Genomic DNA, 56,981 nt, shown 5'->3' with positions numbered 1-56,981 from the left:
GCGAGGACGTAGACCTCGGACCTCACCCGCCCGGGCAACCGTTCCAGGATGCCCGAGCTCGCCCGCCGCAGATGAGCCGCGAAGGTCACCGGCGGCAGGTCAGTTCTGGGTGGGCGAAAGGCTCCCCGAGGCCGAAGCCGAGGCGCTGCCCGAAGCCGAGGCGCTGCCGGAGGCCGTGGCGGTGGAGGAGCCGGTGGCGGTCGGCGAGCCGGTACCCGTGCCGGTCGGGGTCGACGTCGGGGTGGACGCCGGGGTCTCCGTGGGCGTGCCCGTGGGAGTGCCGGTCGGCGTCCCCGTCGGCGTCCCGGTGGGCGTCCCCGTCGGGGTGGTCGTCGGGGTCTCGGTCGGCGTGCCCGTGGGAGTACCGGTCGGCGTCCCCGTCGGCGTCCCGGTGGGCGTCCCCGTCGGGGTACCGGTCGGGTCCGGGGTGCCCGGGGTCGGGGTGGGCGTGGTCGGGTCCGGGGTGCCCGGGGCCGGGGTCGTCGGGGTGACCGGCACCACCGGGACGACCGGCGGCACCGGCGTGCCGGGGTCGACCGGCGGCTGGTTCAGCGGGCTGGAGGCGATCGGGGTGACCGCGTCCCAGCCGGCCGGCAGGTCCGGCACCTTCCACGCGCCGCCCGCCTCGTCGGCCGCCCCGTCCGGGTCGGGCCGGACCGCGCCGAGGATCGGGTTGGCCCCGATCGGCCCGACCTTGACGTACGAGCCCGGCCGCGGCGCGTGCACCACGAGCCCGCCGCCGATGTACATCGCGACGTGCGTAGCGCCCGCGAAGTAGATGATCAGGTCGCCCGGCCGCAGCTGGTTGAGCGGGACGTGCTGGAGCTGCGCCCACTGCTCCTGGCTGGTGCGCGGGATCGGCTTGCCGGCGTGCAGCCACGCCTGGGAGGTGAGCCCGGAGCAGTCGAAGACGTCCGGCCCGGCGCCGCCCCACACGTACGGCTTGCCCAGCTGGGCGAGCGCCCAGGCGACCGCGGCCCGCCCGCCCAGCGAGGGGGTGCGCTCGCCCTGGCCGAGCACGCCGGTGGCCAGGAAGGCGAGCTGGGCCTCGTCGGCCTTGGCCTTCTCGACCTGCTCCAGCTCGGCGCGCTGGGCACCGGTGAGCGAGGAGACCAGCTGCTCGACGGCGGCGAGGTCGGCGGCCACCTTGGCCTTGGCGGCGTCCTGCTGGGCCACCAGGGTCTGCGAGGTGCTGAGGGCCTCCTCGTTCTGCTTCTGCAGCACGCTCAGCTCGTCGCGGTCGGCGGTCAGCTTGTTGAGGAACTCGGACTGCGAGCGGCTGGCGGCGGCGAGCAGCTCGGCGATGGTGACGGCCTCGTACGGGTCCTTGGAGAGCAGCAGCTCGGCGTAGGCGGAGGCGGAGCCGTTGCGGTACTGGGCGGCGGCGAGCTGCGCGGCGACGTCGGTGCCGGCGTCGACCTGCTTCTGCTGGCGCTCCACCTTGCCCTTGAGCTCGGCGACCGCGGCCTGCTGGACGGCGACCTTGTCGACGGCCGCGTTGTACTGCTCGGTCGCGGCCTCGGCGCCCTGGTACAGCGTGTGCAGCTGGTCGAGCAGCGGGCCGAGCGTGGCCTTGGCCTGGGCGAGCGGGTCCCCGGCGGCGTCCGCCACCGGAGGAGCCGTGGGAGCGGTGGGGGCGGTCGGAGCCGTCGGGGCCGGATCGGCCCAGGCCGCACCGGTGGCCAGCGGCAGCGACAGGGCGGCGGCCGCGAGGACGGCTCCGCAACGCAGCGCGGCGCGGACCCAGGCCGGCCGTCCACCGCCCGGCGCGCCCGCCGGCCGTCCGTCCGTCAGCTCCGCACGCCGTGCTGCCCCGCCCATGGATCTCGTCCTCCCCGCCCGCCCGCGTTCCGGCGTCCCCGGACCTCCGGCCGATCCTGCCATGGGTTACTCGCCGGAAACAGACCGCACCCGTACGGCCCGATGAATTTTTCGCCCCACCTGTGAGGCAACTCTCAGCAAATGGGGCGAAGCGGACGGATGTCCACTAATGTCCTGCCCAGCACGGCGGACGCCACCCTTGCGAAAGACCCCGGCCACCTCTCCGACACCGACGGAACCTTGATTCCGAGGCCAGTTCACCTTCCGTTCACCAAGCGTCCCTACCGTCGCGCACGACACCAACGTCAGTGCGACAACTACGACGATTGTTTGGGTATGGAACACATCTCGTTCCTGGTGGCCGTTGTGATCATCACGGCGCTCGCCTTCGACTTCACCAACGGGTTCCACGACACCGCCAACGCGATGGCCACCTCCATCGCGACGGGAGCCCTCCGGCCGAAGATCGCGGTCGCCATCGCGGCCCTCCTCAACTTCGCGGGCGCGTTCCTCTCCGTGAAGGTCGCCACCACCATCTCCGGCGGCATCGTCAACGAGAAGGCCGGTATCCATCCGGAGATCATCTTCGCCGCACTGGCGGGTGCCATCCTCTGGAACCTGCTGACCTGGCTGCGCGGTCTGCCGTCGAGTTCCTCGCACGCGCTCTACGGCGGCCTGATCGGCGCCACCGTCGTCGGGGTCGGCGCCAACGGCGTCAACTTCGACACCGTGGTCAGCAAGATCCTCATCCCGGCGATCGCCTCCCCGCTGGTGGCCGGCCTCGCTTCCTGGGGCGCCACCAAGCTCGCCTTCGCGATCACCCGCACGAGTGACGAGAAGACCGTCGGCAAGGGCTTCCGCACCGGCCAGATCTTCTCCTCCTCGCTGATCTCGCTGGCGCACGGCACCAACGACGCCCAGAAGACGATGGGCATCATCACCCTGACCCTGGTCTCGGTCGGCGCCCTGCCGAAGGGCGCGCTGCCCCCCACCTGGGTCATCGTCTCGGCCGGCGCCGCGATCGCGCTCGGCACCTACATGGGCGGCTGGCGGATCATCCGCTCGATGGGCAGCGGGCTGGCGGACATCACCCCGCGCCAGGGCTTCTCCTCCGAGTCGGCCGCCGCGACGGTCATCCTGACCTCCTCCAGCATGGGCTTCGGCCTCTCCACCACCCAGGTCTGCTCCGGCGGCATCATGGGCGCCGGCCTCGGCGGCCCGAAGGCCGAGCTGCGCTGGGGCATGGTCCGCCGCATGGTCTACACCTGGGGCCTGACCCTGCCGGCCGCCGCCACCGTGGGCGGACTCGCCGCCTACCTGGCCGAGCGCGGGAACTGGGGCGTCGCCCTGGTCGGCGCCGCCCTGGTGGCCGGCTCGGCCGCGATGTGGGTCATCTCCCGCCGCCAGCCGGTCGGTGCGGACAACGTCAACGACGTCAACGCCGCCGACGACGCCTCCGACGTCACCCCGGTCGAGGTCAGCCCGGCCGTGGTGCCCGCCGCCCCGACCACCCCCGCCTCGACCACGGTCGCGGCCTGACCGCCTTCGGCCGAGGAACTGGAACTCCCATGCACATCAAGTGGAACGCCCTGGCCCAGACCGCCGGTGTCAGCTTCGGCATCACCGTCGGCGTGGTCGCCGTCTTCGCCCTCGGCATCCTGGCCCTGTCCCGCCGCGAGGCCGCGCTCACCGCGCGCCGCGAGGCGGCCGGCCCGGGCGCCCCAGTGGCCGGCGGCAAGCTGGCCCTGGCCGGCGCGTACGCCTGCTTCGCCGTCTGCGGCGCGGCCGTCCTCTACGGACTGAGCCTGATCGCCAACAAGTAGCACAGCCGAACGCCCGAGGGCCGGGAGCGGGACCACCGCTCCCGGCCCTCGGGCGTTCCCGCCCCGGCGCGGTCCCGCGCCCGGCCGGCGCGGCGGCGGGGAGCGGGCAGGGACACGGTGGCACCGCACCCCCGACCCGCCCGGACAGACCGCCGCAGCACGCCGGAGGGCCGGGAGCGGATCACCGCTCCCGGCCCTCCGGTACCGCCGTGGGCCGCGTCAGTCCTGGCCGGTGCGCAGCGCGGTCTCCCGGATGAACAGCACCGTGATGAAGGCCAGCAGCGCGAACGGCGCCGCGACCAGGAAGATCACGCCGACCCCGTGCCCGAAGGCGTCGGTGACCAGCGGCACCAGCTGCGCGGGCAGCTTGTGCAGGTCCGGGATGCCGCCGCCGAGCGAGCCGCCGCCCGCCGGGACGCCCGCGTGGGCCAGGTTCTCGCTGAGGTAGTGGCCGACCCGGTTGTTCATCAGCGCGCCGAGCGCCGAGACGCCCATCGCGCCGCCCATGGTGCGGAAGAAGGTGACCACCGAGCTGGCCGCGCCCAGCTCCGCGCGCGGCACGGTGTTCTGGACGGCGAGGACGAGGTTCTGCATGGTGAGGCCGAGGCCCACGCCGGTGACCGCCATGTAGACGGAGAGCAGGCCGTAGGGGGTGTCGGCCCGGGCGGTGCCGAGCAGGCCGAAGCCGACGGCCAGCAGCAGCGTGCCGCTGACCAGGTAGGCCTTCCACTTGCCGTACTTGGTGATCAGCTTGCCGGCGACGGTGGAGGAGACGGCCAGGCCGAGGATCATCGGCAGGGTCATCAGGCCGGCCACGGTCGGGGACTTCTCCCGGGCGAGCTGGAAGTACTGGCTGAGGAAGGTGGTCGCGCCGTACATCCCGATGCCGACCAGGACGCTGGCCAGCGCGGCGAGCGTGACCGTCCGGTGCTGGAAGAGGTGCGGCGGGATGATCGGCTCGGCGGCGCGGCGCTCGACGACGACGGCGAGCGCGCCGAGCAGCAGTCCGCCGCCGACCATGACCGCGGTCTGCCAGGAGAGCCAGGCGTAGTTCTTGCCGGCCAGGGTGATCCAGATCATCAGCAGGCTGACGGCAGCGGTGATCACCAGCGCGCCGAGGTAGTCGATCTTCACCTGGCGCTTGACCACGGGCAGCTTCAGGGTGCGCTGCAGCACCAGGATCGCGACCACCGCGAACGGGATGCCGACGTAGAAGCACCAGCGCCAGCCGAGCCAGGAGGTGTCGACGATGACGCCGCCGATCAGCGGGCCGCCGATGGTGGCCAGCGCGAAGACGGCGCCGAAGTAGCCGCTGTACCGGCCGCGCTCGCGCGGCGGGACCATCGCGGCCAGGCAGATCTGGGCGAGGGCGGTGACACCGCCGGCGCCGATGCCCTGGAGGGCGCGGCAGGCGATCAGCTCGCCGGTGTTCTGGGCGAGGCCGGCCAGCGCGGAGGAGGCGATGTAGATCACCAGCGCGATCTGCAGCAGCAGCTTCTTGCTGGCGAGGTCGGAGAGCTTGCCCCAGATCGGGGTGGAGGCGGTGAGGGTGAGCAGGGTGGCGGTGATCACCCAGGTGTAGGCGGACTGGCCGCCGTGCAGGTCGGTGAGGATGCGCGGCAGCGCGTTGGAGACGACGGTCGACGAGAGCACGGCGACGAACAGGCCGAGCAGCAGGCCGGAGAGTGCCTCCATCACCTGCCGGTGCGTCATCGGTTGGTCGGTCGTGTCGGCGGCTCCGGTCGCGGCAGGCGTGGCGGTGACGGTCATCGAGGTCCTTCGGAATAGTTGCCTGTGGCAACCATAAGGCCGATGGTTGACTTGGGCAACATTCGTCAAGAACAAGTAAAGCCCGGACCGATCCCGGCCCGGGCCCCGCACCTCCACCGCTCAGCCGGCCGGCACGGCCGCCTCGCCGACCACGTCGTTGAAGCGGTGCAGCAGCTCGGCGAAGCGCACCACGTCCTCCTCCGGCCAGCTGCCCATCAGCTCCCGCACCCGGCCCATCCGCGCCGCCCGGGCGGCCAGGAAGCGCCGCCGGCCGTCCTCGGTGAGCGAGACCCGCGCGGAGCGGCGGTCCTGCGGGTCCGCCTCCCGGGCCAGCAGGCCGAGCTCCTCCAGCGCCCGGATCTGCCGGCTGACCGTCGCCTTGCCGACCGCGAAGTGCAGGCCGACGTCGGTCACCCGGACCGGGCCGGCCTGCTCGACGTAGCTCAGCAGGCTGTACGCCATGCCCTCCAGCTGCGGGTGGACGCGCCGGGACAGCTCGGACATCCGGGCCCGGCCGCGCCGGAACAGCACCCCCACCTCGCGCTCGACCGCCAGCAGCGGGTCCTCGTCCGGCCGGTCCCCGGCGCGCTCCTCGTTCGGCGTACTCACCGCGCCAGTATCCCGCAGCACACCCGCGGCCCCCTCGGCGCGGGAGAAACCTCGGCGAAACTAGTTCATGCTATTAAGTACCCGGTTTCCCCCGATACGCAAGGAGATGTGCATGACCGCCCCAGGGCAGCAGGAACCAGGGCCCGTCGAGGCACCGCAGCGCACGGCCGGGCCGGCGCCCAGCAAGGGCTTCGTCGCCGAGCTGAAGGGCGCGGTCACCCCGCGCGCGGCGCTGCTGGTGATCGGCGTGCTGCTCCTCCAGCTGGGCTTCGTCACCTCCTACGTGGGCGCGCTGCACCAGCCGAAGCCGCACGAGCTGTCGATCGCGGTGGTCGCCCCGCCGCAGATCGCCCCGCAGCTGGTCCAGGGCCTGGAATCGGTCCCGGACAACGCCGTGAGGGCCTCCACCGCGCCCGACGCCGAGAGCGCCACCCAGCAGCTCAAGGACCAGAAGATCTACGCCGCGCTGGTGGTCGACCCGGCCTCCACCGAGGACGTGCTGATGGTCGCCAACGCCCGCGGACCGTCCGCCGCCCGGGCCGCCGAGACCATCGTCACCGGCCTGGAGAAGAGCCAGGGCCGCACGGTCGTGGTCCAGGACGTCGTGCCGCTCGCCAAGGGCGACGCCAACGGCCTGTCCTCCTTCTACCTGGTGATCGGCTGGTGTGTCGGCGGCTACCTGGTCGCCTCGATCCTGGGTGTCAGCGCCGGCGCCAAGCCGGCCAACGCCAACCGGGCGGTCATCCGCCTCGGCACCCTGGCGCTGTACTCGGTCGCGGCCGGCATCGGCGGCGCGATCATCGTGCAGACCGCCCTGGACGCGCTGCCCGGTTCGTTCTGGGCGCTGTCCGCCATCGGCGCGCTGGTGGTCTTCGCGGTCGGCGCGTTCACCATGGCGCTGCAGTGCCTGTTCGACATCATCGGCATCGGCATCGCGGTGCTGGTCTTCGTGGTGCTGGGCAACCCGAGTGCGGGCGGTGTCTTCCCGCCGCCGATGATGCCGGCCTTCTGGCGGGCGATCGGCGCCTGGTTCCCGAACGGCGCCGGCACCGACGCGACCCGCTCGATCGCCTACTTCGGCAGCACCAACCTGACCCAGCCGCTGCTGGTGCTGCTGGCCTGGGCGCTGGTCGGCATCGGCATCACCTTCGCCGCCGTCCTCGGCAGGCCCTCGCACCTGAGCCGCCAGCTGGTCAAGGACTGAGCACGGGTCCTACGGTCCCTCCAGCCGGCCCGGGTCGGCGAGCAGGGCCCGGACCACGCCGACCGCGGCCCCCAGCAGGGGGCCGCGGCGGCCCAGCCGGGAGACCGTCAGCCGCTCGGGCGACCAGGGGCGGACGGTCACCCGGGCGGCCAGCTCGGCCCGCATCGCGGGCAGCAGCCAGGGCGCCAGCTGGGCGTAGCCGCCGCCCAGCACCACCTCGGCCGGGTCCAGCAGGTTGACCGCCCCGGCCGCGGCGATGCCCAGCGCGGCACCGGCACCGGCGAGCGCCGTGCGCACCTCCTCGTCCGCGGCCCCGGCCCGCTCGGCCAGCAGCGCCACCCAGTCGCCCCGGATGCCCTCCAGGCCGGCCGCGCGCAGCACCGCCGACTCCCCCGCGTACTGCTCCAGGCAGCCGTGCGCCCCGCAGGCGCAGCGCGGCCCCTCCGGATGCACCGGGACGTGGCCCAGCTCCCCCGCGTAGCCGCGCGCGCCGCGCAGCAGCCGGCCGTCGACGACGATCGCCGAGCCGATCCCGGCCTCGGCGGAGACGTGCAGGAAGTGCTCCGGCCCGCCGCCCAGCCAGAGCTCGGCCAGCCCGCCGAGGTTGGCCTCGTTGTCGGCCCGCAGCGGGAGCTCGGCCAGTTCCCCGGCGTTGGCGGCTCGCAGCGCGAGCCGCAGCTCGGCGGCGGCCGCGACGTCCCGCCAGCCCAGGTTGGCCGCCCGCTGGAGCAGCGCGCCGTCGGCGCCGACCAGTCCGGGCACGGCCAGCGCCAGCCCGGCCGGGCGCAGTGCGGCGTCGGCGGCGGCCCGGCGGAGCAGTTCGGCGAGGTCGGCCATCACGGCGGCGGGCTGCCGGCCCCGGTTGCGGATCTCCTGGCGGCGCCAGGCGCGGACCTCGCCGCGCAGGTCGACCGCGCAGGCGCCCAGGTGCTCCACCCCGATCTCGGCGCCCAGGCCCGCCGGGCCGTCCCGGTTCAGCCCGAGCGCGGTGCCGGGCCGGCCGACCTTGCCGCTGGGGGCGGCCGGGCCCTCCTCGGCCACCAGTCCGGCCGCGATCAGCTCCTCGGCCAGCGAGGAGACGGCGGCCCTGGTCAGCCCGGTCTCGGCGGCCACCTCGGCGCGCGAGCGCGGGGTGCGGGTGATGACCCTCAGCACCAGGGCCAGATTGGCCCGGCGCATGCCCTGCTGGCTGGCCGGCCCGCCGCCCCGCAGGGCGTCCGGTTCACGCATCGCCCTCACCCGCTCCGGTCTCCGCCGGCGTCACGGGCGCGCCGAGGACGCCCCAGCCGTCGGGGCCCGCCGCGCCGGTGGTCCCGAGGGACTGCTCCACCCGGGTGAAGACCCAGCGCCGCATGGCCCAGAAGCGGAACAGCATCGCCGCGAAGGTGCCCAGCACCATTCCGCTCAGGAAGTCGGCGACTTCCTGGGTGACCGGGCCGACCCGCGGCTCGCGCAGCTCGAACAGGTAGCGCGAGACGATCAGCGGCAGCACGTTGACGGCGATGGCGAGGGCGCTCACCAGCAGGAACAGCAGCGGTTCGCGCCGCCGCCAGGAGGAGCGGAAGCTCCAGCGCCGGTTGAGCACGTAGGAGACGGCGGTGCCGGCCACCGTGGCCACGGTGAGCGCCACCACCGGCTTGTGCTCCAGCACGGTCAGCCGCAGCGCGTAGTTCATCAGCAGCGTCAGCGCGAAGCAGCCGCTGCCGACCAGCAGGAACTTCACCAGCTGCCGGTGCCGGACCAGGAGCGGTCGCACCCGCTCCGGCACCCGGGCCAGCACGCGCTGGGTCAAGGACGGCACTCTCGCAGTCTGGCACGCACCCCGCGGCCCGTCCCGTCCGGGCGGAGCGCCGGACGGGACGGGCCGCGGGGTGGCGCGGCGCGGCGGGCGTCAGGCCGCCGCCACCAGCACGCCGGCCGGCTCCAGGGCCAGCTCCAGCACCTCCCGGACGTCGGCGACCGGGTGGACGGTCAGCCGCTCCAGCACCTCCGCGGGCAGGTCGTCCAGGTCGGGCTCGTTGCGCTTGGGGATGATCACCGTGGTGATGCCGGCCCGGTCGGCGGCGAGCAGCTTCTGCTTCACCCCGCCGATCGGCAGCACCCGCCCGGTCAGCGACACCTCTCCGGTCATCGCCACGTCGGTGCGCACCTTGCGCCCGGAGAGCAGCGAGGCCAGCGCCGTGGTCATGGTGATGCCGGCGCTCGGCCCGTCCTTGGGGATGGCCCCGGCCGGGATGTGCAGATGCACGCCGCGGTCGCGCAGCGAGGTGACCGGCAGCTCCAGTTCGGCGCCGCGCGAGCGCAGGTAGGACAACGCGATGTGCGCGGACTCCTTCATGACGTCGCCCAGCTGGCCGGTCAGGGTCAGCCCGGTGCCGCCGGTCTCGGCGTCGGCGAGGGAGGCCTCGATGTAGAGGACGTCACCGCCGGCCCCGGTGACCGCCAGGCCGGTGGCCACGCCGGGCACCGCGGTCCGCCGCTCGGCGGGCTCCTGGGCCGCCTCCGGGACGTGGTGCGGCCGGCCGATCAGGGCCCGCAGGTCGTCGGCGCCGATCGCGGCGGGCAGCTCGCGCTCGCCCAGCTCGGTCTGCGCGGCGACCTTGCGCAGCACCCGGGAGACGGCCCGTTCGAGGTTGCGGACGCCGGCCTCGCGGGTGTACTCCCCGGCCAGCCGGCGCAGCGCCGACTCGTCGACCGTGACCTCGCCCTCCGCCAGCCCGGCCCTCTCCAGCTGGCGCGGGAGCAGGTGGTCCCGGGCGATGACGACCTTCTCGTCCTCGGTGTATCCGTCCAGCCGGACCAGCTCCATCCGGTCGAGCAGCGGCTCGGGGATGGCCTCCAGCACATTGGCGGTGGCGAGGAAGACCACGTCGGAGAGGTCCAGCTCGACCTCCAGGTAGTGGTCCCGGAAGGTGTGGTTCTGCGCCGGGTCGAGCACCTCCAGCAGGGCGGCCGCCGGGTCGCCCCGGTAGTCGGAGCCGACCTTGTCGATCTCGTCGAGCAGGACGACCGGGTTCATCGAGCCGGCCTCCTTGATCGCCCGGACCAGCCGGCCGGGCAGCGCGCCGACGTAGGTGCGCCGGTGGCCGCGGATCTCCGCCTCGTCCCGGACGCCGCCGAGCGCGACCCGGACGAAGCTGCGGCCCATGGCGCGGGCCACCGACTCGCCGAGCGAGGTCTTGCCGACGCCGGGCGGGCCGACCAGCGCCAGCACGGCGCCTCCCCGGCGGCCGCCGACCAGCCCGAGCCCCTGGTCGGCCCGGCGCTTGCGGACGGCCAGGTACTCGACGATGCGCTCCTTCACGTCGGCCAGCCCGGCGTGGTCGGCGTCCAGCACCGCGCGGGCGCCGGCGATGTCGTAGGAGTCCTCGGTGCGCTCGTTCCAGGGCAGCTCCAGGACGGTGTCCAGCCAGGTGCGGATCCACGAGCCCTCGGGCGACTGGTCGCTGGAGCGCTCCAGCTTGTCGACCTCCTTGAGCGCGGCCTCGCGGACCTTCTCGGGCAGGTCGGCGGCCTCGACCCGGGCGCGGTAGTCGCCCTCCTCGTCGGCCGGGTCGCCGTTCAGCTCGGCCAGTTCCTTGCGCACGGCCTCCAGCTGGCGGCGGAGCAGGAACTCCTTCTGCTGCTTGGCGACGCCCTCCTCGACGTCCTTGCGGATGGTGTCGTTGACCTCCTCCTCGGCGAGGTGGTCGCGGAGCAGGCCGAGCGCGTACTCCAGTCGCGCGACCTGGTCGGCCTCCAGCAGCACCTTCAGCTTCTGCTCGGCGGTGACGAAGGACGCGTAGCCGATGTTGTCGGCGAGCTCGCCGACGCCCTCGATGGCGGCCACCCGGTCGACGATCTGCCAGGCGCCGCGCTTGCGCAGCCACTGGGTGGACAGGCTCTTGTACTCCCGGACCAGCTCGGCGGCGCGCCCGGCCACCGGGGTGCCGACCGAGGACTCGCGGAACGGCGTGGTCTCCACCCAGAGGGCGGCGCCGGGGCCGGTGGTGCCGACGCCGATCCGCACCCGGCGCACCGCGCGGACCAGCGCGGCCGGGTCGCCGTCGGCCAGCCGGCCGACCTGCTCGACGGTGGCGAGGGTGCCGGCCGCCGCGTAGGAACCGTCCACCCGCGGGACCAGCAGGACCTGGGGCTTTCCGGTGGTGCCGGTGGCGGCGGCGCGCGCGGCCTCGACCGCGGCGCGGACCTCGGTGTCCTTCAGGTCCAGCGGAACGACCATGCCCGGCAGGACGACCTCGTCGTCGAGCGGCAGCACGGGCAGGGTGAGCGGAGTGGACGTCGATGCCATGATCTCTCCCCAGTCAGCGAACTTGAGTCGACCTGACTAAGGCTTCGCGGGCTCCGGATGTTCCCCAGCTTCCGTTCGCCGTGAGCGAACGGTGGAGGACCTCGGGCCGTCCCGTCAAAAACCGCGCCGGAACCGGGTCAGAAACGGTCCAGGACCGCGGGCCGGCCCGGCGCGGACGCGGGCGCGGAGGCGGACCGGGGGCGCACGGGCGGCGCCCCGAGCCGGCTGCGGCACGACCGGCGCCCGTCCCAGCGGCGCAGCCACCGCCACAGCGCCACCCCGGTCAGCAGCGCCGCCGGATGGCCCACCCCGGTCACGAGGTCCCGGTCGCCGGCGATCTGCTCGGCGATCAGCCCCGCGGCCAGGGCCAGCACGGCCACCCGCCCGGCCGGCCGCAGCAGCCCGGCCAGCGCGCCGAGGCTGGCCAGCACGCCGTAGCTGACACCGATGTCCAGGTAGTCCATCGCGGCCGGCTCCAGCCGCCCGCTCTCCACCCCGACGATCACCACGCCCTGGGAGAGCAGGGTGGCGCCGGCGTGCCCGGCGGCGAAGACGGCGGCCGCCCGGACCGGGCCGACCCGGCGCTCCAGCGGCGCGACGGTGAGGGCGAAGGCCCACAGGTAGGGCACCCAGTCCGGGCCGGCCACCCAGAAGCCGCTGAGCAGCAGCGCCCGCAGCGGGTGCTGCAGCAGGTTGTGCCCGTCGGAGCTGGACGCCTCCTGGAGCCGGCGCACGAGGTCGGGATCGGCCAGCTGGGCGAAGGTGGTGGTGGCGCCGACCACGGCGAGGTAGCCGAGCGCGAAGGGGGTGCTCCGGGGGGTCGGCACCCGGGCCAGCGCCCATGCGACCACCCCGCCCCGCAGCCCGCGCCGGAGCATCCCGTACGGCGGCCCGCCGCGCCCGGCGCACACCTGCCGCTCCGTCATGCCGCCTCCGCTCCACCACCCGCAGCCGTCACCCCGCGCGTGTCCAACGTACCGGCGCCCACCGGAAATCCCGCCCCCGCGATTTGTCGTGCCCACGGTACGGCCGGCCGCTGGGAGCCGGCTGGGAGAACGCTGGACGCGGCGGGTCCGCGAGGCCGGCCAGATTGGTCCAGACCTTCTCCCCTTATACCCACGCCCGTCCCCGCTGACCGGCGGCTTGGCGCCGACCGATGTGCATACGTACCGTTACGGAGTGAAAAAACGCCGGGTAAGGTATCGGCCCGTGCCCACTTCCGAGTGGGCCCGACGGCCGGCCCGGCAAGCCGGCCCTCGGGCCGGAAATGTCCGGTCCACCTGCCGGGAATCACCCGCTGTCCGTACGCTGCGAGGTGCGCGGGAGAAGTGAGCGGCGCACGCTCGCCGACCCCGCACACGCGACGGGACGGCGGACCCGGCACAGTCCACGACGGAACAAGACTACGAGCGGAGCCTTCGCCATCCCCACAGATGGCCGGCCCGCAGCCCTGGGGGCGGTGGCGTGACCGTGACAGAAATTCAGCAGGACAACCAGAACGCCGGCGGCACGGTGAGCAGTCAGCGCAGAGTGCTGGTGGTCGAGGACGAACCCACGATCGCCGAGTCCATCGCGGCCCGGCTGGGCGCGGAGGGCTTCAAGGTCGCCGTGGCCCACGACGGCCCGGGCGCCGTCGACGGCTTCCACACCTGGCAGCCCGACCTCGTCGTGCTCGACATCATGCTCCCCGGCTTCGACGGCCTGGAGGTGTGCCGCCGGATCCAGGCCCAGCGCCCGGTACCGGTCCTGATGCTCACCGCGCGCGACGACGAGACGGACCTGCTGGTCGGCCTCGGCGTCGGCGCCGACGACTACATGACCAAGCCCTTCTCCATGCGCGAGCTGGCCGCCCGGGTCAATGTGCTGCTGCGCCGCGTCGAGCGCGCCCAGCAGGCCGCCCGCACGCCCGCGCTGGGCAGCCTGCGCTTCGGCGAGCTGGAGATCGACCACGTGCAGCGCCGGGTCCGGCTCGCCTCGGGCGACGTCCACCTGACGCCGACCGAGTTCGACCTGCTCGCCTGCCTGGCCGCCCAGCCGCGCGCCGTGCTCACCCGCGAGCAGCTGCTGGCCGAGGTCTGGGACTGGACGGACGCGTCCGGCACCCGCACCGTCGACAGCCACGTCAAGGCGCTGCGCCGGAAGATCGGCGCCAGCTGGATCCGCACCGTGCACGGCGTCGGATACGCGCTGGAGGCCCCGCTCTCGTAGCGGCACACCTTCGGACACCGGGCCGCCGGGGGGCCCGTGTCCCGGACCGCCGTGCGCACCCACGCGGGGGATCACAGGGGACCAATGACCTTTCCACAGCAACGCAACGGGGATCTCGACGGCAGCCGGCCGCCCACCCTGGCCGCCCGCGCCGCCCGACGGGTCTGGGCCGACATCCGGCCGCTCGACCCGGTCCGCTCGATCAAGGGCAAACTCGCCCTCCTGGTGATCGTCTCGGTCTTCCTGGCCACCGGCATGGTGGTCGTGGCGATCCGCTCCGAGACCCAGATCCGGATCATCATGATCTTCTCGATGATCGCCTCACTGCTCTTCATGCAGTTCCTCGCGCACGGGCTGACCGCCCCGCTGCGCGACATGACCGCCGCCGCCCGCGCGATGGCCTCCGGCGACTACAGCCGCCGGGTCGAGGTGAACTCGCGCGACGAGATCGGCGAGCTGGCCGCCACCTTCAACCAGATGGCGGCCGACCTGGAGGCGGCCGACCGGCACCGCCGCGAACTGGTCGCCAACGTCTCGCACGAGCTGCGCACGCCGATCGCCGCGCTGCACGCCGTGCTGGAGAACGTGGTCGACGGCGTCGTCCAGCCCAACCCGGCGACCCTGGGTGCCGCGCTGGAGCAGACCGAACGGCTGGGCCGGCTGGTCACCCACCTGCTCGACCTCTCCAAGATCGACGACGGCGTGGTCGACCTGGACGCCCGCCCCTTCGAGGTGCGCGAGTTCCTGGACGGCGTGCTGCGCGGGGTCACCGTGGACGGCGCGACGGCGGGCGGGGCGTTCTCCCGGCGCGGGGACGTCCGGCTCGCGCTGGAGGTCAGCCCCGCGGGGCTGACCGGCGTCGCCGACCCGGAGCGGCTCCACCAGGTGGTCGCCAACCTGGTCGACAACGCCTGCAAGCACTCCCCGCCCGGCGGCACCGTGACGGTCCGCGCCCGGCCCGGCGAGGGGCCGGGCGCGCTGCTGCTGGAGGTCGAGGACGAGGGCCCCGGCATCCCGGCCGCGGACCGGACCAGGGTCTTCGAGCGGTTCGGCCGCAGCGGCACCGCGACCGCCGCCGGTCCGGGCGCCGACGGCGGGACCGGGCTCGGCCTGGCCATCGCCCGGTGGGCGGTGGACCTGCACGGCGGGCGGATCGAGGTCGCCGAGGCCGCCCGCGGCTGCCGGATCGAGGTCCGGCTGCCCGGCCCGCGCTGAGGGGGCCGGGCTGCCGGACCGGGTCCCGGGTGAAGCGGACGAATGTCACAGATCCGACACAGAGCTTCACCCGGGACCCAAACCCCCCTTTGTCCGCTTTTGACCGCATTTGGCGGACGGTCGGAACCGGTCGGTTCCCCTCCGATGCGGGTTTCTAACGCACATTTTCAGCCAAACCGCAGGTCAGGACTGTGATCTGGGCGACGCCTGCCCCCCGGGGACTGCGCGATCACTGGTCGGGGGCGTAGCCTTAATCCCCGCTGTCCAAACATCCCAAAAGGAAGCGGAAGAGGGCGGTTGCCGCCGTGTCGCCACAGTCCCCTGAACAACCCAACAGCTCGGCAAGCTCCACTGGCTTCGGCCCCAATGAGTGGCTCGTCGACGATATCTACCAGCAGTACCTCCAGGACCCGAACTCGGTCGACCGAGCCTGGTGGGACTTTTTCGCCGACTACAAGCCCGGTACCGAGGTGACCCCAGTGACCCAGGCCGCGACCCAGGCCGGCGCTACGCCGACCCCCGCCGCCGCCCCCGCGCCCGCTGCCGCTCCGGCCGCCCAGGCCCCCGCCGCCCCGGCCGCGCCCGCGCCGGTGCAGCCGGCCCCGGCAGCCCCCGCGGCGCCCGCCGCCGCGCCGCTCGCCGCCGCCCCCGCCGCTCCGCCGGCCCCCAAGGCCGCCGCCCCGGCCCCCGCGCCCGCTCCCGAGGCCACCGGCCCCGAGCTGGTCGCGCTGCGCGGCCCGGCCAAGGCCGTGGCGACCAACATGGACGCCTCGCTGGAGGTGCCGACCGCGACCTCGGTGCGCGCCGTCCCGGCCAAGCTGTTGATCGACAACCGCATCGTCATCAACAACCACCTGCAGCGCGCCCGCGGCGGCAAGGTCTCCTTCACCCACCTGATCGGTTACGCCCTGGTCCAGGCCGTCAAGGCCTCCCCGGGCATGAACCACAGCTACAAGGTGGAGGGCGGCAAGTCCTACCTGGTCAAGCCCGAGCACGTGAACCTCGGCCTGGCCATCGACCTGGTCAAGCCGAACGGCGACCGCCAGCTCGTCGTCGCGGCCATCAAGAAGGCCGAGACCCTCGACTTCTTCGGCTTCTGGCAGGCCTACGAGGACATCGTCCGCCGGGCCCGCGCCAACAAGCTGACCATGGACGACTTCACCGGCGTCACGGTCTCGCTGACCAACCCCGGCGGCATCGGCACCGTGCACTCCGTGCCGCGCCTCATGCAGAACCAGGGCACCATCGTCGGCGTCGGCGCCATGGAGTACCCGGCCGAGTTCCAGGGCTCCGCCCCGGAGACCCTGGCCCGCCTCGGCGTCTCCAAGATCATGACGCTGACCTCGACCTACGACCACCGCGTCATCCAGGGCGCGGCGTCCGGCGAGTTCCTGCGCACGATCCACCAGCTGCTGCTCGGCCAGAACGGCTTCTACGACGAGATCTTCGAGTCGCTGCGGATCCCGTACGAGCCGGTCCGCTGGGCCACCGACGTCGCCACCACCCACGACGACGAGGTCAACAAGACCGCCCGCGTCATGGAGCTGATCCACTCCTACCGGGTCCGCGGCCACCTCATGGCCGACACCGACCCGCTGGAGTACAAGCAGCGCAAGCACCCCGACCTGGACGTCACCACCCACGGCCTCACCCTGTGGGACCTGGAGCGCGAGTTCGCGGTCGGCGGCTTCGGCGGCCAGCGCATGATGAAGCTGCGCGACATCCTCGGCCTGCTGCGCAACACCTACTGCCGCACCGTCGGCATCGAGTACATGCACATCCAGGACCCGAAGCAGCGCAAGTGGCTGCAGGAGCGCCTGGAGAAGCCGTACACCAAGCCCGAGCGCGAGGAGCAGCTGCGCATCCTGCGCCGGCTGAACTCCGCCGAGGCCTTCGAGACCTTCCTGCAGACCAAGTACGTCGGCCAGAAGCGCTTCTCGCTGGAGGGCGGCGAGTCGCTCATCCCGCTGCTCGACGCCACCATCGACGCCGCCGCCGAGCACCGCCTCGACGAGGCCGTCATCGGCATGGCCCACCGCGGCCGCCTCAACGTGCTGGCCAACATCGTCGGCAAGCCGTACGGCAAGATCTTCGGCGAGTTCGAGGGCAACCTCGACCCGAAGTCGATGCACGGCTCCGGCGACGTGAAGTACCACCTGGGCTCCGAGGGCACCTTCACCGGCCTGGACGGCGAGACCATCAAGGTCTCGCTCGCCGCCAACCCCTCCCACCTGGAGGCCGTGGACCCGGTCGTCGAGGGCATCGCCCGCGCCAAGCAGGACATCCTGGACCAGGGCGGCACCACCTTCCCGGTGCTGCCGATCCAGATCCACGGCGACGCGGCCTTCGCCGGCCAGGGCGTCGTCGCGGAGACCCTGAACATGTCGCAGCTGCGCGGCTACCGCACCGGCGGCACCGTGCACGTCGTGGTGAACAACCAGGTCGGCTTCACCGCCGCCCCGGCCTCCAGCCGCTCCTCGATGTACTGCACCGACGTGGCCCGCATGATCGAGGCCCCGATCTTCCACGTGAACGGCGACGACCCGGAGGCCGTGGTCCGCGTCGCGCGGCTCGCCTTCGAGTTCCGCCAGGAGTTCCACAAGGACGTGGTGATCGACCTCATCTGCTACCGCCGCCGCGGTCACAACGAGGCCGACAACCCGTCGTTCACCCAGCCCCTGATGTACGACCTGATCGACAAGAAGCGCTCGGTGCGCAAGCTGTACACCGAGGGCCTGATCGGTCGCGGCGACATCACCATGGAAGAGGCGGAGCAGGCGCTCCAGGACTTCCAGGGCCAGCTGGAGAAGGTCTTCGCCGAGGTCCGCGACGCGGCCCAGGCCCCGGCCCCCGCCACCGGCGGCAAGCCGGTCGCCGACTTCCCGGTCACCATCCGCACGGGCATCTCCCAGGAGATGGTCAAGCGGATCGCGGCCTCCCAGGTCAACCTGCCGGACTGGCTGACCGTCCACCCGCGCCTGCTGCCGCAGCTGCAGCGCCGCGCCGCCTCGGTCGAGGACAACACCATCGACTGGGCGATGGGCGAGACCCTCGCCATCGGCTCGCTGCTCATGGAGGGCCACCCGGTCCGCCTGGCCGGCCAGGACAGCCGCCGCGGCACCTTCGGCCAGCGGCACGCCGTCCTGATCGACCGGACCACCGGCGAGGACTACACCCCGCTGCAGTACCTCACCGAGGACCAGGCCCGCTACACCGTGTACGACAGCCTGCTGTCCGAGTACGCGGCGATGGGCTTCGAGTACGGCTACTCGCTGACCCGCCCGAACGCGCTGGTCATGTGGGAGGCGCAGTTCGGCGACTTCGTCAACGGCGCGCAGACCATGGTGGACGAGTACATCGCCTCCGCCGAGCAGAAGTGGGGCCAGCACTCGGGCGTCACCCTGCTGCTGCCGCACGGCTACGAGGGCCAGGGCCCGGACCACTCGTCCGCCCGCCCGGAGCGCTTCCTCCAGCTGTGCGCGCAGAACAACATGACGGTCGCCATGCCGACCCTGCCGTCGAACTACTTCCACCTGCTCCGCTGGCAGGCGCACAACCCGCACCACAAGCCGCTGGTCGTCTTCACCCCGAAGTCGATGCTGCGGCTGAAGGCCGCGGCGAGCGCCACCGAGGAGTTCCTGTCCGGCTCCTTCCGCCCGGTCATCGGCGACACCACCGTCGACCCGGCGCAGGTCCGCAAGGTGGTCATCACCGCCGGCAAGTTCTACTACGACCTGGACTCGGCGCGCACCGAGCGCGGCATCACCGACACGGCGATCGTCCGGGTCGAGCGGCTCTACCCGCTCCCGGTGGCCGAGCTCCAGGAGGAGCTGGCCCGCTACGGCAGCGACGTCCAGTTCGTCTGGGCCCAGGAGGAGCCGGCCAACCAGGGCGCGTGGCCGTTCATCGCCATGAACCTGGTCGACCACCTGGAGGTCGTCATCGGCCGCAGCGCCAACGGCGCCCGGCTGCGCCGCGTCGCCCGGCCGGCCTCCTCGGCCCCGGCGGTCGGCTCGGCCAAGCGCCACACCGCCGAGCAGCAGGCGCTGGTCGAGGAGGTCTTCTCGCTCTGACCCGCCGGTCCCGACCGGCCGGCGGCGAGGCCCCCGGCAGTACGGCCCCCCGTTCCCCCCGGACCTCCGGGGGGGAACGGGGGGCCGCCGCCGTTCCCGGGCCGGTCCCGGGCCGGTCCCGGGCCGTTCCCCGGCCGTGCGCGGAGCGTGTGCGAAGGTCCCAGCTCTGCAACCAAACCGGGCACCGACCTGCACGGCGTCCTGACGGGTCGATAGGTTATGGCCTGTCCGGCCGCCGCCCGGGCGCCCGTCGCCGCGCCCGTCGACGGTGGCCGGTGGACCTCACCGCTCTCCCAGGGGGATCAACCGCATGACCGCCGACACGCCACCCTCCGCACCCCTCCCACCGGTCTTCCAGCCGCTGCTCCCCGACGACCCGAGGGAGGTCGGCGGCTACCGGCTGTTCGCCCGGCTCGGGGCCGGCGGCATGGGCCGGGTCTACCTCTCGTACACCCCCGGCGGCCGCCCGGTGGCCCTCAAGGTGGTGCGTCCGGAGTTCGCCGAGGACGGCGAGTTCCGCCGCCGGTTCGCCCAGGAGGTGTCCAACGCCCAGCGGATCCACGGGCTCTACACCGCCCAGGTGATCGACTCCGGCGGGCTGGACAGCGACGCCCCGTGGCTGGTCACCGCGTACGTCCCCGGCCCGTCGCTGCAGCAGGTGGTGCGGGAGAACGGCGCGCTGCCGATCCGCACCGTGCTGCTGCTGATGGGCGGCATCGCCGAGGCCCTGCAGGCGATCCACAGCGTCGAGGTGGTCCACCGCGACCTCAAGCCGGCCAATGTGCTGGTGGCCGGCGACGGCCCGCGGGTGATCGACTTCGGCATCGCCCGGGCCGCCGACGCCACCGCGCTCACCGGCACCGGCTACCGGATCGGCTCGCCCGCCTTCATGTCGCCCGAGCAGGCCCAGGGCCGCCCGGTCACCCCGGCCACCGACGTGTTCGCGCTCGGCGCGCTGGCCGGGTACGTGGCGAGCGGCACCGCGCCGTTCGGCGACGGTCCGGACACCGCCGTGCTCTACCGGGTGGTGCACGAGCAGCCCGACCTGGACGCCGTCCCGGCCGGACTGCGCGAGCTGATCCTGCGCTGTCTCGCGAAGTCCCCCGAGGACCGCCCGACGCCGGCCGAGATCATCGACGTCGCCCGCAACCACCCGAGCGTCGGCGGTCAGCTGCGGTTCTCCGACGACTGGCTGCCCAAGCAGGTCAACACCGAGATCACCCGCCGCTCGGACCTGCCGAAGACCCCGCCCACCCCGCTGCCGGCCGCGCCCGCCGCGCCGCCCGCTCCCCCGGCCGCTCCCCCCTCCGGAGGGCCCCTCGCCGCGACGCCGCCGCCGGCCGCGCCGCCCACCCACCAGGCCACCGCGCCGGCCTTCGGCCCGCCGCCGCCCGGATTCGGCCCGGCCCGGCCGGACACCCCGCCGCCCGGCTTCGTCCCGCCGCCGCTCGGCGCGTACGGCGCCGCGCAGACGCCCACCGAGGCGCCGACCGGCCCGCTGCTCGGCGCCCCGCCCACCGTCCAGCTGCGCCAGGAGCCGCCGTCCTACGACACCCCGCCGCCCGGCCCGGTGGTCACCGACACCCCGGCGCCCGCGCCGGAGCCGGCCCGCAAGGGCGGTGTCTCCTGGAAGGTGCTGCTGACCGTCGCCCTGGTGATGGCACTCGGCGGCACGGCCGGCGGCGTGGTGCTGATGTCCAAGATGGGCGACGACAAGGACAAGAACAACAGCAGCCAGGCCGGTACGGGCAGCACGCAGCCCGCCGCCCCTCCGGCCACCGCCCCGGCCGCCACCACGCCGCCCGCCGCCGTGGTCACGACCCCGAGCGCCACCTCGGCGGCGGTCACCGCCACGCCGAGCACGCCGGCCGCCTCCGGCGGGGTCACCGCGCCGGCCCGCCCGACCGGCTACCAGCCGGTGATCGCCAAGAAGTCGCTCGCCATCCCGGCCGCCGAGTACTCCAGCGAGGCCTACCGGATCGACCTCACGGCCGGCACCGTGGTGCCGCGCGGCGGCGCCGACCTGAAGTGGGGGCTCGGCCTCAGCCGGGAGTCCACCTCCAGCGGCAGCCGGGCCGACTCCTTCGAGAGCGTCGGCGCCAACAAGTCCGACTTCGCGGTGATCACCGAGACCTCCGTCACCCCGGAGCAGTGCGCCACCGCGATCGACTCCCGGCCGGACACCGACCTGACGTTCAACCGGGTCACCCCGGGCCGGCTGCTGTGCATCCGCGACCGGCTCACCCGCAACATCGCCATCGCCGAGGTGGAGGTCGCGGACCCCGCCACCGGCGCGGCCAAGGTCACCCTCTCCACCTGGCGGGCGAGCTGACCCGGTCTATCCTGACCAGGTCGAATCCCCACCGGACCGGAGCGAACCGTGTACTTCACCGACCGCGGCATCGAGGAACTGGAGAGCCGGCGCGGCGACGAGGAGGTCACCTTCGAGTGGCTGGCCGAGCGCCTGCGCGAGTTCGTCGACCTCAACCCGGACTTCGAGGTCCCGGTCGAGCGGCTGGCCACCTGGCTGGCACGGCTCGACGACGAGGACGACGAGTGACCGGCTGACCCGGTGAACGGCCGTCGTCAGGGCCCGGAGGCACCCGCCTCCGGGCCCTTTCGCACGCGACCCGTAGGGGCGGGGTCTCGGGGTCCGCTCCGGGTCGCCCCCGGGCGGGACTCCCTTGACTTCGCCGTCACGCGATATATCGTCTTGAGAAGAGAACGCGATACATCGCGAGTCCGACACGGGAGGCGGCAGAGATGAGCCAGTGGACGGTCGAAGGACCTGACAGGATCACCATCGAGGAGACGGTCCGGACCCTGCAGGTGCGGATCATCGACGGCACGGTCAACGTGGTCGCCGCCGAGGGCCCCGCCCGCCTGGAGGTCACCGAGCTCAAGGGCGAGCCGCTGCACGTCACCCTGGTCGACGGCGTCCTCACCGTCACCTACAAGGACCTCAGCAGCTGGAACGAGTTCGGCGACGTCCTGAAGTCGGTCGAGTCGGTGAAGGGCTTCTTCGCCTCCCTCAAGCGCAAGCGGACCGCCTCGGTCACCCTGACCGTGCCGGCCGCCACCGAGGTCAAGACCGGCACGGTCTCCGCCGCGACGACCGTCTCCGGCATCACCGGGCACGTCTCCACCCAGACCGCCGGCGCCGACATCACCCTGGTCGGCCTGGCCGGGCGGACCGACGCCCGGACCGTCACCGGCGATGTGGACGCCCAGTCGGTGGCCGGACAGCTCCGGCTCAACACCGTCTCCGGCCGGCTCACCGTGGTCGCCGGCACCGCCGAGAAGGTGTCCGCCAACGCCGTCACCGGCGCGGTCACCCTGGACCTCGCGGCGGCCGCCCCCACCGAGATCAAGGTCAACACGGTCAGCGGCGCGGTCGGCGTCCGGCTCCCCTCGCTGGCCGACACCAAGGTCGAGGCCGGCACCACCAGCGGCGACCTCTCCTCCAGCTTCGACGAGCTCAAGGTCGCCGGCAGCTGGGGCACCAAGCGCCTCTCCGGCCAGCTCGGCGACGGCAAGGGCAGCCTCTCGGTCACCACCGTCTCCGGCGCCGTCACCGTGCTGCGCCGGCCGGACGCCGAGGACGACGCCCAGGCGGTCGTCCGGGAGCTGCCCGCCGGGGACGACCCGTCCGCCGGCCCCGACCTCACCAAGGAGGCCTGACATGACCCCCGTCTTCGGCCACGGCCGGCTCCGGCTCTACCTGCTGAAGCTGCTCGACGAGGCCCCGCGCCACGGCTACGAGGTGATCCGCCTGCTGGAGGAGCGCTTCCAGGGCCTGTACGCGCCCTCCGCCGGCACCGTCTACCCCCGGCTGGCCAAGCTGGAGCAGGAGGGGCTGGTCGCGCACAGCACCGAGGGCGGCCGCAAGGTCTACCGGCTCACCGACGCGGGCCGCACCGAGCTCGCCGCCCGGCGGGGCGAACTCGACGAGCTGGAGGTCGAGATCCACGACTCGGTGGCGCAGCTCGCCGGGGCGATCCGCGAGGACGTCCGGGACAGCGCCAAGGACCTGCGCGAGGAGCTGTGGGGCGCGGCCGAGCAGGCCCGCAGGAACGCCCCCCGGCCGGAGGCGGAGGACGGGGACGGGGAGGCGGGCGGCGGCAACCCGTGGGCCGGCCCGTGGGGCGACCAGGCCGCCTGGCAGCGCGCCAAGGAGGAGTTCGCCCAGTTCAAGCGGCAGGCCAAGGAGCAGGCCAAGCGGGCCAAGGAGCAGGAGAAGGCCGCCAAGGCCAAGGCGAAGGCCGCCGAGGAGGAGGCCCGCCGGCTGCGCGAGCAGTCCAGGGCGGCGCGGACCGCGGCCCAGCAGGAGGCGCTGCGGATCAAGCGCCGGGTGGAGCAGCAGGTGCGCGACCACGCGGCGCGCGGCGACTGGCCGACCGGGCTGGCCGAGGGGCTCTCGGAGCTGACCAAGGGGCTGGCCGGGCTGGCCGACGCGGCCCGCTGGGGCCACCCCGCCGAGGAGAAGGCCGGGCCCGCCGGGGGCGTGCCCGCCGGGGAGCGGGTCACCGTCACCCGGATCGACCTGGACAAGGACGAGCCGGCCGGCGGGGCCCCGGCCGACGCCCCGGCCTGGGCCGCCACCGACCCGGCCGGGGACCCGGCCCGGGAGCTGGAGCGGCTGCTCGACCGCTTCCGCGACCAGGTCCGCGACGCGGCCCGGGACGGCGGGGTGACGCCGGAGCGGCTCGCCGAGGCCCGCGGCGTGCTCGGCACGGCCGGCGAGCGGCTGAAGCGGCTGCTCGGCTGAGCCCGGCCGCCGGTGCCCGGTACCCCGCGCGGGGTACCGGGCACCGGCGCGTCAGGGGGTGAGCACCAGCTTGCCGAAGACGTCGCCCCCGGCCAGCCGGGCGAGCGCCTGCGGCGCCGCGGCGAGCGGCAGCACCGAGTCGATCACCGGCCGGACACCGGTGGTGGCGCAGAACGAGAGCAGCCCGGCGAGCTCCTCCTTGGTGCCCATGGTGGAGCCGACCACCTTCAGCTCCAGGAAGAAGATCCGGTTCAACTCGGCGGCCGGCGGGTTGGGGCCCGAGGTGGCGCCGGAGATGACGATCGTGCCGCCCGGGCGCAGCGACTTCACCGAGTGCGACCAGGTGGCCGCGCCGACCGTCTCCATCACCGCGTCCACCCGCTCGGGCAGCCGGGCCCCGCTCGGGAAGGCCGCGTCCGCGCCCAGCTCCACCGCCCGGGCCCGCTTGGCCTCGTCCCGGCCGGTGACCCAGACCCGCAGGCCGGCCGCCCTGCCGAGGACGACCAGCGCGGTGGACACCCCGCCGCCGGCGCCCTGGACCAGAACGGTGTGACCGGGCTTCACCCCGGCGTTGGTGAACAGCATCCGGTAGGCCGTCAGCCAGGCGGTGGGCAGGCAGGCGGCCTCCTCGAAGGAGAGCCCGGCGGGCTTGGGCAGCAGGTTCCAGGTGGGGACGGCCACCTGCTGGGCGAAGGTGCCCTGGTAGCGCTCGGTCAGGATCGAGCGCGGCTCGTCCGGTCCGACGCCGTGCCCGCTCTGGCCGATCACGGAGTGGAGGACCACCTCGTTGCCGTGCTCGTCGACGCCGGCGGCGTCGCAGCCGAGGATCATCGGCAGTTTCCCGGCGGGCAGGCCGACCCCGCGCAGCGACCACAGGTCGTGGTGATTCAGGCTGGCGGCCCGGACCGTGACCACGCTCCACCCGGGGCGGGCCTGCGGTTCGGGGCGTTCGCCCAGCTCCAGCCCGCTCAGCGGGTCGTCGGCGTCGATTCGTGCGGCGTAGGCAGCAAACATGCCCCGGACGATAGCCAGAACGCCCCGGCCCCGGAACAACGCGTGACTGTGACGCGTGTCCCGGGGCGCGGGGAGTGGGGGCGGGGAGTGTCCCGCGGGGTCAGCGCCGGGCGACGCCCTCGGCGCGGGCGGCCTCGGCGACGGCCTTGCTGACGGCCGGCGCGACCCGCTCGTCGAACGGCGAGGGGATGACCCGCTGCGGCGTCAGCTCGTCGGCCACCACGCCGGCCAGCGCCTTGGCGGCGGCCAGCTTCATGCCCTCGGTGATCCGGGTGGCCCGGACCTGCAGCGCGCCCGCGAAGATGCCCGGGAAGGCCAGCACGTTGTTGATCTGGTTCGGGAAGTCGCTGCGGCCGGTGGCCACCACGGCCGCGTACTTGTGCGCGACCTCGGGGTGGATCTCCGGGTTCGGGTTGGCCATGGCGAAGACGAACGCGCCCTCGGCCATGGTCGCGACGACCTCCTCCGGCACGGTGCCGCCGGAGACGCCGATGAAGACGTCGGCGCCGGCCAGCGCGTCGGCGAGGGTGCCCGTGAGGCCGGTGCGGTTGGTCAGCCCGGCGATCTCCGCCTTGACGTCGGTGAGGTCCCCGCGGCCGTCGTGCACCACGCCCCGGCGGTCGCAGACGGCCACGTCGCCGATGCCGGCGGCGAGCAGCATCTTGGCGATGGCGATGCCGGCCGCGCCGGCGCCGGAGATGACGGCGCGCAGCGAGCCGATCTCCCGGCCGGTCACCTTGGCCGCGTTCCACAGCGCGGCGGTGGTGACGATCGCGGTGCCGTGCTGGTCGTCGTGGAAGACCGGGATGTCCAGGGCCTCCTGGAGCCGGCGCTCGATCTCGAAGCAGCGGGGGGCGGAGATGTCCTCCAGGTTGACGCCGCCGAAGGACGGGGCCAGCCGGACCACGGTCTCGACGATCTCGTCCACCTCGGTGCAGGCCAGCGCGATCGGCACCGCGTCCACGCCGCCGAACTGCTTGAAGAGGATCGCCTTGCCCTCCATGACGGGCAGCGAGGCCTCCGGGCCGATGTCACCGAGGCCCAGCACGGCGGTGCCGTCGGTGACCACGGCCACCGTGTTGGCCTTCCAGGTGTAGTCGTTCACCAGCTCGGGCTGCTCGGCGATGGCCGTGCAGACGCGGGCGACACCGGGGGTGTAGGCGAGGGACAGGTCGTCCGCGTCGCGCACCGGGACGGTCGCCCGGACCTCCATCTTGCCGCCGCGGTGGAGCGCGAACACGGCGTCGACCGGATCGTCGGTGTCCTGGGTAGTGCTGTGGATGATCTCCGCTGCCACGATGACCTCTTCGTCATTGATCGAGCGAGGACACCCGGCCGACGGAGCGGACGACCCGTCCGGTACCGGCATCCGGCGACCGGTGGCCGGTAACCGGACCCCGGAAACGCCGAAGCGTCCCCGGGGGAGGACTGGGTCGGGGCGCCGCCGTCGGACGGACGCCCTCGGATGAGGGTTTATGGATTTGTCTGCGTTGTTCTGCGCTGTTGCTTCCGGGCCGAGCGTAGGTCGGACGAGGGCATCGCACCCATGCCTTTTCGTCCAAGTCACATGGTTGTCGTACGCCTCACAGCCACCTGGGAGCACCAGGCGCCGTGAGAACCGGGCCCCGGCTGCGGCGATGGCGGAACGAGTACGCGCACCCGCAGGGATGAACGCAGACGCGGAGGGGAGGCCGGTGCCTCGGATACGGAGTCGTCGTCCTGGACTTCCGTTCCTGCGCACCCCGAGCCTGTTGCGGCCCGGCGGTCTGGTTCGAGCGTCGGGGGTCACCCGGTACCGAATTCTGACACACCCGCCCACCGGCCCGGCAGGCCGGGATGGGAGGATCCGTTCTTCCGCCATCTCGCGTACACCTCCGCGACGCCGCGGTGCCTTCCCCTCCCTCCCGCAGGAGCAACCGATGCACCACCGTGCAAAGTCCCGCCGGCCGGCCACCGCCGTGCTCGCCCTCACCACCGCCGGAGCGCTGCTGCTGAGCGGCTGCGGCGGGGACGGGACGGCCTCCGAGGACCCGGTCCAGGAGATCCGGGCGAAGCTCCCGAAGGCGCAGCGGTCGGCCCAGGTGCTCCGGATCGGCATGGACGTCAACTACCCGCCGGTCGAGTTCCGGGGCGGCGACGGCAAGCCGGACGGCCTGGACCCGGACATCGCCGCGGCGCTCGGCCGGATCCTGGACCTGCGGGTCGAGTACGTCGACACCCCCTTCGACAAGCTCCTGCCGGGCCTCCGGAACAAGCAGTACGACGTCGTGATGTCCGCGCTCAGCGACATCCGCGAGCGCCGGGAGGGCGTGGACGACGCCGGCAAGCCGGCCGGCCCGGCGGTGGACTTCGTCGACTACTTCATCGCCGGCACCTCGATGGTGGTCGCCAAGGGCAACCCGAAGGGCATCCGCACCCTGGACGACCTCTGCGGCAGGACGGTCGCGGTGCAGTCCGGCACCACCCAGAACGAGATCGCCACCCGCCAGGTCACCGCCTGCTCCCGGACCGGCAAGCCGCTCACCGTGCACACGTTCGACACCGACGCCAAGGCGCTGGCCGAGGTCGCCGCCGGCACCGCGCAGGCGGGCCTGAACGACTTCCCGGTGGCCGCCCACGCGGCGAGGAACACCGACGGCGGCAACCGCTTCGAGGTGGTCGGCTCGCAGTCCCGGTCCAACCCGTACGGGATCGCGCTGCGCAAGGAGGACACCGGCCTGCGCGACGTGCTGGTCAAGGCGGTCGACCAGCTGATCCGCAGCGGCGAGTACGACAAGATCCTCGCCAAGTGGAACGTCGCCGCGGGCGCGGCCCAGAACGCGGTGGTCAACGGGGGCATCTGAGCCGCTCCGGTCCCGGCTCCCGCCGGGGCGGCGGGGCCGCGGCGGGCGGTCGGGCGATCGGGCGAGCGCCCGGCCGGGCCTCCGGGCGGACTGCGGGGAGAACCGCATACTTATACACAGGGTGACAGGGACACGGAATTCGTCCGAATAGCGGACAACGCGGCCCCTCGTTATCCGATTTTGATCTGAATCACAGCCACCCGACCGTCATCAGATGGCAGGATTCCCCCCATCTCGGATCGAGCCGGCCCCTGGTCGAGGCGGCCCGGTCAACGCCCACCTCGGCGGACGGTGGCGGAGAGCAGTACCCGTACCACCCTTGCGCGCAGTTCTCCCCGCCCCACCCGTACAGCGCCGTACGGCCTTTGCTGCCCCGGTGCGCCGCTCCCCCGTGGCGCGCTCCGCCCGACCTCTCCCTCAGGAGGAGATCCCCCATGATCGCCCGTACCCAGCGCACCCGCCTCCTCGCCACCGCGGCGGTGCTCGCGTCCGCGTCGCTCGTGCTGACCGCCTGCGGCAGCAGCAAGTCCTCCTCCAACAGCGCCGGCGGCACCAACCCCTCCGCCGCCCTGCCGACCGTCAGCGCCGACGCCAAGCTCGCCGCGCTCGTCCCGGCCGACGTCAAGAGCGCCGGCAAGCTGATCGTCGCCGCCGACGCCTCCTACGCCCCGAACGAGTTCCAGGACGCCTCCGGCAAGGTCATCGGCATGGACGTCGACCTGGCCACCCTCATCGGCCAGAAGCTCGGCCTCGCCGTCGAGGTCCAGAACTCGCCCTTCACCGCGATCATCCCGGGCATCAGCGCCAACAAGTTCCAGCTCGGCATGAGCTCCTTCACCGACACCAAGGAGCGCGAGGCCACCGTCGACATGGTGACCTACTTCCTGGCCGGCACCAGCGCCGCGGTCAAGAAGGGCAACCCGGACAAGATCGACCTCAAGGACCTCTGCGGCAAGAAGATCGCCGTCCAGACCGGCACCACCCAGGCCGACACCATCAAGGACACGATCACCCCGGACTGCGTCAAGGCGGGCAAGCCCGGCGTGCCGAACGACGGCGACAAGTTCGACCTCCAGACCGACGTCACCACCGCGATGGTCTCCGGCCGCGACCAGGTCATGCTCGCCGACTCCCCGGTCGTCGACTACGCCATCAAGCAGACCAACGGCCAGCTGGAGCAGCTCGGCGACGTCGAGGGCAAGGCCCCGTACGGCGTCGTGCTCGCCAAGGGCTCCGCGCTCGCCCCGGCCGTGCAGGGCGCGATCCAGTCGCTGATGGACGACGGCAGCTACAAGAAGGTCCTGGAGAAGTGGGGCGTCCAGGCCGGCGCGATCGACAAGTCCGTCATCAACGGCGCCACCAGCTGATCCCTCGTCACTCCTCTTCACCCGAGGCCACTGTGAACCATTCCGACCACGGGGAGAAGGTGTCCGGCCGGCCTGAGTCCTTCAAGGCCGTCCCGGTGCGCCACCCCGGACGGTGGGCCGGAGCCGTTGTCGTCGCGGTGCTCGCCGCGATGCTGCTCCACGCCCTGATCTTCAATCCCGCCTTCCAGTGGGACGTCGTCAACACCTACCTCTTCGACTCCAGCATCCTGCACGGCCTCGGCGTCACCCTGGAGCTGACCGCGCTCTCGATGGTGATGGGCGTGGTCGGCGGCATCATCCTCGCGGTGATGCGGCTGTCGCCCAACCCGCTGCTGTCCGGCACCGCGTGGTTCTACATCTGGATCTTCCGCGGCACCCCCGTGCTGGTCCAGCTGGTGTTCTGGAACTTCCTGGGCGCCCTGTGGCCGACGCTGTCGATCGGCGTCCCGTTCGGCCCGGAGTTCTGGTCCGGCTCGACCAACACCCTGATCCCGGTCTTCACCGCGGCGCTGCTCGGCCTCGGCCTCAACGAGGCCGCCTACATGGCGGAGATCGTCCGCGGCGGCATCCAGTCGGTCGACGAGGGGCAGACCGAGGCCTCGCACGCCCTCGGCATGAGCCGCTTCACGACCATGCGCCGGATCGTCCTGCCGCAGGCCATGCGCGTGATCATCCCGCCCACCGGCAACGAGACCATCTCGATGCTCAAGACCACCTCGCTGGTCTCGGTCATCGCGCTGGAGGAGCTGTTCCGGGCCGGGCAGAACATCTACTCGCGCACCTTCCAGACCATCCCGCTGCTGATCACCGTCAGCCTCTGGTACCTGTTCCTGACCTCCATCCTCACCATCGGCCAGTACTACGTCGAACGGCACTACGCCCGGGGCACCACCCGGACGCTGCCGCCCACGCCGCTCCAGCGGCTGCGGCTGCTGTTCGGGGGCAGGCCCCCGGCCCCGAAGGCCCAGCACGACGTCGTTCCGGGGCTTGAGGGAGGAACCCACCAATGACCGACCTGAGCAAGACGCCGGCCGACGCCGGCACCGGCCACCCGATGGTCAGGGCCGAGGGCGTCCGCAAGTCCTACGGCGCCGTCGAGGTGCTCAAGGGCATCGACCTGGAGGTCCGGCGCAACGAGGTGTTCTGCCTGATCGGCCCCTCCGGCTCGGGCAAGTCGACCTTCCTGCGGTGCATCAACCACCTGGAGAAGATCAACGGCGGCCTGCTGTCCGTCGACGGCGAGCTGGTCGGCTACCGGCAGCACGGCACCAAGCTGTACGAGCTCAAGGACAGCGAGGTCGCCCTCAAGCGCCGTGACATCGGCATGGTGTTCCAGCGCTTCAACCTGTTCCCGCACATGACCGCCCTCGAAAACATCATCGAGGCGCCGGTGCAGGTCAAGGGCGAGAGCAAGGCCTCCGCCAAGGAGCGCGGCATGGCCCTGCTGGAGCGGGTCGGGCTCGCCGACAAGGCCGGGAACTACCCCTCCCAGCTCTCCGGCGGCCAGCAGCAGCGGGTGGCCATCGCCCGGGCGCTGGCCATGAAACCCAAACTGATGCTCTTCGACGAGCCGACCTCGGCGCTCGACCCGGAGCTGGTCGGCGACGTCCTGGACGTCATGCGCGGGCTCGCCGAGGAGGGGATGACCATGATCGTGGTGACCCACGAGATGGGCTTCGCCCGCGAGGTGGGCGACGCGCTGGTGTTCATGGACGGCGGCGTGGTCGTCGAGTCCGGCAACCCCCGCGAGGTCCTCACCAACCCCCAGCACGAGCGGACCCGCGCGTTCCTCTCCAAGGTGCTCTGAGCACCGCGCACCGCGGCGCCCGGCAGGCCGGTCCTGCCGGGCGCCGCCGCATTCCCGGTTTCGCCCCTTGGGTAATAGGCTGGAGGCAATCAGCCCGTTACCGCTCTCTGGAAGGACCACCGTGGAGCTCGCCTCGTACGCCGATCTGGCCGTCCGGCTGGTGAACACCGAGGAGCCCGAGCGCGGCACCGACTCGCTGACCTCGGTGGACGCGGTACGCGGCCTGTTCTCGGACGCCGCCCGGGCCCGCGACCTCGCCGACGAGTCCGACCTGCCCCGGCTGCGGGCCGTCCGCACCCGGCTGCGCGGGGTCTTCGAGGCCGCCGCCGAGGGCGAGGAGGTCCGCAGCGTCGACCTGCTGAACAGCCTGCTGATGGAGTTCCCGGTCAGCCCGCTGGTCTCCGGCCACGACTACCTGGACGAGGCCGGCCGCCCCCGCTGGCACCTGCACCTCGCCGACAACTCCCCCACCGCCACGGCCCACTTCAGCGCCGTCGCCTGCATGGGCCTGGCCGTCCACCTGACCGAACTGGGCGCCGACCGGCTCGGCATCTGCCAGGCCGCGCCGTGCCGCAACGCCTACCTGGACACCTCCACCAACCGGTCGCGCCGCTACTGCTCGGACCGCTGCGCGACCCGTGCCAACGTCGCCGCCTACCGCGCCCGCAAGCGCCTGGAGGCCGCCGCGGCCGCCGGGAACCCCGACGCCTAGGTCCTAGCGGCTCGGGAGTCAGCTCCGCAGGCCCTCCGGGCGGACCCAGACGCCGAACCGGCGGGCCAGCCCGGGGATCCTGGCCAGCGGGCCGGAGAGCAGCAGCCGCTCCAGGCGCCGGCCGGGCGCCAGCCAGGCCGGCCTCGGCCGCAGCCGCAGCAGCACCCGGCCGAGCACCAGCTCGTCCGGCACCGCGCCGTAGCTGCGGCTGTCGCTGTCCACCGGCCGGTTGTCGGAGAGCAGCCACCAGCCCTTCGGCCGCCGCCCGTCGGCACGTTTGACGACCAGCAGGTTCTGCTGGAACGGGTGGCGGAAGACCACCACCGCACCGGGCCGGATCCGCGCCCCGTACCGCACCAGCAACTGGTCGCCGTCGCGCAGGGTCGGCACCATCGAGTCCCCCGCCACGTCGATCAGCCCGAACGGCGCGCTGCCCGCCGGGGGCCCCTCCTCCGGTTCCGCGCTCCGTGCCACGACTCCTCCTCCCGGCCCGCGTCCCGCCGCGTCCCTCGGTCGCACACCAGTCTGCCGCACGGGGCGCCGCCCGCCGATGTCCGGATTCGCCCGGTTCCGGCTCCGCCTTTTGCCCTAGGCCCGCCGCCCGGCCGAGAAACGGCGGGGTCCGAGGGGTAATCTCGGGCGCGGGAAGACGATCTAAGGAAGGACTCCCATGCTCTCTCGTCTGTTTGCACCGCGCGCCACCGCCCACGCCCACTGCGACCTGCCCTGCGGCGTGTACGACCCGGCCCAGGCCCGCATCGAGGCCGAGTCCGTGAAGGCCACCCAGGAGAAGTACCAGGCCAACGAGGACCCGCACTTCCGCGCCCGCGCCATCATCATCAAGGAGCAGCGCGCCGAGACGGTCAAGCACCACATCTCGGTGCTGTGGAGCGACTACTTCAAGGCCCCGCACTTCGAGAAGTACCCGCAGCTCCACCAGCTCATCAACGACACCCTGAAGGCCGCCTCGGCCGCCAAGGCGTCCACCGACCCGGCCACCGGCCAGGCGCTGCTCGACCTCATCGCCGAGGTCGACAAGATCTTCTGGGAGACCAAGCAGGGCTGATCCCCGCTCCCCCCTCCTTCGAGCGCCCCCGTCCGCACGCCGGACCGGGGGCGTTCGTGTGTTCCCGCCCACACCGGGCCCGGTAAGGGTTGCCTGCCCTGAGTGCTTGTTATGCTGCCAGGGCGTCCAGAGGGGGAAGCCGGTGCGAATCCGGCGCTGACCCGCAACGGTAAACGGTGCCCCGTGCCCGTGAGCCCGATCGCCCGAGGACGCCGACCTCCCGACAACTCGCCGTGGACTGCGAGGGGATGGCGCCCCGGCACACCCGCGCCCGGGGGCGCCGCCCCGCGCCGTGCGCGGCCCGAGGCAAGGCGCGCACCAGTGAGCAGCACCGCGACCGCACCGGCCACCGCCGCGGCCCCGCCGGGCCCGCGCCGAACACCCGCCGTCCCGCTGGCCGCGGCCCTCGCCGTCGCGCTGCTGGCCTCCCTGGTCTGCGCCGTCGCCGTCGGCTCCTCCGGACTCGGCTGGGGCCAGGTCCTGCGGCTGCTGCGCGCCGGGCTGACCGGCGGGAGGCTGGAGGCCGACGAGGCCGCCGCCTACGCGATCGTCTGGGAGATCCGGCTGCCGCGCGCCGTGCTGGCCGCCGTGGTGGGCGCCGGACTCGCCGCCACCGGGGTCGCCGTTCAGGCGATGGTCCGCAACGCGCTCGCCGACCCGTTCGTGCTCGGCATCTCCTCCGGGGCCTCGGTCGGCGCCAACGCCGTGCTGATGATGGGCGCCTTCGCCTCGCTCGGCGTCTGGGCGATCTCCGTCTCCGCCTTCACCGCCGCCCTGCTCGCCATGGTGCTGGTCTATCTGACGGCCCGTACCGCCCACGGCCTGACCCCGCTGCGGCTGGTGCTCACCGGCACCGCGATGTCCTACGGCTTCTCCGCGCTGACGGCGCTGATGGTCTTCGCCGCCGCCCGCGGCGAGGCCGCCCGCTCCGCCATGATGTGGCTGCTCGGCAGCCTCGGCGGCGCCACCTGGGGTTCGGTGCCGATCGCCGCCGTCACCGTGCTGGCCGGCCTGGCCCACCTGGCCGGCGCCGCCGGGCGGCTGGACGCACTGGCCATGGGCGACGAGACGGCCGCCTCGCTCGGCGTGGACCCGGACCGGCTGCGCCGCGAACTGTTCGTGGTCACCGCCGCCGTCACCGGCACCGTGGTCGCCGTCAGCGGGGCGATCGGCTTCGTCGGACTGATGGTCCCGCACCTGGTGCGGATGCTGGTCGGCGCCGGCCACCGCAGGGTGCTGCTGGTCGCACCGCTCGCCGGGGCGCTGCTGCTGGTCTGGGTGGACATCGTCTCCCGCACCCTGCTGGCGCCCGCCGAACTGCCGGTCGGCGTGGTGACCGCGGCCGTCGGGGTGCCCTGCTTCCTGCTGCTGATGCGCCGCCGCGGCTACTCCTTCGGCGGTGGCCGGTGACCGCGCCCGCCCGCGCCCTGGACCTCGCCGTCGACGGGGTCTCGGTCGACCTGGCCGGCGTCCGGCTGGTCCACGACGTCACGCTGAACGCCGCCGCCGGCCAGGTGGTCGGCCTGATCGGCCCGAACGGCAGCGGCAAGTCCACCCTCCTGCGCTGCGTCTACCGGGCGCTGCGGCCCGCCGCCGGCGCCGTCCTGGTCGGCGGCGACGACCTGCACGCGCTCGCACCGCGCGAGTCCGCCCGGCGGGTGGCGGCGCTGCCGCAGGAGCACTCCGCCGAGTTCGACTTCACCGTGGCCGAGGTGGTCGGCATGGGCCGGCTGCCGCACCGGCGCGGCGCCCTGGCCGGGCCGTCGGCCGGGGACGGGGAGCTCTGCACCGGGGCGCTGCGCCGGGTCGGCGCCGCCCACCTGGCCGGCCGGGGCTTCCTGAGCCTGTCCGGCGGCGAGAAGCAGCGGGTGCTGATCGCCCGCGCGCTGGTCCAGGAACCCCGGCTGCTGGTCCTCGACGAACCCACCAACCACCTGGACATCGCCCACCAGTTGGAGGTGCTGGCGCTGGTCCGGGAGGCCGGGCCGACGGTGCTCACCGCGCTGCACGACCTCAACCTGGCCGCCGGGCACTGCGATCTGCTCCACGTGCTCGTGGAGGGCCGGATCGTCGCCTCCGGGCCGCCCGCCGAGGTGCTCGGACCCGACCTGCTGGCCGAGGTGTTCAAGGTCCGCGCGACGCCCGTGCGGCACCCGGTCACCGGCGCCGTCCAGCTGCTCCTCGACCGCCTGCCGTAACCCGCCCCCGCCCCGCCGAACCGCTTCCCCCGAGGACCTCCCATGCGCACCAAGGCCGTTGCCGCCGCCGCCCTGCTCGCCCTCGCGCTCACCGGCTGCGGCGCCGAGATCGCCCCGCGCGGCGACGGCGCCGCCGCCACCTCCGCCCACTACCCGGTGACCGTCCGCAACTGCGGCGTCGAGCTCACCTTCGCGGAGAAGCCGGCCCGCACCGTCACCAACGACGTCGGCATCACCGAGCTGATGTTCGCCCTCGGCCTGGAGGACCGGATGGCCGGCTACGTGATGCCCGACGACAAGGGCCGGGTGGACGAGGTCGCCTGGAAGGACGCCTACCAGCGCGCGCCCTGGCTCTCCAAGGACCGGGTCACCAAGGAGACCGTGCTGGAGGCCGGGGCCGACCTGGTCCTCGCCGGCTGGCACTACGGCTTCGACGAGGGGACGGGCTTCACCCCGCAGACCCTGTCCGGCCTGGGCATCGCCTCCTACGTGCTCAGCGAGTCCTGCCGCAGCGGCAAGGGCCCGGAGCGCGGGGTGATGTCCCCGCTCGACGCGCTCTACACCGACCTGACCAACCTGGGCGAGATCTTCGACGTCCGGGACCGGGCGGACAAGCTGGTCGCCGGCTTCAAGGAGCAGATCGCCGCCGTCCCCGAGCCCGTGCACCGCCCGGGCGTCTTCCTGTACGACAGCGGCGAGGACAAGCCGTACACCTCCGGCCGCTTCGCCGCCCCGGAGGAGATCATCGCCAGGGCCGGCGGCCGGAACGTGATGGGCGACGTCGCCGACTCCTGGACCACCGTGGGCTGGGAGAGCGTGGTCCAGCGCGACCCCGAGGTGATCCTGATCAACAACTACGGCACCCCGGACGCCGAGGCGAAGCGGAAGTTCCTGAAGTCCTTCCCGCCGCTGGCCGGCGTCTCGGCGGTGCGCAACGACCGGATCTTCGTCCTGGACTACGCCGACCTGGTCGAGAGCCCGCGCAACCCGGCCGCGATCACCGCCCTGGCGGCGTACCTGCGGACCGTCCCGGCCCGCTGAGCGGGGCCCTCCCGGCCGCCGTCCGGCCCGCCCCGCGGCCGGTTCCGACCGGCGTACGCTCAAGAGTACGAGCCGACGGAACCGACCGGAGGAGCGAGAACATGACCACCATGGCCGCACCGTCCGCCTTCGACGTCCGGGCCCTGCGCGAGGGCATCGAGCGCGCCGACGCCGGGGCCCTGCTGGCGCTCTACGCGGACGACGCCGAACTGCGCGTGGTCGACCGCAAGACCCAGCCCAGCCACCCGCTGGTGATGCACGGCCGGGCCGAGATCGGCGCGATGCTCGACGACCTCTACGGCCGCGAGATGAGCCACACCCTGGAGCAGGTGGTGGTCCAGGAGGACCGCCTCGCCTTCCTGGAGTCCTGCCGCTACCCGGACGGGGTCCGGGTGCTGGTCAGCTCCACCGCCGAGCTGCGCGACGGACGGATCGCCGACCAGACGTCCGTGCAGGTCTGGGACGAGAACGAACCGGCCCAGTAGGCTCGGAGCCATGATCCGCACCGCCCTCCCCGCCGACGTCCCCGTCGTCCACGCCATGATCCGCGAACTCGCGGAGTACGAGAAGGCCGCCCACGAGGCGGTGGCCACCGAGGAGCAGCTGCACGGCGCGCTGTTCGGCACCGACCCGGCGCTGTTCGGCCTGGTCGCCGAGGACGACAGCACCGGCGAGCCGGTCGGCTTCGCGCTCTGGTTCCTCAACTACTCGACCTGGCGCGGCACCCACGGGATCTACCTGGAGGACCTCTACGTCCGTCCGCAGGCCCGCGGCGGCGGCCACGGCAAGGCGCTGCTGCTGGAGCTGGCCCGGATCGCCGTCGAGCGCGGCTACTCCCGGGTGGAGTGGTCGGTGCTGGACTGGAACACCCCGTCGATCAACTTCTACAAGTCGCTCGGCGCCGTGCCGATGGACGGCTGGAGCGTGTACCGGCTCACCGGGGACGCGCTCACCGCCGCCGGCGCCCGCTGAGACCGGCGCACGGACGGCGCGCGTCGCAGGCGTGTGCAGGCCCGGTGCAGACCACTGCCACCCTGCGTCGCGATGCCTTACCATGAGTGACTCCCGCACCGGGGCAGGAACGCGGTAACGTCTCGGGCGGACGGCGGCGTCCGGCCACCCCCCGAAGGGTATGACCGGTACGTACCGCACCACCCCTCTGGACAGTTGGGGCGAAGCAGTTGAGCCAAGCAACAGACAGTGCCGCGGCCACCGGCCCGGAAGCACAGCGCGTCACCCAGGAGGTGAGGGTGTCCCAGATCGACGGCGAGCCCGGAGTGCAGGACTTCGTGGAGGTCCGGCTGCCCGCGGCCGGGGCCTACCTCTCGGTCCTGCGGACGGCCACGGCGGGCCTCGCGGCCCGGCTGGACTTCACGCTGGACGAGATCGAGGACCTGCGCATCGCGGTCGACGAGGCCTGCGCCATCCTCCTCCAGCAGGCCGTGCCCGGCTCGGTCCTCTCCTGCGAGTTCCGGCTGGTCGGGGACTCCCTGAAGGTGATCGTCTCGGCACCCACCACCGACGGCCGGGCGCCCGAACGGGACACCTTCGCCTGGACGGTGCTCTCCGCGCTCGCGGGCGAGGTCGAGTCGGCGGTCGCCGAGGACAGGACCGTGTCGATCAGCCTGCACAAGAAGCGCGGCGGCTCCGCCGCCCACTAGGCCGCCGCGGCAGCGCGGCAGCAGCACCGAACAAGGGCCGTCCGCCCGGCACCACCGGGCCGGACGGACGGCTCCCGGTACCGCCACCACCCGGCGGTACGACCAACGAGACGAACCGGGGCCGGCGGTCCCGGTGCTCCCGGAACGGAACGGGGGAATGGCCGTGAGTGATCTGGACCGTACCGGCCTCGCGACGGCGGGCCCTGCCGTACCGACCCAGGCGAGCGTTCCCGGCCTCGCCGCCAACGACGAAGCGCACCCGAAGGACGCCCACCGGATGAGCCAGCCGACCGAGCCGACGCCCCAGTCGTCGTCGCCCGATCAGTCGCCCCCGCCCGTGCCGTCGGCCGCGGACCTCCCGGACGCCGGCCACCCGGACGACGGACCGGACGCCGAGGGCGCCGGGGAGGCCGCCGAGGCGGCGGAGGCGCTGCGCGCGGCGGTGCCCGCCCAGGGCCCGCAGCGTTCCGGCGCACCCGACCGCGAGGCGGCCCGGGCCCTGTTCGTGCGGCTCTCGGCGCTGCCCGAGGGCTCCCCGGAGCGCGTCGAACTGCGCAACCAGCTGGTGCGGATGCACATCCCGCTGGTCGAGCACCTGGCCCGGCGGTTCCGCAACCGCGGCGAGCCGCTGGACGACCTGACCCAGGTCGCCACCATCGGGCTGATCAAGTCGGTGGACCGGTTCGACCACGAGCGCGGGGTCGAGTTCTCCACCTACGCGACGCCGACCATCGTCGGCGAGATCAAGCGGCACTTCCGGGACAAGGGCTGGGCGGTCCGGGTGCCGCGCCGGCTCCAGGAGCTGCGGCTGTCACTGACCACCGCGACCAGCGAGCTCTCCCAGCGGCACGGCCGCTCCCCCACGGTGCACGAGCTGGCCGAACACCTGGGCATCTCCGAGGAGGACGTCCTGGAGGGCCTGGAGTCCGCCAACGCGTACTCCACGCTGTCCCTGGACGTGCCGGACAGCGACGACGAGTCGCCGGCCGTCGCGGACACCCTGGGTGCCACCGACGAGGCGCTGGAGGGCGTCGAGTACCGCGAGTCGCTCAAGCCGCTGCTGGCCCAACTGCCGCCGCGCGAGCAGAAGATCCTGGTGCTGCGGTTCTTCCGGAACATGACGCAGTCCCAGATCGCCGCCGAGGTGGGCATCTCGCAGATGCACGTCTCCCGGCTGCTCGCCCGGACGCTGGCGCAGCTGCGGGAGAAGCTCCTCGTGGAGGAGTAGAACGCGCCCGGTGGTGGAAGGCGGCGGCCCTCCGCGCTCAGCCCTCGTGCGGAGCGTAGAGGGCCGCCGTCGCCTTCGGGCTGAGCAGCGCGCCGATGCCGACCAGGCCGAGCAGGCCGATGCCCGTGCCGACCGCGACCATCGCCCCGCCGCTCTGCCACATGTAGTACGCCACCGGCAGGCAGATCGAGTTGGTCAGCACGGCCGGGCTGCGGCCCCAGCGGCGCAGCCTCAGCAGCGCCCTGGCGGCCAGCACCGGCGCCACGCCGAGCAGCACGATCACCAGGCCGCCGAACTCGTTGAGGGCGAGCTGCTTGGACTCGCCGGACAGCGCGGAAACCATGTCCCAGACGCCGACGACGACCAGCGCGGCGCCCTCCACGGCGGTGATGGCGGCGCCCAGGGTGAGGGCGGAGGGCCGGCCGGCGCCGGGCGCGGGTACGGGTGCGGAGGATTCTGCGGTCACTCCAGCAGGGTAGCGGCCGGTTGGTCCGTACCGCCCCGTAGGCTGGGCCCATGCGCGCTCTCCTGGTCGTCAACCCGAAAGCGACCACCACCAGCGGTCGGACCAGGGACGTCCTGATCCACGCCCTGCGCAGTGACCTCAAGCTGGAGGTGGCGCAGACCGAGTACCGCGGCCACGCCCGCGATCTGGCCCGGGAGGCGGCGGAGGACGGCGCGGTCGACCTGGTGGTCGCGCTCGGCGGCGACGGCACCGTCAACGAGGTGGTCAACGGGCTGCTCTCGCACGGTCCGGGCGAGCGGGTGCCGCGGCTGGCGGTGGTCCCCGGCGGTTCGACCAATGTGTTCGCCCGCGCGCTGGGCCTGCCCAACGACCCGGTGGAGGCCACCGGCGTGCTGCTGGACGCGCTGGAGCACCGGCGCGAGCGCGGGATCGGGCTGGGCAAGGCGATGACCGAGGGGCTGCCGGACCGCTGGTTCACCTTCACCGCCGGCCTGGGCTTCGACGCCGGGGTGGTCGGCCGGGTCGAGGAGCAGCGCCGGGCGGGGCGCAAGTCCACCCACGCGCTCTACGTCACCCAGGCGCTCCGCCACTTCGTCACCCAACGTGAGCAGCGCAGATCAGGCCCGGTCTCGCTGGCGCTCGCGGGCCGCGAGCCGGTGCCGGGCCTGGTGCTGGCGATAGTCAGCAACACCTCGCCGTGGACGTTCCTGGGCAACCGCCCCGTCTACCCCTCGCCGCGTGCCTCCTTCGACTCCGATCTCGACGTCTTCGGCATCACCCGGATGACGGCGTTCGGCACGGCTCGAACGGTCCGTCAGATCCTGCGGTCGCACGGTCCTTCGAGCCCCGACGACGCACCGTCCGGCCCTTCCGGGAAGCATGTCGTCTCCTATCACGACGTCCGTCACTTCACCTTGGTTTCGGAGGAACCGGTCCCGTTCCAGGTCGACGGGGACCACCTTGGATCCAGGAGTCGCGTCAGTTTCACAGGCGTACGGCGGGCACTGCGTGTGATTGTGTGACTAGAAGGGCCCTTCTCCCTTCTTCTCGAACGCACAAGCCCCCTTCACTCCATAGAAGTACCGGCTGTGAGCTAGGCGACACCGAAGAATCCAAAATTCCTTCCTGAAGGGGGTTGTATCCGGGCCCGAGGTTTGCGAACCTCTACATGGCGATCGGGACACATCGCAGCGACGGCAACCCTCGAAACCTGGGGGGCCGACCGCGGGGTGTCCCTCGAATCGCCGAATCCCTCCCCAGCACAGACCTCCCGGGCCCGGTGGGCCTTTGGTCTCTTTTGCTGTTGCGGGATTCGTGAAAGCGTTCACATTCACAAGGACCACCATCGATGTGCCGACCGGGCAACCCCCGCCGGCAGGAGGAGTTGGACGACCATGGACTGGCGCCACCGCGCTGTCTGCCGCGAAGAGGACCCGGAGCTGTTCTTCCCGATCGGGAACACCGGTCCCGCTCTGCTGCAGATCGAGGAAGCCAAGGCCGTGTGCCGCCGCTGTCCGGTCATGGAGCAGTGCCTCCAGTGGGCTCTGGAGACCGGCCAGGACGCCGGCGTCTGGGGCGGTATGAGCGAGGACGAGCGCCGCGCCATGAAGCGCCGTGCCGCCCGCAACCGCGCCCGCACCGCCTGATTACACGCCGTAGTACCAGCAGTAACCGCAGCACCGATCAACACATGATCACAGGCTTCCCCTGCACCTCCTGGTGAAGCCTTCCGCACCAAGGGCCTTGCTCGACGAGGCCCCGCGACACCGGCCCGCTCAGCCACTTGATACTGTTCACTTAGAGCAATATTGTGGAGCTGTGGCGCTCACCGTGTGCAACGCACCGGCAGGTGTCGCACCACCCAGAGCCCCCGTTCCGGCCGACTCCCCCCGACGGCCGGAACGGGTTGAGAGGCCCTGTCGACCCACCCCCCCCGGTCGACAGGGCCTCGTTTCTGTTTCCCGGCCGGGGCGCCCGGGGCGACCGGCGCGCAGCCCGGACGCGCGCCCCCGGCGCACCTCAGCGCACCGGGATCTCCAGGACCACCTTGGTGCCGCCGTTCGGGCCGGCCACCATGTCGAAGGTGCCGCCCAGCTCCCCGGTGGCCAGCGTCCGGACGATCTGCAGCCCGAGGTTGCCCGCCTGCTGCGGGTCGAAGCCCTCCGGCATGCCCCTGCCGTCGTCCTGCACCGTGATCAGCAGGTACTCCTCCGGGCGGGCCCCGCCGTTCCAGCTGTCCGACCAGCCCATGCCGGTGGCCGGCGCCCGTCCGCGGAGCGCGCTGACCTCCAGGTTGCCGGAGGCGCTCGGGCCGAACGCGTGTTCGAGGGCGTTCTGCAGCACCTCGGTCAGCACCATCGCGAGCGGGGTGGCCACCTCCGCGGAGAGGATGCCGAAGCTGCCGCTGCGACGGGTCGCCACCCGGCCGTCCTGGGACAGCTCCATCACCATCGCCAGCACCCGGTCGGCGATCTCGTCGAAGGCCACCTGCTCGTCCAGCGCCTGGGAGAGCGTCTCGTGCACGATCGCGATCGAGCCGACCCGGCGCACCGCCTCGTCGAGCGCGGCCCGGCCGGACTCCGACTCCATCCGGCGGGACTGCAGGCGCAGCAGCGCGGCGACGGTCTGCAGGTTGTTCTTCACCCGGTGGTGGATCTCCCGGATGGTGGCGTCCTTGGTCATCAGCTCCCGGTCGCGCCGGCGCAGCTCGGTGACGTCCCGGCAGAGCACCAGGGAACCGGTCAGGGTGCCCTTGGGCTTGAGCGGGATGGCCCGCAGGGTCACCACGCCGCCCTGGGCCTCGACCTCGGTCTGCCGGGGGGCCCAGCCGCTCGCCAGCTTCACCAGGGCCTCGTGCACGGCGGCCCGGGAGGGCGGGGCGAGGTCGGCGGTGGTGCGGCCGAGGTGGCTGCCGACCAGGTCGGTGGTGAGGCCGAGCCGGTGGTAGGCGGAGAGCGCGTTGGGGCTGGCGTAGGTGACGATGCCGTCGGCGTCGAGGCGGATCAGGCCGTCGCCGACGCGCGGCGCCGCGTCCATGTCGGCCTGCTCGACGCCGGGGAAGGGGAAGGCGCCGGCCGCGATCATCTGGGCGAGGTCGGAGGCGCTCTGCAGGTAGGTGAGCTCCAGCCGGCTGGGGGTGCGCACGGTCAGCAGGTTGGTGTTGCGGGCGATCACGCCGAGCACCTTGCCCTCGCGCCGCACCGGGATGGACTCCACCCGGACCGGCACCTCCTCGCGCCACTCCGGGTCGCCCTCGCGCACGATCCGCCCCTCGTCGAAGGCGGCGTCCAGCAGCGGGCGCCGGCCGCGCGGGACGAGGTGGCCGACCATGTCGTCCTGGTAGGACGTGGGGCCGGTGTTGGGGCGCATCTGGGCCACCGAGACGTACCGGATGCCGTCCCAGGTGGGGATCCAGAGCACGAGGTCGGCGAAGGACAGGTCGGAGAGCAGCTGCCACTCCGAGACCAGCATGTGCAGCCACTCCACATCGGCACCGGTCAGGGTGGTGTGGCGGCGGACGAGTTCGTTCAGCGAGGGCACAGGGCGAGCGTAGCTCCAGGGGGGCGCGGACGGCCCGCGCGCACCCCCGCCGGCGTGCGCCACGCACCACTCCCCCAGGTTGTCCAGACCAATTTCCGGCAAGGCCTGGACAACCCAGATTGGTCTAGTCCACAATGGAAGGGCACCAAGGAGAGGCGACCGCGCAACTGCCCTGACCGCGCGATGCCGCTCCTCGGTCGGACGCCGCCGAACGAGGACCCCGCACAGTTCTCGATCGTCACCGGCGCCCGACGACAGCTCCGGGCCGCGGAGCCGCATGGGTTGAGGGTCCCGTGTCGGCACCGTGGCCCGTAGTGCTTCCCGGACTCCCCCGCCCCCGCCGCGGGCACCCCGGAACGCAGGAACGCCGGAGCCCCCGTCCACACGCTGTGGACGGGGGCTCCGGCGTGACGGGCCGGGCGGCGCGTCAGTGGGTCTCGGTGACCTTGGCGAGCGCGCGCGGGGCGTCCGGGTCCTGGCCGCGGGCGATGGTGACCTCGTAGGCCAGCAGCTGCAGCGGCAGGATCTCCAGGATCGGCTGCACCTCCTCGGGCACACCGGCCGGCAGCGCGAAGCCCGCCGAGGCGGCCTCGACCTGCGCCTGCTGGCCGACCACGACCAGGTCGGCGCCGCGGCCGCGCAGACGGTCCAGGACGGGCTGCAGCGCCTCGCCGCCCTTGCCGTCCGGGACGATCGCGATGACCGGGGAGACGTTGTCGACCATGGCCAGCGGGCCGTGCAGCAGGTCGGCGCCGGAGAACGGGGAGGCCGGGATGTAGGTGGTCTCCATCAGCTTGAGCGCCGCCTCGCGGGCGGTCGGGTAGCCGTAGCCGCGCGAGGTGATGACCAGGCGCTGGGCGAAGCGGTAGCGCTCGGCCAGGGCCTTGACCTCGTCCTGGCGGGCCAGGATGCCGGCCGCCAGCTCGGGCAGGGCCTTGGCGGCCGCGCCGTCGCCGCCGCGCAGGCCCTCGATCAGCAGGTAGAGGGCGAGCAGCTCGGCGGTGTAGGTCTTGGTGGCGGGCAGCGCCTTCTCCGGGCCGGCCAGCACGTCGATGTGGAACTCGGAGACCTCGGCCAGCGGCGAACCGGCGTTGTTGGTGACCGCCAGGGTGATGGCACCGGCCTCGCGGGCCGCCTTGGTGGAGGCGACGAGGTCCGGCGAGCCGCCCGACTGGCTGACGGTGATCACCAGCACGTCGGTCAGGTCCGGCTTGGCGCCGTAGGCGGTGGTGGTGGACATCGAGGTCAGGCCGGCCGGCTTGCCCAGCAGGATCTCGATCAGGTACTTCGCGTACAGCGCCGCGTTGTCCGAGGTGCCGCGCGCGGTCAGGAGGACGAACCGCGGCTTGCGGGCGGCGATCCGGGACGCGATCTCGAAGATCCTGGGGGCGCCCTCGTCGAGGATGCGCTGCAGGACGGCCGGCTGCTCGGCCATCTCCGCCGCCATGATCCGGCCAGGGACGGTCTGCGTGTCGGACATCGTGGGTGGGCCTCCGATGAGATGGTTCCACCCCGACCGGGCGGGAATGCCCGGCGGGGACCTCTACGGCGGCGAGTCCGCACACTCGCTGCGGTGAATGCTGCGGCAATCCTACGGTGGCCGCCCGCCCGGGGCACATCCGAGGAGGCGGTCACGGCAGGTCCGGCGGCCGCCGGCGCGCGCGGAGCCCCTCCCGGCGGTGCGGGGAGGGGCTCCGGCGTCCCGGCGCGGCCGGCGGCTCAGCCGGCCTTGTTGATCAGCTGGTCGATGGCGGCGTCGGCCTCCTTGGTGGCCTGGTCCACCGACTTGCCGCGCAGGATGGCGGTCAGCATGTCGGGCAGGATCTTCTGCTTCTCCACCAGGCCCCAGCCGGGGGCCAGCGGGGTGAACCAGGCGTCCGGCACCGCGTTGGCCGCGGCGGCGGTGGCCGGCTTGCTCTTCAGCGGGGCCAGCTGGGTGAGGTTGTTCGGCAGGATGTCCTTGTCGGCCAGCGCCTGCTCGGACTTGGCACTGGTGAACATCCGGACCCAGTCGGTGGCCAGGGCCGCCGTGGGCGACTTCGCGGTGACGGCGAGGGCCGAGCCGCCGATGAAGGTCGGCAGCGGCTTGCCGCCCGGGCCGGGCATGGTGGCGATCTTCACCGAGTCCTTGAGGCTCGGGTCGCCGGTGACCGGCGCGGCCACGCTGGCCGCCTCGTAGCCGTTGCCGTAGAAGGCCGCCGCGTGACCGCGGGCCATCGCCTCGTACTGGTTCTGCTCGTTGACCGCCTGGTCGCCCTTGTTGTACTTGCGCACCAGGTCGACGAAGTGGGTGATGCCCTGCTGGGACTTGGGGTCGCTCAGGGTGCCGTGCCAGGTGCCGCCGCTGTCGAAGCGGGCGATGGCGCCGCCGTACGCGGAGACGTAGCTCATCGCGGCGTACCAGTACGGGCCGGGCAGGTACATCGGGGAGAACGTCCGGTCGGCCTTGTTCTTGTCCGCGATCTTGTCGAGCGCCGCACGCAGCTCGTCCTCGGTCCTCGGGAACTCGGCGTTGCCGGTGGCCTGCTGGAAGGCCGCGGAGTTGTAGATGGCGACCCGGGCGCCGGCGTAGTAGGGCACGCACCAGAGCTTGTCCTGGTAGGTGCAGGTGTTGGCGAGCGCCGTGATCCAGGTGTCGGAGTTGTCGAAGGTGGTGCGCTCCACCGGTGCCAGCGCGCCGGACAGCACGTACTTCATGGTCTCGGTGTTGCCGAGTTCCACCACGTCCGGGGCGTTGCCGTCGGTGATGGCCTGGTCGAGCTTGGCCACCTTGTCGGCCCAGCCCTGGTAGGCCAGCTTCAGGGTGACGTTCGGGTACTTGGCGGCGAAGTCGTCGTTGACCCGCTGGACGAGGTCGGGCCAGCTCTTCTGGGCGTCGTCCATCAGCCAGACCGTGACGGTACCGGTCGCGGCCTTCGGGTCCGCCGAGGCGGCCTTGGCGTCGCCCGACGCCGAGCCGCCCGAGGAACACGCCGTCAGTCCGGCGGCCAGCGCCATGATGCCGACCGTCGCCATGAACCGACGCTTTCTCACGCCATCCTCCGAGGGTGTTTTAGTGCTTGTGCCCGCCGGCGGCGCGCCGGCGCCCGACGGGACGGTGTCCGGGGAGGGGCGGCGAAGAGCTTCGGGGTGGGCCAATACCACATCCGGCGAAATTGAAATTCGAACCGGATGAAGTGGAGCCTGGCCTAGACCACAGTTGGTGTCAACGCCAAATGGCCAGGCAGCCAAGGCCGTTGCAGACCTGTTGTACCGCGTGGCGATCAGTCGCGCGACGGTCACCCTAGGTAGAACTTAAGACTCCCTTAAGGCCGATTTGAGGGAACACCGTCAGATCGCGAAGTCGCAGGTCACCCGGCATGCTCCGGCCGGAGAACGCGGCGGAGAACGCAGCGGGCCCGCCATGCGACATGCGCATGACGGGCCCGCTGGGACGGACGCCTCGCGGCACCCGGTGTGACGGTCCGACGGGGACTCAGCCGATCGCCCCCGACTGTCCGGTGAGCACCTCGACGGCGGCCAGCCCGCAGACCCGGGCGGCGCCGTGGGTGGCGATGTACAGCGCGCCGGACGGCTCGGACTGCGGCAGGCCCATCTCGACCACCGCGGCGTCCGGGCGGGCCGCCACCAGGCGGGCCAGCGCGGCCGACATCCACGCGTGGCGGTGGGCGTCGCGGACCACCAGCACCAGGCGGCGGCCGTCGGCCTCGGCCAGCACCTCGGAGACCACCGCGTCCAGCACCGCGGCCTCGGCGGCCTCCGAGCCGACCTCGCGGGTCCGGGTGCCCGGGAAGCGGTCGGCCAGCATGCCGGCCACGCCCCACGGGGTGACGTCGCCGACGGCGATGTTGGGCTCCGAGGAGAACGAGGCCACGTACGGGCGCTCGGTCACCGGCAGCACCTCCCGGCCCGGCGCGCGGACCACCCGCAGCGCCCGGCGGGCCGCCCGCAGGCCGACCGCGAGGTCCGCCTCCGGCCGCTCGCCCTGCGCCGCGATCCGGGCCCAGCTGCCGAGCGCGCGCACCCGGGCGGCCGCGTCGGCGAGCCGCTCCTCCGGGAGCCGGCCGGACTGCACGCCCGCCACGATGGCGTCACGCAGCATCAGCACGGTGTCCTCGTCGGCCAGTCCGCCGCCCACGCAGATCGCGTCCGCGCCGGCCGCCAGGGCCAGCACGGTGCCCTCGCCCATGCCGAAGGTGTCGGCGATGGCGCCCATCTCGATCGCGTCGCTGACGATCAGGCCCTGGTAGCCCAGGCCGCCGTCCTCGGGGGCGGCGCGCAGCAGGTCGCGCAGCACGGCCGGGCTGAGCGTGGCGGGCAGCTTGGGGTCGAGCGACGGGACCATGATGTGGGCCGTCATCACGGCCTTGGTGCCGGCGGCGATCGCGGCCTGGAACGGGATCAGGTCGCGCGAGCGCAGCACGTCCAGGTCGACGTCGATGACCGGCAGGCCGTGGTGCGAGTCGACGGCGGTGTCGCCGTGGCCGGGGAAGTGCTTGGAGCAGGCCGCGACACCGGCCGACTGCAGGCCCTCCACCCAGGCGGCGGTGTGCCGGGCGCACAGCTCCGGGTCGGCGCCGAAGGAGCGCACGCCGATGACCGGGTTGCGCGGGTTGGAGTTGACGTCCGCGGTCGGCGCCCAGTTGTAGTTGACGCCGGCGGCGGCCAGCGCGCGGCCCAGCTCGCGGGCCACGTCGCGGGTCAGCGCCGGGTCGTCGATGGCGCCGAGGGCGAGGTTGCCCGGCCAGGACGAGCCGGAGCCCGCCTCCAGCCGGGTGACGTCGCCGGACTCCTCGTCGATGGCGATCAGCAGGTCGGGGTTCTCGGCCCGCAGCGCCGCGGTGAGCGCGGCGAGCTGGGCGAGGTCGGCCACGTTGCGGTCGAACAGCGCGACCGAGCCCAGGCCGGCCGCCAGGTGGCGGCGCAGCCACTCCGGCGGCTCGGTGCCGACGAAGCCGGGCTGCAGGACGGTCAGCGCGTCGCGGTGCAGCTGGTCCGAGGCCGGGAGGGTGGGAACGAGGATGCTCACGGGGGATCAGCCCTTCACGGCGCCGTCGGTGAGACCACCGACCGCCTTGCGCTGCAGGAAGACGAACAGGATCAGCACCGGGATGGCGAACATCGTGGACGCGGCCATGGTGGCACCCCAGTCGTTGCCGAAGGCGGTCTTGAAGGAGGACAGCCACAGCGGGAGGGTCTGCCCGTGTCCCTCCTCCTTGTTGAGGATCAGGACGAGCGGGAACTCGTTCCACGCGGTGATGAAGCCGAACAGCGAGGTCGACATCAGGCCGGGGGCCAGCAGCGGGAAGATCACCTTCACGAAGGCCTGGGTGCGGGTGCAGCCGTCCACCATGGCCGACTCCTCCAGCTCCTTGGGCACCGCGGCGATGAAGCTGCGCAGCGTCCAGATCGTGAAGGGCAGGACCATCATCATGTAGAAGAGGGTCAGCGGCACCAGGCTGTTCAGCATGTCGTTGTCGCGCGAGATGATGTAGACCGCGATGGTCATCACCTCCCAGGGCGCCATCTGCGCGGCCATCACGACCAGGACGAAGCCCTTGCGGCCGCGGAACTTCATCCGGGCGATGGCGAAGGAGGCGAGGGTCGCGATCACCAGCGAGGCCAGGACGGCGCCGACGGTGACGACGAAGCTGTTGGTGACGTACGTCCAGAAGTGCTTGGCGTTGATCGCGGTGACGTAGTGGTCCATCGTCCCCTTGAAGGGGATGAAGACCGGCGTCTTGCTGATGATGTCGCCGTCCTTCTTGAAGGACGTCGCGACCATCCAGTAGACGGGGAAGATGAAGAAGACGAACAGGACGCCCGCGAGCACGTTCGGCCAGGTACGTCCGATGAGTGAGCGCCTCACAGCTCGTCCTCCTGCTTGAGCATGATGCGGAAGTAGTACGCCATGAGCGCGCCCAGCATCAGGATGGTAAGCACGGCGATCGCGGAGCCGATGCCGTAATGCTGGCCCGAGGACCCCTCCAGGTAGGCGTGCACGGGCAGGTTCCGGGTCAGGTTCTCGGGACCGCCGCCGTTGATCGCGTAGACCTGGGTGAAGGCCTTGAAGACCCAGATGACCTCAAGGAAGCTCGTGGCCAGGAAGAAGGGCTTCAGGCTGGGGAAGACCACCGAGCCGAAGATCTTGAAGGCGCCGGCGCCGTCCATCCGGGCGGCCTCGTACAGCTCCTTCGGGATGGTGGTGAGACCCGCGTACATGTTGAACGCGACGAAGGGGATCGACTGCCAGACGATCAGCAGGATGATCACGAAGAAGGTCGAGTACTGGTTGCTCATCCAGTTGTACTCGGCCATCGCGTGCCAGCCGAGCTTGTCGAGGAACCAGTTGACCACGCCCCACTGCTGGTCGAACAGCCAGGTGTAGACGGTGGTCGCGGCGACCACCGGCATCGCCCAGGCCATCAGCAGGCCGACCGAGAGCACCAGGCGCATCTTCTTGCCGAGGCGGTTGAGCAGCAGGCCGACCAGGGTGCCGCCGACCATGATCAGCACGACGTTCACCAGGGTGAAGACGACCGTGCGACCGGTGACCGACCAGAAGTCCGGGTCGGTCAGCTGCTCCTTGTAGTTGTCGAAGCCGTTCCACTCGGTCACATGCGTGATGAGCTGGCGCTTGTTGAGGTTCTGGAACGACAGCAGGACCGTCTTCACGAGCGGCCAGCCCAGCAGGGCGAGCGTCGCCACGGTGGCCGGCAGCAGCAGCAGGTAGGGGGCCGCCTTCGCGCCGAAGCTCCGGCCGTCCGCCGGTCTGGCCCTCTTGGGGGTGCCCTTGGCGCCGCCGCCCGCGGCGCTCGTCTCGATACTGGCCACAGCAGCCTTCCCTGAATCCGGAGACTGTGTGTGCACCCGCCCGGAATGCACAGCCATCGTTCTCACTTCCTCATAACCCGACCACGACGGACAGGCGCCGCCCACCGGCCCCCCGCCGGGGGCCGGTGAGCGACGCCGCTCGATTGCTTACTGCTTCTGGTTGAGCCGCTTCGCGATCTCGTCGTCGTACTTCTTCGCGGTGGCCGCGTAGTCGCCACCCTGCAGGGCGGCGGTCAGGAACTCCTTGATCGGGTTCGGCTTGTCCTCGACGCTGGCCCAGTTCGGGGTGTTCGGGGTGATCGCGCCCTCCTTCGAGGCAGGCACGGCGGCCTTCGCGAAGTCACCGGTGACCTGGCCGGCCAGCGACTCCTTGTTCGGGATGTTGCCGGCGGCCGCGACCAGACCCTCGTTCTTGTCGTTGAGGGCGACCTTCAGGAAGTCCTTGGCCATGTCGGTGTTCTTGCTGTTCTGGGCGATCGCCAGGTTCGAGCCACCGAGGAACACACCGGAGGGCTTGTCAGCGGTCTTGCCCGGCAGCGGGAAGAAGCCGATCTTGCTCGCCGACAGCTCCTCCTCCTTCGGGAGCTCCCAGCCGAGGCCGATCATGGTGCCGACGTCACCCTTGGCGAAGACGTCCTTCTGCTGCGGGGTGGCCTCGTCCTTGTCCTTCGGGGCCTTCGAGTAGCTCTGCAGCTTCTGGTAGGTCTCGAAGGCCTTCTTCGCCTCGGGCGAGGACAGGCCGCCGACCCACTTGTCGCCGTCCTTCTTGGCGATCTTGCCACCCTCGCTGGTGAGCAGACCGAAGTAGACGTACCACTCCTGGCCCGGCATGTAGATCGCGTCGCTGACGCCGGGGGTGGCCTTCAGCTTCTCCAGGTCGGTGTAGAACTCGTCGAGGGTCTTCGGCGCCTCGGTCAGGCCGGCGGCCTTCCACAGGTCCTTGTTGTAGGCGACCACGCGGTTGGAGACCCACCACGGGGCGGCGTACTGCTTGCCGTCGAGGATGGCGGCCTCGTTCTGGTTCTTGGCCCAGTCGCTGCCGCCCAGGTACGCCTTGTCCTTGGTGATGTCGAGCAGGCCGCCCGAGGCCGCGTAGCCCGCGGTCTGGGTGTTACCGACCTCGACGACGTCGACCGAACCCTCGGAGAGCGCCGCGGTGATCTTCTGGCCGATGCCGTCCCACTGCTGCTCCTGGAACTCAAGCTTCGAGCCGGGGAAGGTGGTCTCGAACTCGGTCTTGACCGAGTCGGTCCAGCCCTTCGGGGCCGAGCCGCTCATGAGCCACACCTTGAGCGTCTTGCCGTTGTAGTCCTTCTTGCCCGAGGCGGCGGTCGACGTGCCCGAGTCGCCGCCCTCCTTCTTGGCGTCCGAGCCACAGGCCGCGAGACCAACAACCATGGCCGCGACGCCGACCGCCGCGATGAGCTGACGCTTCACGCCATCCTCCTGAGGGATGCCTGGTTACCCCCGTCGGGTGGCAGCGGCATACCCACGCGAAGTGGGAGGAATGGTGCCGCGGACTCCAGCGAACGGGTGGGGGGATTCATAGTGACCGGCCTAGTGGTGTAGACCAGATGCCTGGAGCTTGGCCTAGACCAATGGGCCTGTCAACGGCTGTTCGACCGATCCGGACCACCCGTTATCAAGCCGACACCGCACATCGTTCATCGCGTGATGAGGTATTCGTTCCGTAGCCATACATGCAACGATGTGAGCCGTTAATCATGTGGTGGGGCTTCGCGAGAGCTCTGCGAGAAGCGGGAGACAGGTCCGATGAGCAGCGACGGGGGCAGCACGGCCCAGGTCAACGACCCCCAGGTGAAGAATCCCGTCACCCAGGGCGGCGTGGACCCGACCGCCCGGGTGCCGAAGTACTACGGCCTGAAGCGCCACCTGCTGCAGCTTACCGAGACCCAGCCCGCCGGCACCCCGGTTCCTCCCGAACGGGCACTCGCGGCGCAGTTCGACACCTCCCGCACCACCGTCCGGCAGGCCCTGCAGGAGCTGGTCGTCGAGGGCCGGCTGGAGCGCATCCAGGGCAAGGGGACCTTCGTCGCCAAGCCCAAGGTGGCCCAGGCCCTCCAGCTCACCTCCTACACCGAGGACATGCGCGCCCAGGGCCTGGAGCCCGCCTCCCGGCTGATCGAGATCGGCTACATCTCCGCCGACGAGCGGCTGGCCCCGCTGCTGGACATCAAGCCCGGCGGCCGGGTGCTGCGGATCGAGCGCCTGCGGCTGGCCAACGGCGACCCGATGGCGATCGAGGTGGCCCACCTGTCCGCCAAGCGCTTCCCCGCCCTGCGCCGCAACCTGGCCAAGCACAACTCGCTCTACGCCGCCCTGCGCGAGGTCTACGGGGTGACCGTGGCCGAGGCCGAGGAGACCATCGAGACCACCCTCGCCAACCCCCGCGAGGCCGGGCTGCTCGGCTCCGACCTCGGGCTGCCGATGCTCCAGCTCTCCCGGCACTCCTTCGACCCGGACGGTGACCCGGTCGAGTGGGTGCGCTCCATCTACCGCGGCGACCGCTACAAGTTCATCACCCGCCTCAAGCGGCCGGAGTAGCCCGGCGCGGACACGCTTCAGGGCCCCGGCGCGCGAGGAGCGCGCGCCGGGGCCCGTTGCACGCTCCGGGCGCGCGGAGGATGCGGATGGCGGGAAGTTGCCCCGGATCCAGTGACACGGATCACGCGATGCTCTAGATTCCGCAACCGTACTGACTGCCGATCACCAGTGGTGCTGCTCGGCGGACCCACGGGGGCGCGCGGCGTCCCGGGGGTTGCGGCGCCGGCGAGGTGAACCCTCCGAAGCGGAGCCGAACCATGTCGTCAGACCTCACCGACCGACCTGTCATGCCCGAGCCAGAAGAGCCCGGGCCCCCCGGCCTCCCGGCGGTCACCCCCGAGCGGGTGCTGGCCGCGCTCGCCCTGCTGGTGCCGATCGTCGCGATGCTCTGGGTGGGCTCGTACGACAAGCCCGACCCCGAAGCGGGCGGTGTCCCCTTCTTCTACTGGTACCAACTGCTCTGGGTCCCGGTCTCGGCCGTCTTCACGGTCAGCGCCTACCTGCTGATCGGCCGGGACGAGAAGGCCCGCCGGGCCGCCCGCGCGGCGCGGAAGGCGGGTGGCGCCCGGTGAACGGCGTGAACGTGCCCGCGCTGGTGGTGTTCGTCCTCTTCTTCCTGCTGGTCACCGTGATGGGTTTCCTGGCCTCCCGGTGGCGGCGCGCCGACAACGCGCTCCACCTGGACGAGTGGGGCCTCGGCGGCCGCAGCTTCGGGACCTGGATCACCTGGTTCCTGCTCGGCGGCGACCTCTACACCGCCTACACCTTCATCGCCGTCCCCGCCGCCGTCTACGCGACCGGCGCCGCGGGCTTCTTCGCCGTCCCCTACACGATCGTCGCCTACCCGCTGGTCTTCCTCTTCCTCCCCCGGCTCTGGTCGGTCTCCCGGGTGCACGGCTACGTCACCCCGGCCGACTTCGTGCGCGGGCGCTACGGCTCCCGGCCGCTGTCGCTGGTGATCGCACTGACCGGCATCCTCGCCACCATGCCGTACATCGCGCTCCAGCTGGTCGGCATCCAGGCGGTGCTGGACGTGCTCGGCGTCGGCGGGGGCGCGAGCTCCCACTGGTTCGTCAAGGACCTGCCGCTGTTCATCGCCTTCGGCGTGCTCGCCGCGTACACCTACTCCTCGGGGCTGCGCGCGCCGGCGCTGATCGCCTTCGTCAAGGACACCCTCGTCTACGTGGTGATCATCGTCGCGGTGATCTACATCCCGATCCGGCTCGGCGGCTACGGCCACATCTTCGACGCGGTCGGCGAGCGGTTCAGCGCCCCCAAGTCGGGCGGCTCGCTCACCCTGCCGGAGAACAAGCAGTGGACGTACGCGACGCTGGCGCTCGGCTCCGCGATGGCGCTCTTCCTGTACCCGCACTCGGTGACCGGCGTGCTCGCCTCCAGGTCCCGCAACACCGTGCGCCGGAACATGGCGATCATGCCCGCGTACTCGCTGATGCTGGGGCTGCTGGCGCTGCTCGGCTTCATGGCGATCGCGGCCGGGACCGGCAAGGGCGACAAGGGCTTCAACACCCAGCTCTCGGTGCCGCAGCTGTTCGAGGACATGTTCCCCGACTGGTTCACCGGGGTCGCCTTCGCGGCCATCGGCATCGGCGCGCTCGTCCCGGCGGCGATCATGTCCATCGCGGCGGCGAACCTGTTCACCCGCAACGTCTACAAGGAGTTCCTGAGGCCCGCCGCCACCCCGGCCGACGAGACCCGGATCGCCAAGCTGGTCTCGCTGCTGGTCAAGGTCGGCGCGCTGGTCTTCGTGCTCGGCATGGACAAGCAGGCGGCGATCAACCTCCAGCTGCTCGGCGGCCTGTGGATCCTGCAGACCTTCGTCTCGATCGTCGGCGGCCTGTTCACCCGCTGGTTCCACCACTGGGCGCTGCTCGCCGGCTGGGCGGCCGGCATGGTCTACGGCACCTGGGAGGCCTACGGCATCGCCAGCCCCAAGACCAAGCACTTCGGCGGCAACGCCGCCGAGATCCCCGGCATCGGCGAGACCGGCTACATCGGGCTCACCGCCTTCGTCCTCAACCTGCTGGTCTCGGTGGCGCTCACGCTGGTGCTGCGCGCCGTCAAGGTGCCGGACGGGCCGGACGAGACCCGCCCGGGTGACTACAGCGCCGAGGGTGGCGGGGAGGAGCCGGAGAACGCGCCGGAGCCCGTGGCGGCGCACTGATACGCCCTGCGCGCCCTGTGGTCGCGCCGTCTCCTCCGTCAACACTGGAGGGGGCGGCGCGATCATATGTATGAACAGCCGGGTGCATGGGGCACCACACTCAGGGCACCAACCAGACCGGACCGGCAACCGGCCGGCAACTGATCGACCCACGGGGAGCGGCGGCAATGGCAGATCTCGGCACCACCCTCAACGGCCAGCACCACACCGACGGACGGCACCGGTCGGCCGCCCCGCACCGGAGCGCGGGCACCGTCACGGTCACCGCGGCCACCGCGGCCACCGCGGCCACCGGGCTGCCCCCCGTCCCCTCCGTCCTGATCGCCACCCGCCACGGCGAGTCCACCGCCAACGTCGAGTTCCAGCTCGCCGAGGCGGCCGGCGCGCTCAGCGTGCCGATCAGCAGCCGGGACGCGGACATCCCGCTCTCCCTGCACGGCCAGCAGCAGGCGCACGCGCTCGGCCGCTGGTGGGCGGCCCTGCCCGGCGCCGACCGGCCGCGCAGCGTCTGGTGCTCGCCCTACGTGCGCACCGCCGAGACCGCCCGGATCGCGCTCGCCCAGGCCGCCGGGCTCGGTGCCGTCCCGGTCTCGCTCGCCGTCCGCTACGACGAGCGGCTGCGCGACCGCGAGCTCGGCGTCCTGGAGATGCTGCCGAAGGCCGCCATCGAGACCGACCACCCCGGGGAGGCCGCCCGGCGGCGGAAGATGGGCGAGCTGTACTACCGGCCGCCCGGCGGCGAGTCCTGGGCCGACGTGGCGCTGCGGGTGCGCAGCGTGCTGCGCGACATCTGCGCGGAGGAGGCCGGGCGGCCGGTCCTGGTGGTCGCGCACGACTGCACGGTGCTCATGCTCCGCTACGTGCTGGACCGGCTCACCGAGGAGCAGCTGACCGCCCTGGAGCCGGTGCGCAACTGTTCGGCGAGCGTCTGGCGGGCCGAGGGCGGCCGGCTGCGGCCGGACCGCTGGAACCAGACCGGCCACCTGGAGGACGCGGGCTGAGCCCCCGGGCGCCCTGGCGGGAGCCGGAGCGGATGCCCGGGGCCGGGGCCGGGGCGGGCCTGCTAGACCCGGTCGGCGACCGCCGCGGCGGGCTCGGCGAAGCAGCGGCGGTAGGCCAGCGGGGTGGTGCCCAGCCGGCGGCCGAAGTGGTGGCGCAGGGTGGCCGCGTTGCCGAAGCCGCAGCGGGCGGCGATGGCGTCCACCGGCTCGGTGGTCGACTCCAGCAGCCGCTGGGCGAGCAGCAGCCGCTGCCCGATCAGCCAGCGGTGCGGGGTGGTGCCGGTCTCCTGCTGGAAGCGCCGGGCGAAGGTGCGCGGCGACATGTGGACCCGGGCGGCCAGCTGCTCGACGGTCGACTCCTCGTCCAGGTGGTGGCGCATCCAGTCGAGCAGCGGGGCCAGCGACTCGCCGTCGCCCTCCGGCAGCGGCCGGTGCACGAACTGGGCCTGCCCGCCCTCCCGGTGCGGCGCCACCACCATCCGGCGGGCGATCCCCCGGGCCACCTCGGCGCCCTGCAGCTTGCGCACCAGGTGCAGACAGGCGTCGATGCCGGCCGCCGTCCCGGCGGAGGTGATCACCGGGTCGTCGTCCACGTAGAGGACGTCCGGTTCGACGGTGGTCCTCGGATGGCGGGCAGCCAGTTCGGCGGTGTACCGCCAGTGCGTGGTGGCCCGGCGGCCCTCCAGCAGCCCGGCGGCGCCGAGCGCGAAGGCACCGCTGCAGATCGACAGCGCCCGGGCGCCGCCCTCGACGGCCGCCCGCAGCGCGTCCAGCAGCGGCGCCGGGTACGCGCCGCGCAGCGAGCTGGCGGTGACCACCACCAGGTCGGCGGCGGCGAGGCGTTCGGGCCCGTGCGGGACGTCGATGGTGAAGCCGGCGTGGGTGCGGTGCGGGCCCGGGCGGGCACCGGCGATCGCGAAGTCGTAGGCGGGAAGCCCGTCGTCGCTGCGGTCCAGCCCGAACACCTCGCAGGCGACGCCGAGTTCGAAGGGGTGGACCTCCTCCATGACGACGGCCACGACATTCTTCAGCATGCCGCCAGGGTAACCCGCCACTGGCAGTTTTTCGATGTGATCGGGCATTCCTGCCACTCGCCCCGATGTCGCGCCGGGGCGAAGGTGGAGCCATGGATTCCGACACGCTCGCCAGCGCACTCGCCCTGCTCGGGGCCGTCGGCGGCTTCGGCCTGCTCGGCGGCCTGATCGGGCGCGAGGTGGCACAGCACAGGGCGGCCACCGGGCGCGACAACTGGCACCGCCCCGGCGGCTACCCCGACGACCCCGCCCTGCCCGACCGGCTCCACGGCACCATGCCCGCCGCCTCGCTCCGCCCGTCCGCCGACCCCGCCACCGCCCACGTCCCCGTCCGCGCCGCCACCGCTGTCGCCGCCACCACCGCTGTCGCCGCCGTCGCCGAAGCGGAGGCCCGCACCCCGCTCAGTGCCGTCCCGCGGGATTCCGGCACACTGACCGGATGGACATCGTCATCCGCCGGGCCCGCGCCGAGGAGTTCGAGGAAGCCGGCCGCATAACCGCCGAGGCCTTCGTCGGCGACGGCTTCACCTCGCCCGAGGGCGCGTACGTGCACCGCCTGCGCGACGCGGCCACCCGGGCCGCCGAGGCCGAGCTGCTGGTCGCGGTGGACGCGGCCGACGGGACGCTGCTCGGCACCGTC

At 72.6% G+C, this 56,981-nt stretch carries 51 protein-coding genes and 1 riboswitch (2 of these 52 running past the window's edge); of the genes, 31 read left to right on the top strand and 20 right to left on the bottom strand.

The annotated features are described in order from the left end of the window. Nucleotides 1–89 carry the 5' portion of a hypothetical protein gene (locus ACF1AK_RS21825; protein WP_391500474.1) on the bottom strand. Its footprint begins 487 nt before the window's first position, so the window shows 89 of its 576 coding nt (coding positions 1–89); it begins with the start codon at nucleotides 87–89; its stop codon lies off the left edge, out of view. Between the two features lie 10 nt (nucleotides 90–99). Further along, nucleotides 100–1,821, bottom strand: coding sequence for a C40 family peptidase (locus tag ACF1AK_RS21820; protein ID WP_391500473.1), 1,722 nt, complete (start codon nucleotides 1,819–1,821; stop codon nucleotides 100–102). Between the two features lie 336 nt (nucleotides 1,822–2,157). On the opposite strand from ACF1AK_RS21820, the gene ACF1AK_RS21815 reads away from it, so the two are divergent. Both ACF1AK_RS21815 and ACF1AK_RS21810 read left to right on the top strand, forming a co-directional pair. Beyond that, on the top strand, nucleotides 2,158–3,360 hold the full coding sequence (locus tag ACF1AK_RS21815) for an anion permease (protein WP_391500472.1): 1,203 nt from the start codon (nucleotides 2,158–2,160) through the stop codon (nucleotides 3,358–3,360). A 29-nt stretch (nucleotides 3,361–3,389) separates the two neighbouring features. Then, complete coding sequence (locus tag ACF1AK_RS21810; RefSeq protein WP_391500471.1) at nucleotides 3,390–3,644, top strand: hypothetical protein; 255 nt, start codon at nucleotides 3,390–3,392, stop codon at nucleotides 3,642–3,644. 219 nt (nucleotides 3,645–3,863) lie between these two features. Here ACF1AK_RS21810 and ACF1AK_RS21805 read toward each other — a convergent pair whose 3' ends face one another. Then, complete coding sequence (locus ACF1AK_RS21805; RefSeq protein WP_391500470.1) at nucleotides 3,864–5,414, bottom strand: MDR family MFS transporter; 1,551 nt, start codon at nucleotides 5,412–5,414, stop codon at nucleotides 3,864–3,866. Between the two features lie 120 nt (nucleotides 5,415–5,534). Then, nucleotides 5,535–6,023 (bottom strand): MarR family winged helix-turn-helix transcriptional regulator, encoded by a 489-nt coding sequence (locus tag ACF1AK_RS21800; RefSeq protein ID WP_391500469.1) that lies wholly within the window; start codon nucleotides 6,021–6,023, stop codon nucleotides 5,535–5,537. A gap of 112 nt (nucleotides 6,024–6,135) precedes the next feature. Here ACF1AK_RS21800 and ACF1AK_RS21795 point away from each other — a divergent pair, with 112 nt between their 5' ends. After that, entirely contained in the window at nucleotides 6,136–7,227 is a 1,092-nt protein-coding gene (locus ACF1AK_RS21795) for an ABC transporter permease (protein WP_391500468.1), read from the top strand. 9 nt (nucleotides 7,228–7,236) lie between these two features. On the opposite strand, the gene ACF1AK_RS21790 is transcribed toward ACF1AK_RS21795, so the two are convergent. The 4 genes from ACF1AK_RS21790 to ACF1AK_RS21775 all read right to left on the bottom strand — a co-directional run bounded on the left by ACF1AK_RS21790 (nucleotide 7,237) and on the right by ACF1AK_RS21775 (nucleotide 12,444). Further along, nucleotides 7,237–8,457 carry an ROK family protein gene (locus tag ACF1AK_RS21790; RefSeq protein WP_391500467.1) on the bottom strand — a complete coding sequence of 407 codons (1,221 nt, stop codon included), beginning with the start codon at nucleotides 8,455–8,457 and terminating at the stop codon, nucleotides 7,237–7,239. Continuing rightward, nucleotides 8,450–9,028 (bottom strand): GtrA family protein, encoded by a 579-nt coding sequence (locus tag ACF1AK_RS21785; RefSeq protein WP_391500466.1) that lies wholly within the window; start codon nucleotides 9,026–9,028, stop codon nucleotides 8,450–8,452. The genes ACF1AK_RS21790 and ACF1AK_RS21785 overlap by 8 nt, the downstream gene beginning before the upstream one ends. A gap of 90 nt (nucleotides 9,029–9,118) precedes the next feature. Beyond that, nucleotides 9,119–11,518 (bottom strand): endopeptidase La, encoded by a 2,400-nt coding sequence (gene lon, locus ACF1AK_RS21780; RefSeq protein ID WP_391500465.1) that lies wholly within the window; start codon nucleotides 11,516–11,518, stop codon nucleotides 9,119–9,121. A 137-nt stretch (nucleotides 11,519–11,655) separates the two neighbouring features. Further along, nucleotides 11,656–12,444 carry a rhomboid-like protein gene (locus ACF1AK_RS21775; protein ID WP_391500464.1) on the bottom strand — a complete coding sequence of 263 codons (789 nt, stop codon included), beginning with the start codon at nucleotides 12,442–12,444 and terminating at the stop codon, nucleotides 11,656–11,658. A gap of 544 nt (nucleotides 12,445–12,988) precedes the next feature. Here ACF1AK_RS21775 and ACF1AK_RS21770 point away from each other — a divergent pair. From ACF1AK_RS21770 to ACF1AK_RS21740, 7 genes are all read left to right on the top strand, one after another. Further along, a complete protein-coding gene (locus ACF1AK_RS21770) occupies nucleotides 12,989–13,726 on the top strand; it encodes a response regulator transcription factor (protein ID WP_344337269.1) in 738 nt (245 codons plus the stop codon). A gap of 84 nt (nucleotides 13,727–13,810) precedes the next feature. Continuing rightward, nucleotides 13,811–14,941: a sensor histidine kinase gene (locus ACF1AK_RS21765; protein WP_391500463.1), complete on the top strand. Its 1,131-nt coding sequence runs from the start codon at nucleotides 13,811–13,813 to the stop codon at nucleotides 14,939–14,941. 305 nt (nucleotides 14,942–15,246) lie between these two features. Next, nucleotides 15,247–19,014, top strand: a complete 3,768-nt coding sequence (locus ACF1AK_RS21760; RefSeq protein WP_391500462.1) for a multifunctional oxoglutarate decarboxylase/oxoglutarate dehydrogenase thiamine pyrophosphate-binding subunit/dihydrolipoyllysine-residue succinyltransferase subunit — start codon at nucleotides 15,247–15,249, stop codon at nucleotides 19,012–19,014. A 310-nt stretch (nucleotides 19,015–19,324) separates the two neighbouring features. Beyond that, nucleotides 19,325–21,346, top strand: coding sequence for a serine/threonine-protein kinase (locus ACF1AK_RS21755; protein WP_391500461.1), 2,022 nt, complete (start codon nucleotides 19,325–19,327; stop codon nucleotides 21,344–21,346). Between the two features lie 48 nt (nucleotides 21,347–21,394). Beyond that, on the top strand, nucleotides 21,395–21,574 hold the full coding sequence (locus ACF1AK_RS21750; RefSeq protein WP_030309148.1) for a DUF6104 family protein: 180 nt from the start codon (nucleotides 21,395–21,397) through the stop codon (nucleotides 21,572–21,574). A 203-nt stretch (nucleotides 21,575–21,777) separates the two neighbouring features. After that, the gene (locus ACF1AK_RS21745) at nucleotides 21,778–22,695 is read left to right on the top strand and encodes a DUF4097 domain-containing protein (RefSeq protein ID WP_391500460.1); all 918 of its coding nucleotides are present in this window, start codon (nucleotides 21,778–21,780) and stop codon (nucleotides 22,693–22,695) included. A gap of 1 nt (nucleotide 22,696) precedes the next feature. Beyond that, a complete protein-coding gene (locus ACF1AK_RS21740) occupies nucleotides 22,697–23,782 on the top strand; it encodes a PadR family transcriptional regulator (protein WP_391500459.1) in 1,086 nt (361 codons plus the stop codon). 51 nt (nucleotides 23,783–23,833) lie between these two features. Here the strand turns inward: ACF1AK_RS21740 and ACF1AK_RS21735 are convergent, their stop codons facing one another. After that, entirely contained in the window at nucleotides 23,834–24,796 is a 963-nt protein-coding gene (locus ACF1AK_RS21735; protein WP_391500458.1) for a zinc-binding dehydrogenase, read from the bottom strand. A gap of 100 nt (nucleotides 24,797–24,896) precedes the next feature. Beyond that, nucleotides 24,897–26,093 carry an NADP-dependent malic enzyme gene (locus ACF1AK_RS21730; protein WP_391500457.1) on the bottom strand — a complete coding sequence of 399 codons (1,197 nt, stop codon included), beginning with the start codon at nucleotides 26,091–26,093 and terminating at the stop codon, nucleotides 24,897–24,899. A 622-nt stretch (nucleotides 26,094–26,715) separates the two neighbouring features. On the opposite strand from ACF1AK_RS21730, the gene ACF1AK_RS21725 reads away from it, so the two are divergent. From ACF1AK_RS21725 to ACF1AK_RS21705, 5 genes are all read left to right on the top strand, one after another. Then, nucleotides 26,716–27,639, top strand: coding sequence for an ABC transporter substrate-binding protein (locus tag ACF1AK_RS21725; protein ID WP_391500456.1), 924 nt, complete (start codon nucleotides 26,716–26,718; stop codon nucleotides 27,637–27,639). A 434-nt stretch (nucleotides 27,640–28,073) separates the two neighbouring features. After that, nucleotides 28,074–29,006, top strand: coding sequence for an ABC transporter substrate-binding protein (locus ACF1AK_RS21720; RefSeq protein ID WP_391500455.1), 933 nt, complete (start codon nucleotides 28,074–28,076; stop codon nucleotides 29,004–29,006). A gap of 59 nt (nucleotides 29,007–29,065) precedes the next feature. Next, the gene (locus ACF1AK_RS21715) at nucleotides 29,066–30,016 is read left to right on the top strand and encodes an amino acid ABC transporter permease (protein ID WP_380289844.1); all 951 of its coding nucleotides are present in this window, start codon (nucleotides 29,066–29,068) and stop codon (nucleotides 30,014–30,016) included. Beyond that, complete coding sequence (locus tag ACF1AK_RS21710) at nucleotides 30,013–30,813, top strand: amino acid ABC transporter ATP-binding protein (protein ID WP_391500454.1); 801 nt, start codon at nucleotides 30,013–30,015, stop codon at nucleotides 30,811–30,813. Before ACF1AK_RS21715 ends, ACF1AK_RS21710 begins: the two co-directional genes overlap by 4 nt. Before the next feature lie 121 nt (nucleotides 30,814–30,934). Next, nucleotides 30,935–31,525, top strand: coding sequence for a CGNR zinc finger domain-containing protein (locus tag ACF1AK_RS21705; protein WP_391500453.1), 591 nt, complete (start codon nucleotides 30,935–30,937; stop codon nucleotides 31,523–31,525). Nucleotides 31,526–31,543: 18 nt separating this feature from the next. Here the strand turns inward: ACF1AK_RS21705 and sodX are convergent, their stop codons facing one another. Beyond that, complete coding sequence (sodX, locus tag ACF1AK_RS21700; protein ID WP_391500452.1) at nucleotides 31,544–31,999, bottom strand: nickel-type superoxide dismutase maturation protease; 456 nt, start codon at nucleotides 31,997–31,999, stop codon at nucleotides 31,544–31,546. Between the two features lie 196 nt (nucleotides 32,000–32,195). Here sodX and sodN point away from each other — a divergent pair, with 196 nt between their 5' ends. The 8 genes from sodN to ACF1AK_RS21660 all read left to right on the top strand — a co-directional run bounded on the left by sodN (nucleotide 32,196) and on the right by ACF1AK_RS21660 (nucleotide 38,719). After that, a complete protein-coding gene (gene sodN, locus ACF1AK_RS21695; RefSeq protein WP_355363948.1) occupies nucleotides 32,196–32,591 on the top strand; it encodes a superoxide dismutase, Ni in 396 nt (131 codons plus the stop codon). 87 nt (nucleotides 32,592–32,678) lie between these two features. Beyond that, a riboswitch (cobalamin riboswitch) is annotated at nucleotides 32,679–32,817 on the top strand. 95 nt (nucleotides 32,818–32,912) lie between these two features. Next, nucleotides 32,913–34,001 (top strand): FecCD family ABC transporter permease, encoded by a 1,089-nt coding sequence (locus ACF1AK_RS21690; protein WP_391500451.1) that lies wholly within the window; start codon nucleotides 32,913–32,915, stop codon nucleotides 33,999–34,001. Between the two features lie 17 nt (nucleotides 34,002–34,018). After that, entirely contained in the window at nucleotides 34,019–34,789 is a 771-nt protein-coding gene (locus ACF1AK_RS21685) for an ABC transporter ATP-binding protein (protein WP_391500592.1), read from the top strand. A 42-nt stretch (nucleotides 34,790–34,831) separates the two neighbouring features. Then, on the top strand, nucleotides 34,832–35,830 hold the full coding sequence (locus ACF1AK_RS21680) for an ABC transporter substrate-binding protein (RefSeq protein WP_391500450.1): 999 nt from the start codon (nucleotides 34,832–34,834) through the stop codon (nucleotides 35,828–35,830). 101 nt (nucleotides 35,831–35,931) lie between these two features. Next, entirely contained in the window at nucleotides 35,932–36,315 is a 384-nt protein-coding gene (locus ACF1AK_RS21675) for a nuclear transport factor 2 family protein (protein ID WP_391500449.1), read from the top strand. A gap of 10 nt (nucleotides 36,316–36,325) precedes the next feature. After that, entirely contained in the window at nucleotides 36,326–36,802 is a 477-nt protein-coding gene (locus ACF1AK_RS21670) for a GNAT family N-acetyltransferase (RefSeq protein ID WP_391500448.1), read from the top strand. A gap of 278 nt (nucleotides 36,803–37,080) precedes the next feature. Next, nucleotides 37,081–37,491 (top strand): anti-sigma regulatory factor, encoded by a 411-nt coding sequence (locus tag ACF1AK_RS21665; protein ID WP_350562734.1) that lies wholly within the window; start codon nucleotides 37,081–37,083, stop codon nucleotides 37,489–37,491. A 163-nt stretch (nucleotides 37,492–37,654) separates the two neighbouring features. Next, nucleotides 37,655–38,719 (top strand): RNA polymerase sigma factor SigF, encoded by a 1,065-nt coding sequence (locus ACF1AK_RS21660; protein WP_391500447.1) that lies wholly within the window; start codon nucleotides 37,655–37,657, stop codon nucleotides 38,717–38,719. Nucleotides 38,720–38,756: 37 nt separating this feature from the next. Here the strand turns inward: ACF1AK_RS21660 and ACF1AK_RS21655 are convergent, their stop codons facing one another. Beyond that, nucleotides 38,757–39,185 carry a hypothetical protein gene (locus ACF1AK_RS21655; RefSeq protein WP_391500446.1) on the bottom strand — a complete coding sequence of 143 codons (429 nt, stop codon included), beginning with the start codon at nucleotides 39,183–39,185 and terminating at the stop codon, nucleotides 38,757–38,759. A 50-nt stretch (nucleotides 39,186–39,235) separates the two neighbouring features. Between ACF1AK_RS21655 and ACF1AK_RS21650 the strand changes: the two genes are divergently transcribed. Next, nucleotides 39,236–40,207 (top strand): diacylglycerol/lipid kinase family protein, encoded by a 972-nt coding sequence (locus ACF1AK_RS21650; protein ID WP_391500445.1) that lies wholly within the window; start codon nucleotides 39,236–39,238, stop codon nucleotides 40,205–40,207. A 372-nt stretch (nucleotides 40,208–40,579) separates the two neighbouring features. Further along, nucleotides 40,580–40,831: a WhiB family transcriptional regulator gene (locus tag ACF1AK_RS21645; RefSeq protein WP_014138019.1), complete on the top strand. Its 252-nt coding sequence runs from the start codon at nucleotides 40,580–40,582 to the stop codon at nucleotides 40,829–40,831. 373 nt (nucleotides 40,832–41,204) lie between these two features. Here the strand turns inward: ACF1AK_RS21645 and ACF1AK_RS21640 are convergent, their stop codons facing one another. From ACF1AK_RS21640 to ACF1AK_RS21610, 7 genes are all read right to left on the bottom strand, one after another. After that, entirely contained in the window at nucleotides 41,205–42,725 is a 1,521-nt protein-coding gene (locus ACF1AK_RS21640) for a sensor histidine kinase (protein ID WP_391500444.1), read from the bottom strand. A gap of 427 nt (nucleotides 42,726–43,152) precedes the next feature. Next, nucleotides 43,153–44,205, bottom strand: coding sequence for an SIS domain-containing protein (locus ACF1AK_RS21635; RefSeq protein WP_391500443.1), 1,053 nt, complete (start codon nucleotides 44,203–44,205; stop codon nucleotides 43,153–43,155). 239 nt (nucleotides 44,206–44,444) lie between these two features. Next, the gene (locus tag ACF1AK_RS21630) at nucleotides 44,445–45,740 is read right to left on the bottom strand and encodes an extracellular solute-binding protein (RefSeq protein ID WP_391500591.1); all 1,296 of its coding nucleotides are present in this window, start codon (nucleotides 45,738–45,740) and stop codon (nucleotides 44,445–44,447) included. Between the two features lie 460 nt (nucleotides 45,741–46,200). Beyond that, nucleotides 46,201–47,754 carry a glycoside hydrolase family 3 protein gene (locus ACF1AK_RS21625; RefSeq protein WP_391500442.1) on the bottom strand — a complete coding sequence of 518 codons (1,554 nt, stop codon included), beginning with the start codon at nucleotides 47,752–47,754 and terminating at the stop codon, nucleotides 46,201–46,203. A gap of 6 nt (nucleotides 47,755–47,760) precedes the next feature. Next, nucleotides 47,761–48,594, bottom strand: a complete 834-nt coding sequence (locus tag ACF1AK_RS21620; RefSeq protein ID WP_391500441.1) for a carbohydrate ABC transporter permease — start codon at nucleotides 48,592–48,594, stop codon at nucleotides 47,761–47,763. Further along, nucleotides 48,591–49,616 carry a carbohydrate ABC transporter permease gene (locus tag ACF1AK_RS21615; protein WP_391500440.1) on the bottom strand — a complete coding sequence of 342 codons (1,026 nt, stop codon included), beginning with the start codon at nucleotides 49,614–49,616 and terminating at the stop codon, nucleotides 48,591–48,593. Before ACF1AK_RS21615 ends, ACF1AK_RS21620 begins: the two co-directional genes overlap by 4 nt. 90 nt (nucleotides 49,617–49,706) lie before the next feature. Further along, nucleotides 49,707–50,996 carry an extracellular solute-binding protein gene (locus tag ACF1AK_RS21610; RefSeq protein WP_391500439.1) on the bottom strand — a complete coding sequence of 430 codons (1,290 nt, stop codon included), beginning with the start codon at nucleotides 50,994–50,996 and terminating at the stop codon, nucleotides 49,707–49,709. 336 nt (nucleotides 50,997–51,332) lie between these two features. Here ACF1AK_RS21610 and ACF1AK_RS21605 point away from each other — a divergent pair, with 336 nt between their 5' ends. The 4 genes from ACF1AK_RS21605 (at nucleotide 51,333) to ACF1AK_RS21590 (ending at nucleotide 55,307) form a co-directional block, all read left to right on the top strand. After that, on the top strand, nucleotides 51,333–52,124 hold the full coding sequence (locus ACF1AK_RS21605) for a GntR family transcriptional regulator (protein WP_391500438.1): 792 nt from the start codon (nucleotides 51,333–51,335) through the stop codon (nucleotides 52,122–52,124). Between the two features lie 287 nt (nucleotides 52,125–52,411). Next, on the top strand, nucleotides 52,412–52,696 hold the full coding sequence (locus ACF1AK_RS21600; RefSeq protein ID WP_391500437.1) for a DUF3311 domain-containing protein: 285 nt from the start codon (nucleotides 52,412–52,414) through the stop codon (nucleotides 52,694–52,696). Then, nucleotides 52,693–54,306, top strand: a complete 1,614-nt coding sequence (gene mctP, locus ACF1AK_RS21595; protein ID WP_391500436.1) for a monocarboxylate uptake permease MctP — start codon at nucleotides 52,693–52,695, stop codon at nucleotides 54,304–54,306. The genes ACF1AK_RS21600 and mctP overlap by 4 nt, the downstream gene beginning before the upstream one ends. 167 nt (nucleotides 54,307–54,473) lie before the next feature. Further along, nucleotides 54,474–55,307 (top strand): histidine phosphatase family protein, encoded by an 834-nt coding sequence (locus ACF1AK_RS21590; RefSeq protein ID WP_391500435.1) that lies wholly within the window; start codon nucleotides 54,474–54,476, stop codon nucleotides 55,305–55,307. A gap of 62 nt (nucleotides 55,308–55,369) precedes the next feature. Here the strand turns inward: ACF1AK_RS21590 and ACF1AK_RS21585 are convergent, their stop codons facing one another. Continuing rightward, nucleotides 55,370–56,341, bottom strand: a complete 972-nt coding sequence (locus ACF1AK_RS21585; protein WP_391500434.1) for a helix-turn-helix domain-containing protein — start codon at nucleotides 56,339–56,341, stop codon at nucleotides 55,370–55,372. A 92-nt stretch (nucleotides 56,342–56,433) separates the two neighbouring features. Between ACF1AK_RS21585 and ACF1AK_RS21580 the strand changes: the two genes are divergently transcribed. Then, nucleotides 56,434–56,838, top strand: coding sequence for a hypothetical protein (locus ACF1AK_RS21580; protein ID WP_391500433.1), 405 nt, complete (start codon nucleotides 56,434–56,436; stop codon nucleotides 56,836–56,838). After that, nucleotides 56,781–56,981, top strand: partial view of a GNAT family N-acetyltransferase gene (locus ACF1AK_RS21575; RefSeq protein WP_391500432.1) — the start only. Its footprint extends 294 nt past the window's final position; 201 of the gene's 495 nt are visible here — the first part of the coding sequence; its start codon is at nucleotides 56,781–56,783; its stop codon lies off the right edge, out of view. The genes ACF1AK_RS21580 and ACF1AK_RS21575 overlap by 58 nt, the downstream gene beginning before the upstream one ends.

The sequence above is a fragment of the Kitasatospora sp. NPDC015120 genome, from assembly GCF_043080305.1.
Classification (GTDB): domain Bacteria; phylum Actinomycetota; class Actinomycetes; order Streptomycetales; family Streptomycetaceae; genus Kitasatospora.
Note: the sequence above shows the minus strand (reverse complement) of the source record. Positions and strands in the feature narration are given on the sequence as shown.

Coding starts and splice junctions, on each gene's coding strand:
- ACF1AK_RS21820 (WP_391500473.1), bottom strand. CDS start 1,821: ATGGGCGGGGCAGCACGGCGTGCGGAGCTGACGGACGGACGGCCGGCG.
- ACF1AK_RS21815 (WP_391500472.1), top strand. CDS start 2,158: ATGGAACACATCTCGTTCCTGGTGGCCGTTGTGATCATCACGGCGCTC.
- ACF1AK_RS21810 (WP_391500471.1), top strand. CDS start 3,390: ATGCACATCAAGTGGAACGCCCTGGCCCAGACCGCCGGTGTCAGCTTC.
- ACF1AK_RS21805 (WP_391500470.1), bottom strand. CDS start 5,414: ATGACCGTCACCGCCACGCCTGCCGCGACCGGAGCCGCCGACACGACC.
- ACF1AK_RS21795 (WP_391500468.1), top strand. CDS start 6,136: ATGACCGCCCCAGGGCAGCAGGAACCAGGGCCCGTCGAGGCACCGCAG.
- ACF1AK_RS21790 (WP_391500467.1), bottom strand. CDS start 8,457: ATGCGTGAACCGGACGCCCTGCGGGGCGGCGGGCCGGCCAGCCAGCAG.
- lon (WP_391500465.1), bottom strand. CDS start 11,518: ATGGCATCGACGTCCACTCCGCTCACCCTGCCCGTGCTGCCGCTCGAC.
- ACF1AK_RS21775 (WP_391500464.1), bottom strand. CDS start 12,444: ATGACGGAGCGGCAGGTGTGCGCCGGGCGCGGCGGGCCGCCGTACGGG.
- ACF1AK_RS21765 (WP_391500463.1), top strand. CDS start 13,811: ATGACCTTTCCACAGCAACGCAACGGGGATCTCGACGGCAGCCGGCCG.
- ACF1AK_RS21755 (WP_391500461.1), top strand. CDS start 19,325: ATGACCGCCGACACGCCACCCTCCGCACCCCTCCCACCGGTCTTCCAG.
- ACF1AK_RS21745 (WP_391500460.1), top strand. CDS start 21,778: ATGAGCCAGTGGACGGTCGAAGGACCTGACAGGATCACCATCGAGGAG.
- ACF1AK_RS21740 (WP_391500459.1), top strand. CDS start 22,697: ATGACCCCCGTCTTCGGCCACGGCCGGCTCCGGCTCTACCTGCTGAAG.
- ACF1AK_RS21735 (WP_391500458.1), bottom strand. CDS start 24,796: ATGTTTGCTGCCTACGCCGCACGAATCGACGCCGACGACCCGCTGAGC.
- ACF1AK_RS21725 (WP_391500456.1), top strand. CDS start 26,716: ATGCACCACCGTGCAAAGTCCCGCCGGCCGGCCACCGCCGTGCTCGCC.
- ACF1AK_RS21720 (WP_391500455.1), top strand. CDS start 28,074: ATGATCGCCCGTACCCAGCGCACCCGCCTCCTCGCCACCGCGGCGGTG.
- ACF1AK_RS21710 (WP_391500454.1), top strand. CDS start 30,013: ATGACCGACCTGAGCAAGACGCCGGCCGACGCCGGCACCGGCCACCCG.
- sodN (WP_355363948.1), top strand. CDS start 32,196: ATGCTCTCTCGTCTGTTTGCACCGCGCGCCACCGCCCACGCCCACTGC.
- ACF1AK_RS21680 (WP_391500450.1), top strand. CDS start 34,832: ATGCGCACCAAGGCCGTTGCCGCCGCCGCCCTGCTCGCCCTCGCGCTC.
- ACF1AK_RS21675 (WP_391500449.1), top strand. CDS start 35,932: ATGACCACCATGGCCGCACCGTCCGCCTTCGACGTCCGGGCCCTGCGC.
- ACF1AK_RS21670 (WP_391500448.1), top strand. CDS start 36,326: ATGATCCGCACCGCCCTCCCCGCCGACGTCCCCGTCGTCCACGCCATG.
- ACF1AK_RS21650 (WP_391500445.1), top strand. CDS start 39,236: ATGCGCGCTCTCCTGGTCGTCAACCCGAAAGCGACCACCACCAGCGGT.
- ACF1AK_RS21645 (WP_014138019.1), top strand. CDS start 40,580: ATGGACTGGCGCCACCGCGCTGTCTGCCGCGAAGAGGACCCGGAGCTG.
- ACF1AK_RS21635 (WP_391500443.1), bottom strand. CDS start 44,205: ATGTCCGACACGCAGACCGTCCCTGGCCGGATCATGGCGGCGGAGATG.
- ACF1AK_RS21630 (WP_391500591.1), bottom strand. CDS start 45,740: ATGGCGACGGTCGGCATCATGGCGCTGGCCGCCGGACTGACGGCGTGT.
- ACF1AK_RS21615 (WP_391500440.1), bottom strand. CDS start 49,616: ATGGCTGTGCATTCCGGGCGGGTGCACACACAGTCTCCGGATTCAGGG.
- ACF1AK_RS21605 (WP_391500438.1), top strand. CDS start 51,333: ATGAGCAGCGACGGGGGCAGCACGGCCCAGGTCAACGACCCCCAGGTG.
- ACF1AK_RS21600 (WP_391500437.1), top strand. CDS start 52,412: ATGCCCGAGCCAGAAGAGCCCGGGCCCCCCGGCCTCCCGGCGGTCACC.
- ACF1AK_RS21590 (WP_391500435.1), top strand. CDS start 54,474: ATGGCAGATCTCGGCACCACCCTCAACGGCCAGCACCACACCGACGGA.
- ACF1AK_RS21585 (WP_391500434.1), bottom strand. CDS start 56,341: ATGCTGAAGAATGTCGTGGCCGTCGTCATGGAGGAGGTCCACCCCTTC.
- ACF1AK_RS21580 (WP_391500433.1), top strand. CDS start 56,434: ATGGATTCCGACACGCTCGCCAGCGCACTCGCCCTGCTCGGGGCCGTC.